General features: G+C 66.1%; 55 protein-coding genes and 1 other RNA gene (2 of these 56 running past the window's edge). 35 read left to right on the forward strand and 21 right to left on the reverse strand.

The genetic code is table 11. The features are described 5' to 3' along the window. The 5 genes in view from AmiPiv_RS17080 to AmiPiv_RS17100 are tightly spaced (at most 53 nt apart) and all read left to right on the forward strand, a layout consistent with a single transcriptional unit that may run on beyond the window. On the forward strand, nt 1–249 hold the end of the coding sequence (locus AmiPiv_RS17080) for an ABC transporter ATP-binding protein (RefSeq protein WP_340038690.1). It extends 573 nt beyond the left edge of the window; the window shows 249 of its 822 coding nt (coding positions 574–822); the start codon falls outside the window, past its left edge; it ends in the stop codon at nt 247–249. Further along, entirely contained in the window at nt 239–799 is a 561-nt protein-coding gene (locus AmiPiv_RS17085) for a hypothetical protein (RefSeq protein ID WP_340038691.1), read from the forward strand. The genes AmiPiv_RS17080 and AmiPiv_RS17085 overlap by 11 nt, the downstream gene beginning before the upstream one ends. A gap of 53 nt (nt 800–852) precedes the next feature. Then, nucleotides 853–1,731, forward strand: coding sequence for an ABC transporter permease (locus tag AmiPiv_RS17090; RefSeq protein WP_340038692.1), 879 nt, complete (start codon nt 853–855; stop codon nt 1,729–1,731). Further along, nucleotides 1,728–2,861 carry an ABC transporter permease gene (locus AmiPiv_RS17095; protein ID WP_340038693.1) on the forward strand — a complete coding sequence of 378 codons (1,134 nt, stop codon included), beginning with the start codon at nt 1,728–1,730 and terminating at the stop codon, nt 2,859–2,861. Before AmiPiv_RS17090 ends, AmiPiv_RS17095 begins: the two co-directional genes overlap by 4 nt. 49 nt (nt 2,862–2,910) lie before the next feature. Continuing rightward, nucleotides 2,911–3,882, forward strand: coding sequence for an ABC transporter substrate-binding protein (locus AmiPiv_RS17100; protein ID WP_340038694.1), 972 nt, complete (start codon nt 2,911–2,913; stop codon nt 3,880–3,882). A 96-nt stretch (nt 3,883–3,978) separates the two neighbouring features. On the opposite strand, the gene AmiPiv_RS17105 is transcribed toward AmiPiv_RS17100, so the two are convergent. The 7 genes from AmiPiv_RS17105 to AmiPiv_RS17135 form a co-directional block, all read right to left on the reverse strand. After that, the gene (locus AmiPiv_RS17105; RefSeq protein WP_340038695.1) at nt 3,979–4,272 is read right to left on the reverse strand and encodes a DUF6966 domain-containing protein; all 294 of its coding nucleotides are present in this window, start codon (nt 4,270–4,272) and stop codon (nt 3,979–3,981) included. 5 nt (nt 4,273–4,277) lie between these two features. Further along, nucleotides 4,278–5,966 carry an ArnT family glycosyltransferase gene (locus AmiPiv_RS17110; protein ID WP_340038696.1) on the reverse strand — a complete coding sequence of 563 codons (1,689 nt, stop codon included), beginning with the start codon at nt 5,964–5,966 and terminating at the stop codon, nt 4,278–4,280. 8 nt (nt 5,967–5,974) lie between these two features. Then, complete coding sequence (locus tag AmiPiv_RS17115; protein ID WP_340038697.1) at nt 5,975–6,304, reverse strand: lipid-A-disaccharide synthase N-terminal domain-containing protein; 330 nt, start codon at nt 6,302–6,304, stop codon at nt 5,975–5,977. Continuing rightward, nucleotides 6,301–7,017: a glycosyltransferase family 2 protein gene (locus AmiPiv_RS17120; protein WP_340038698.1), complete on the reverse strand. Its 717-nt coding sequence runs from the start codon at nt 7,015–7,017 to the stop codon at nt 6,301–6,303. The genes AmiPiv_RS17115 and AmiPiv_RS17120 overlap by 4 nt, the downstream gene beginning before the upstream one ends. 102 nt (nt 7,018–7,119) lie before the next feature. Further along, entirely contained in the window at nt 7,120–8,769 is a 1,650-nt protein-coding gene (locus tag AmiPiv_RS17125) for a thiamine pyrophosphate-binding protein (protein ID WP_340038699.1), read from the reverse strand. Next, complete coding sequence (locus AmiPiv_RS17130; RefSeq protein WP_340038700.1) at nt 8,766–9,941, reverse strand: CaiB/BaiF CoA transferase family protein; 1,176 nt, start codon at nt 9,939–9,941, stop codon at nt 8,766–8,768. Before AmiPiv_RS17130 ends, AmiPiv_RS17125 begins: the two co-directional genes overlap by 4 nt. A gap of 88 nt (nt 9,942–10,029) precedes the next feature. After that, entirely contained in the window at nt 10,030–10,962 is a 933-nt protein-coding gene (locus AmiPiv_RS17135) for an alpha/beta hydrolase (RefSeq protein WP_340038701.1), read from the reverse strand. A 198-nt stretch (nt 10,963–11,160) separates the two neighbouring features. On the opposite strand from AmiPiv_RS17135, the gene AmiPiv_RS17140 reads away from it, so the two are divergent. Together AmiPiv_RS17140 and AmiPiv_RS17145 are read left to right on the forward strand one after the other, a co-directional pair. Continuing rightward, nucleotides 11,161–12,087, forward strand: a complete 927-nt coding sequence (locus tag AmiPiv_RS17140) for an ABC transporter ATP-binding protein (RefSeq protein WP_340038702.1) — start codon at nt 11,161–11,163, stop codon at nt 12,085–12,087. Continuing rightward, nucleotides 12,084–12,845, forward strand: a complete 762-nt coding sequence (locus AmiPiv_RS17145) for an ABC transporter permease (RefSeq protein WP_340038703.1) — start codon at nt 12,084–12,086, stop codon at nt 12,843–12,845. Before AmiPiv_RS17140 ends, AmiPiv_RS17145 begins: the two co-directional genes overlap by 4 nt. A gap of 59 nt (nt 12,846–12,904) precedes the next feature. Here the strand turns inward: AmiPiv_RS17145 and AmiPiv_RS17150 are convergent, their stop codons facing one another. After that, nucleotides 12,905–13,777 (reverse strand): LysR family transcriptional regulator, encoded by an 873-nt coding sequence (locus AmiPiv_RS17150; protein WP_340038704.1) that lies wholly within the window; start codon nt 13,775–13,777, stop codon nt 12,905–12,907. A gap of 125 nt (nt 13,778–13,902) precedes the next feature. Between AmiPiv_RS17150 and ampC the strand changes: the two genes are divergently transcribed. Further along, entirely contained in the window at nt 13,903–15,075 is a 1,173-nt protein-coding gene (gene ampC, locus AmiPiv_RS17155; protein WP_340038705.1) for a class C beta-lactamase, read from the forward strand. 166 nt (nt 15,076–15,241) lie between these two features. Then, the gene (gene ettA / locus AmiPiv_RS17160) at nt 15,242–16,891 is read left to right on the forward strand and encodes an energy-dependent translational throttle protein EttA (RefSeq protein WP_340038706.1); all 1,650 of its coding nucleotides are present in this window, start codon (nt 15,242–15,244) and stop codon (nt 16,889–16,891) included. A gap of 68 nt (nt 16,892–16,959) precedes the next feature. On the opposite strand, the gene AmiPiv_RS17165 is transcribed toward ettA, so the two are convergent. From AmiPiv_RS17165 to AmiPiv_RS17175, 3 genes are read right to left on the reverse strand one after another with little or no spacing between them, the layout of a single operon-like run. Beyond that, nucleotides 16,960–17,778 carry a hypothetical protein gene (locus AmiPiv_RS17165; RefSeq protein ID WP_340038707.1) on the reverse strand — a complete coding sequence of 273 codons (819 nt, stop codon included), beginning with the start codon at nt 17,776–17,778 and terminating at the stop codon, nt 16,960–16,962. Further along, on the reverse strand, nt 17,771–18,031 hold the full coding sequence (locus AmiPiv_RS17170) for an acyl carrier protein (RefSeq protein WP_340038708.1): 261 nt from the start codon (nt 18,029–18,031) through the stop codon (nt 17,771–17,773). Before AmiPiv_RS17170 ends, AmiPiv_RS17165 begins: the two co-directional genes overlap by 8 nt. Further along, nucleotides 18,024–19,058 carry a hypothetical protein gene (locus tag AmiPiv_RS17175; RefSeq protein ID WP_340038709.1) on the reverse strand — a complete coding sequence of 345 codons (1,035 nt, stop codon included), beginning with the start codon at nt 19,056–19,058 and terminating at the stop codon, nt 18,024–18,026. The genes AmiPiv_RS17170 and AmiPiv_RS17175 overlap by 8 nt, the downstream gene beginning before the upstream one ends. A gap of 244 nt (nt 19,059–19,302) precedes the next feature. On the opposite strand from AmiPiv_RS17175, the gene AmiPiv_RS17180 reads away from it, so the two are divergent. Further along, nucleotides 19,303–20,424, forward strand: a complete 1,122-nt coding sequence (locus tag AmiPiv_RS17180; protein ID WP_340038710.1) for a beta-ketoacyl-ACP synthase III — start codon at nt 19,303–19,305, stop codon at nt 20,422–20,424. A 94-nt stretch (nt 20,425–20,518) separates the two neighbouring features. Next, complete coding sequence (locus tag AmiPiv_RS17185) at nt 20,519–21,136, forward strand: MOSC domain-containing protein (protein ID WP_340038711.1); 618 nt, start codon at nt 20,519–20,521, stop codon at nt 21,134–21,136. 361 nt (nt 21,137–21,497) lie between these two features. Here the strand turns inward: AmiPiv_RS17185 and AmiPiv_RS17190 are convergent, their stop codons facing one another. After that, on the reverse strand, nt 21,498–22,520 hold the full coding sequence (locus AmiPiv_RS17190) for a hypothetical protein (RefSeq protein WP_340038712.1): 1,023 nt from the start codon (nt 22,518–22,520) through the stop codon (nt 21,498–21,500). Between the two features lie 91 nt (nt 22,521–22,611). Here AmiPiv_RS17190 and AmiPiv_RS17195 point away from each other — a divergent pair, with 91 nt between their 5' ends. After that, nucleotides 22,612–23,208, forward strand: coding sequence for a TetR/AcrR family transcriptional regulator (locus AmiPiv_RS17195; protein WP_340038713.1), 597 nt, complete (start codon nt 22,612–22,614; stop codon nt 23,206–23,208). Nucleotides 23,209–23,291: 83 nt separating this feature from the next. On the opposite strand, the gene AmiPiv_RS17200 is transcribed toward AmiPiv_RS17195, so the two are convergent. After that, entirely contained in the window at nt 23,292–23,606 is a 315-nt protein-coding gene (locus tag AmiPiv_RS17200; RefSeq protein ID WP_340038714.1) for a DUF2293 domain-containing protein, read from the reverse strand. A 2-nt stretch (nt 23,607–23,608) separates the two neighbouring features. Continuing rightward, nucleotides 23,609–24,112, reverse strand: coding sequence for a tRNA (N6-threonylcarbamoyladenosine(37)-N6)-methyltransferase TrmO (tsaA, locus tag AmiPiv_RS17205; protein WP_340038865.1), 504 nt, complete (start codon nt 24,110–24,112; stop codon nt 23,609–23,611). 118 nt (nt 24,113–24,230) lie between these two features. Between tsaA and AmiPiv_RS17210 the strand changes: the two genes are divergently transcribed. Together AmiPiv_RS17210 and metF are read left to right on the forward strand one after the other, a co-directional pair. Further along, on the forward strand, nt 24,231–25,238 hold the full coding sequence (locus AmiPiv_RS17210; RefSeq protein ID WP_340038715.1) for an ArsR/SmtB family transcription factor: 1,008 nt from the start codon (nt 24,231–24,233) through the stop codon (nt 25,236–25,238). Continuing rightward, nucleotides 25,238–26,152 carry a methylenetetrahydrofolate reductase [NAD(P)H] gene (gene metF, locus AmiPiv_RS17215; RefSeq protein ID WP_340038716.1) on the forward strand — a complete coding sequence of 305 codons (915 nt, stop codon included), beginning with the start codon at nt 25,238–25,240 and terminating at the stop codon, nt 26,150–26,152. Before AmiPiv_RS17210 ends, metF begins: the two co-directional genes overlap by 1 nt. 444 nt (nt 26,153–26,596) lie before the next feature. On the opposite strand, the gene AmiPiv_RS17220 is transcribed toward metF, so the two are convergent. Beyond that, the gene (locus tag AmiPiv_RS17220; RefSeq protein ID WP_340038717.1) at nt 26,597–27,493 is read right to left on the reverse strand and encodes a DMT family transporter; all 897 of its coding nucleotides are present in this window, start codon (nt 27,491–27,493) and stop codon (nt 26,597–26,599) included. Nucleotides 27,494–27,666: 173 nt separating this feature from the next. Between AmiPiv_RS17220 and AmiPiv_RS17225 the strand changes: the two genes are divergently transcribed. Next, nucleotides 27,667–28,890, forward strand: coding sequence for an alanine racemase (locus tag AmiPiv_RS17225; protein ID WP_340038718.1), 1,224 nt, complete (start codon nt 27,667–27,669; stop codon nt 28,888–28,890). A 68-nt stretch (nt 28,891–28,958) separates the two neighbouring features. Here AmiPiv_RS17225 and AmiPiv_RS17230 read toward each other — a convergent pair whose 3' ends face one another. Both AmiPiv_RS17230 and AmiPiv_RS17235 read right to left on the reverse strand, forming a co-directional pair. After that, nucleotides 28,959–30,137, reverse strand: a complete 1,179-nt coding sequence (locus AmiPiv_RS17230) for a lytic murein transglycosylase (protein WP_340038719.1) — start codon at nt 30,135–30,137, stop codon at nt 28,959–28,961. Between the two features lie 190 nt (nt 30,138–30,327). Next, a complete protein-coding gene (locus tag AmiPiv_RS17235; protein WP_340038720.1) occupies nt 30,328–31,131 on the reverse strand; it encodes a glycoside hydrolase family 25 protein in 804 nt (267 codons plus the stop codon). 223 nt (nt 31,132–31,354) lie between these two features. On the opposite strand from AmiPiv_RS17235, the gene AmiPiv_RS17240 reads away from it, so the two are divergent. After that, on the forward strand, nt 31,355–32,740 hold the full coding sequence (locus AmiPiv_RS17240) for a serine hydrolase domain-containing protein (RefSeq protein WP_340038721.1): 1,386 nt from the start codon (nt 31,355–31,357) through the stop codon (nt 32,738–32,740). Here AmiPiv_RS17240 and AmiPiv_RS17245 read toward each other — a convergent pair. Both AmiPiv_RS17245 and AmiPiv_RS17250 read right to left on the reverse strand, forming a co-directional pair. Continuing rightward, the gene (locus AmiPiv_RS17245) at nt 32,733–33,398 is read right to left on the reverse strand and encodes a class I SAM-dependent methyltransferase (protein ID WP_340038722.1); all 666 of its coding nucleotides are present in this window, start codon (nt 33,396–33,398) and stop codon (nt 32,733–32,735) included. The two genes, AmiPiv_RS17240 and AmiPiv_RS17245, sit on opposite strands and share 8 nt — an antisense overlap. After that, a complete protein-coding gene (locus tag AmiPiv_RS17250; protein WP_340038723.1) occupies nt 33,395–34,642 on the reverse strand; it encodes a DUF3419 family protein in 1,248 nt (415 codons plus the stop codon). Before AmiPiv_RS17250 ends, AmiPiv_RS17245 begins: the two co-directional genes overlap by 4 nt. A 210-nt stretch (nt 34,643–34,852) precedes the next feature. Between AmiPiv_RS17250 and AmiPiv_RS17255 the strand changes: the two genes are divergently transcribed. Further along, nucleotides 34,853–35,062 (forward strand): hypothetical protein, encoded by a 210-nt coding sequence (locus tag AmiPiv_RS17255; RefSeq protein ID WP_340038724.1) that lies wholly within the window; start codon nt 34,853–34,855, stop codon nt 35,060–35,062. Between the two features lie 50 nt (nt 35,063–35,112). Here the strand turns inward: AmiPiv_RS17255 and AmiPiv_RS17260 are convergent, their stop codons facing one another. Further along, the gene (locus tag AmiPiv_RS17260; protein ID WP_340038725.1) at nt 35,113–36,015 is read right to left on the reverse strand and encodes a DMT family transporter; all 903 of its coding nucleotides are present in this window, start codon (nt 36,013–36,015) and stop codon (nt 35,113–35,115) included. 156 nt (nt 36,016–36,171) lie between these two features. Between AmiPiv_RS17260 and AmiPiv_RS17265 the strand changes: the two genes are divergently transcribed. From AmiPiv_RS17265 to AmiPiv_RS17290, 6 genes are all read left to right on the forward strand, one after another. After that, the gene (locus AmiPiv_RS17265) at nt 36,172–36,891 is read left to right on the forward strand and encodes a DnaJ family molecular chaperone (protein ID WP_340038726.1); all 720 of its coding nucleotides are present in this window, start codon (nt 36,172–36,174) and stop codon (nt 36,889–36,891) included. Next, the gene (locus AmiPiv_RS17270; RefSeq protein ID WP_340038727.1) at nt 36,888–37,655 is read left to right on the forward strand and encodes a peptidoglycan recognition protein family protein; all 768 of its coding nucleotides are present in this window, start codon (nt 36,888–36,890) and stop codon (nt 37,653–37,655) included. Before AmiPiv_RS17265 ends, AmiPiv_RS17270 begins: the two co-directional genes overlap by 4 nt. Nucleotides 37,656–37,852: 197 nt before the next feature. Next, nucleotides 37,853–38,518 carry a lytic transglycosylase domain-containing protein gene (locus AmiPiv_RS17275; protein ID WP_340038728.1) on the forward strand — a complete coding sequence of 222 codons (666 nt, stop codon included), beginning with the start codon at nt 37,853–37,855 and terminating at the stop codon, nt 38,516–38,518. An 82-nt stretch (nt 38,519–38,600) separates the two neighbouring features. Continuing rightward, an RNA gene (rnpB, locus tag AmiPiv_RS17280) (RNase P RNA component class A) lies at nt 38,601–38,996 on the forward strand. Nucleotides 38,997–39,146: 150 nt separating this feature from the next. Then, nucleotides 39,147–39,428, forward strand: a complete 282-nt coding sequence (locus AmiPiv_RS17285) for a type II toxin-antitoxin system ParD family antitoxin (protein ID WP_340038729.1) — start codon at nt 39,147–39,149, stop codon at nt 39,426–39,428. Then, on the forward strand, nt 39,425–39,718 hold the full coding sequence (locus AmiPiv_RS17290) for a type II toxin-antitoxin system RelE/ParE family toxin (protein WP_340038730.1): 294 nt from the start codon (nt 39,425–39,427) through the stop codon (nt 39,716–39,718). The genes AmiPiv_RS17285 and AmiPiv_RS17290 overlap by 4 nt, the downstream gene beginning before the upstream one ends. 4 nt (nt 39,719–39,722) lie before the next feature. Here AmiPiv_RS17290 and AmiPiv_RS17295 read toward each other — a convergent pair whose 3' ends face one another. Next, a complete protein-coding gene (locus tag AmiPiv_RS17295) occupies nt 39,723–40,838 on the reverse strand; it encodes a cystathionine gamma-lyase (RefSeq protein ID WP_340038731.1) in 1,116 nt (371 codons plus the stop codon). A 408-nt stretch (nt 40,839–41,246) separates the two neighbouring features. Between AmiPiv_RS17295 and mraZ the strand changes: the two genes are divergently transcribed. The 12 genes in view from mraZ to murB are tightly spaced (at most 48 nt apart) and all read left to right on the forward strand, a layout consistent with a single transcriptional unit that may run on beyond the window. After that, nucleotides 41,247–41,705 (forward strand): division/cell wall cluster transcriptional repressor MraZ, encoded by a 459-nt coding sequence (mraZ, locus tag AmiPiv_RS17300; protein WP_340038732.1) that lies wholly within the window; start codon nt 41,247–41,249, stop codon nt 41,703–41,705. Further along, on the forward strand, nt 41,702–42,718 hold the full coding sequence (gene rsmH / locus AmiPiv_RS17305) for a 16S rRNA (cytosine(1402)-N(4))-methyltransferase RsmH (protein ID WP_340038733.1): 1,017 nt from the start codon (nt 41,702–41,704) through the stop codon (nt 42,716–42,718). Before mraZ ends, rsmH begins: the two co-directional genes overlap by 4 nt. 5 nt (nt 42,719–42,723) lie before the next feature. Then, a complete protein-coding gene (gene ftsL, locus AmiPiv_RS17310; RefSeq protein WP_340038734.1) occupies nt 42,724–43,098 on the forward strand; it encodes a cell division protein FtsL in 375 nt (124 codons plus the stop codon). Further along, the gene (locus tag AmiPiv_RS17315; RefSeq protein WP_340038735.1) at nt 43,095–44,804 is read left to right on the forward strand and encodes a peptidoglycan D,D-transpeptidase FtsI family protein; all 1,710 of its coding nucleotides are present in this window, start codon (nt 43,095–43,097) and stop codon (nt 44,802–44,804) included. The genes ftsL and AmiPiv_RS17315 overlap by 4 nt, the downstream gene beginning before the upstream one ends. 48 nt (nt 44,805–44,852) lie before the next feature. Beyond that, nucleotides 44,853–46,307: a UDP-N-acetylmuramoyl-L-alanyl-D-glutamate--2,6-diaminopimelate ligase gene (locus AmiPiv_RS17320; RefSeq protein ID WP_340038736.1), complete on the forward strand. Its 1,455-nt coding sequence runs from the start codon at nt 44,853–44,855 to the stop codon at nt 46,305–46,307. Continuing rightward, nucleotides 46,304–47,737, forward strand: coding sequence for a UDP-N-acetylmuramoylalanyl-D-glutamyl-2,6-diaminopimelate--D-alanyl-D-alanine ligase (locus AmiPiv_RS17325; RefSeq protein WP_340038737.1), 1,434 nt, complete (start codon nt 46,304–46,306; stop codon nt 47,735–47,737). Before AmiPiv_RS17320 ends, AmiPiv_RS17325 begins: the two co-directional genes overlap by 4 nt. A 24-nt stretch (nt 47,738–47,761) precedes the next feature. Then, entirely contained in the window at nt 47,762–48,844 is a 1,083-nt protein-coding gene (mraY, locus tag AmiPiv_RS17330; RefSeq protein WP_340038738.1) for a phospho-N-acetylmuramoyl-pentapeptide-transferase, read from the forward strand. A gap of 7 nt (nt 48,845–48,851) precedes the next feature. Beyond that, a complete protein-coding gene (gene murD / locus AmiPiv_RS17335; protein ID WP_340038739.1) occupies nt 48,852–50,255 on the forward strand; it encodes a UDP-N-acetylmuramoyl-L-alanine--D-glutamate ligase in 1,404 nt (467 codons plus the stop codon). After that, nucleotides 50,252–51,406 carry a putative lipid II flippase FtsW gene (gene ftsW / locus AmiPiv_RS17340; protein WP_340038740.1) on the forward strand — a complete coding sequence of 385 codons (1,155 nt, stop codon included), beginning with the start codon at nt 50,252–50,254 and terminating at the stop codon, nt 51,404–51,406. The genes murD and ftsW overlap by 4 nt, the downstream gene beginning before the upstream one ends. A 1-nt stretch (nt 51,407) precedes the next feature. After that, entirely contained in the window at nt 51,408–52,535 is a 1,128-nt protein-coding gene (murG, locus tag AmiPiv_RS17345) for an undecaprenyldiphospho-muramoylpentapeptide beta-N-acetylglucosaminyltransferase (protein ID WP_340038741.1), read from the forward strand. Further along, on the forward strand, nt 52,532–53,938 hold the full coding sequence (murC, locus tag AmiPiv_RS17350; protein ID WP_340038742.1) for a UDP-N-acetylmuramate--L-alanine ligase: 1,407 nt from the start codon (nt 52,532–52,534) through the stop codon (nt 53,936–53,938). The genes murG and murC overlap by 4 nt, the downstream gene beginning before the upstream one ends. Beyond that, nucleotides 53,893–54,675: the 5' portion of a UDP-N-acetylmuramate dehydrogenase gene (gene murB / locus AmiPiv_RS17355; protein ID WP_340038743.1), read on the forward strand. 228 nt of this gene lie beyond the right edge of the window; the window shows 783 of its 1,011 coding nt (coding positions 1–783); its start codon is at nt 53,893–53,895; its stop codon lies beyond the right edge, outside the window. The genes murC and murB overlap by 46 nt, the downstream gene beginning before the upstream one ends.

Raw genomic sequence — 54,675 nt, forward strand, 5'->3', positions numbered from 1 at the left:
GAGCAGCTTCTGCAGCTGTGGCGGCGGACCAACAAGACGATCTGCTTCGTCACCCACTCGATCCCGGAGGCTGTGTACCTGTCGACGCGCATCGTGGTGATGTCGCCGCGCCCCGGCCGCGTCACCGACGTGATCGAATCGACCCTGCCGCGCGAGCGGCCGCTCGACATCCGCGAAAGTCCGGAGTTTCTGGCGATCGCGGCCCGCGTACGCGACGGCCTAAGGGCAGGGCACAGCTATGACGACTGACATGGGGTTCGAGGATCCTCGCGCGTCGAGGATCACGACGTTGAACGTGAACGGTGAGACCGTCCTGCGCGTGCCGCCGAGCCGCAACGCATTTGCCTTGGCCTTTCTGATGGTGTGGCTGGGCGGCTGGACTGTCGGCGGAGCAATGGCATTTAGTCAGCTATCGTCTGGAGCGGCACAAGGTGGGGCGCAATGGTTCCTGGTGTTCTGGATGTGCGCGTGGGCCGTGGCCTGGGTTACTTCAGCCGGTACTCTCGTCTGGCAGGTTTTTGGCATGGAGGTGATCGCAGCCACGAGCACTGCCCTGATGCATTCGTACCGTGTGTTCCTATGGTCGCGGACCCGTAGGTTCAATCCTGCGTCGATCACCAAGCTTCGCTGGAACGAAGGGTCCGGATCGCAGTGGAGCCGTCATGGAACGCCGTCATCCGTGGCCTTCGACTACGGCGCCAAGACAATCCACATGGTCAAAGGCGTGGATTCCGGGGAGGGCGACTACATCGTCAGTGCCCTGCGGCAGCGCCTGGGGCTCGAGGGGAGGCGTCCATGAACATGATCGTGGAAGCCGTCGTCGACGGCAGCAAATCACTGGGGCTCTGCTAGATGGACCGTCTTCGAGACAAGATCATCCCGGTGCTGTCGATCCTCGCCGCACTCGTGGCCGTCTGGTACGTCGCGGCCGTGTTCATGAACGCGCCGTTCCAGCGCGACCTCGACCGGCGCGCCGGCGAGACGCCCACGACGATGGAGTTCATCGGCAAGACGCTGTCGCAGCCGAAGCCGACGATGCCGGCGCCGCACCAGGTGGCGCAGAACTTCTTCGAGAACACGTTTCTCAGGAAGGTCACCAGCAACCGCAGCCTCGTCTACCATGCGTGGGTGACGCTGTCGTCGACGCTGCTGGGCTTTGCCTTCGGCACCGCGCTCGGCATCCTGATCGCCGTCGGCATCGTGCATGTGCTGGCGCTCGACCGCAGCCTGATGCCGTGGATCATCGCCTCGCAGACCATCCCGATCCTGGCGGTGGCGCCGATGATTATTGTCGTGCTGGCGGCAATCGGCGTTACCGGGCTGATCCCCAAGGCGATGATCTCGACCTACCTGTCGTTCTTCCCCGTTGCCGTCGGCATGGTGAAGGGCCTGCGCTCGCCCGAGATCATGCATCTCGACCTGATGCACACCTACAATGCGAGTGCCTCGCAGACCTTCTGGAAGCTGCGCGTGCCGGCATCGGTGCCGTTCCTGTTTGCCTCGATGAAGGTGGCGGTGGCGGCGAGCCTCGTCGGTGCCATCGTCGGCGAATTGCCGACCGGCGCGGTTGCCGGCATCGGCGCCAAGCTGCTTGCGGGGGCCTACTACAGCCAGACCATCGATATCTGGGCGGCACTGGTCGCCGGCTCGGTGGTGGCGGCGATGCTGGTGGTGCTTGTCGGGCTCGTCGGCAAGCTGGTCGAACGGTCCATGGGCGGGAGGCCGGCATGAGTTTTTCCAGACTGTCCTGGCAGGTCGGGCTGGCGCTGGCGCTGTGCGCCGTGGCCATGACCACGATGCCGATGCTGGCGGCCGAGGCCGCAGCACCGATGTCGAACGGCACGTCGACCTTGATCATCGGGCTCATCGCGTTGAGCGCCGTCGCCTCCTTCGCCATGTTTTCGGGCGCCGCCAGCGCCGCCGTGCTTTTCATTGGAGCGCATGGCGCCGCCTGGCTGCTGATTGCGGGCATTGCCGGCAACGAAGGCATGGCGCGCATGCCCTATTTCCTGCTGCTGGCCGCCGCATGGCTGCTCGCCTGGCGTTGCGTGGCACTGCTGTCGGCGATGAAGCCGGCGCGGCGGCAGGTAAAGACCCTGCTCAGGCTCTTGATCCCGGCGATCTTCGGCGCCTGGATCCTGATCCTGTGGGAGGCGGTGACGCGCGGCGCCGGCATCCCGTTCATCCTGCTGCCGCCGCCGAGCTCGGTCGCGGCCCGCATCGCCGGTTCCCTGCCGATCCTCGCGGCCGACGTGCAGCAGACGATCTTCAAGGCCGTGCTGTTCGGCTATGTCGTCGGCTGCGGGGCGGGGTTCGTGGTGGCGATCCTGGCCGACCGGGTGGCCTTCCTGCGCCGGGGGCTCCTGCCCATCGGCAACATGGTGTCGGCGCTGCCGATCATCGGCGTGGCGCCGATCATGGTGATGTGGTTCGGCTTCGACTGGCAGTCGAAGGCGGCCGTGGTTATCATCATGACCTTCTTTCCGATGCTGGTGAACACTGTGGCGGGGCTGACGGCATCCGGGCACATGGAGCGCGACCTGATGCGCACCTATGCGTCCAACTATTGGCAGACCCTGTTCAAGCTCAGGCTGCCGGCCGCGGCCCCGTTCATCTTCAACGCGCTCAAGATCAACTCGACGCTGGCGCTGATCGGCGCCATCGTGGCCGAATTCTTCGGCACGCCGGTCGTCGGCATGGGCTTCCGCATTTCGACCGAGATCGGGCGCATGAATGTCGACATGGTCTGGGCGGAGATCGCTGTTGCGGCTCTGGCCGGCTCACTCTTCTATGGCGTGGTCGCCCTCGCGGAGAGGGCTACCACATTCTGGCATCCGTCCGTCCGTGGTGGACGGGCGTGACCTAAGCTCCGGGGGCGGGGCCGCGGTCCAACTTCAGAGGGAAAAGAAGATGAAAAGACTTGTGGTTTCACTGATGGCGGGGGCGATGTCGCTGGCCGCGGTGCAGGCGATGGCAGCGGAGAAGGTGACGCTGCAGCTCAAATGGGTGACGCAGGCGCAGTTCGGCGGCTACTACGTCGCCAAGGACAAGGGCTTCTACGAGGAGGAAGGCCTCGACGTCGACATCAAGCCGGGCGGTCCCGACATTGCGCCTGAGCAGGTGATCGCCGGCGGCGGCGCCGACGTCATCGTCGACTGGATGGGCGGCGCGCTGGCTGCCCGCGACAAGGGCGTGATGCTGGTCAACATCGCCCAGCCGTTCAAGAAGGCCGGCATGCAGCTGGTCTGCCCGAAGGACGGCCCGGTCAAGACCGAAGCCGACTTCAAGGGCCGCACCCTCGGGGTCTGGTTCTTCGGCAACGAATATCCGTTCTATGCCTGGATGAACAAGCTCGGCATTCCGACCGAGGGCGGCAAGGATGGCGTGACCGTGCTGAAGCAGAGCTTCGACGTGCAGCCGCTGATCCAGAAGCAGGCCGACTGCATCTCGGTGATGACCTACAACGAGTACTGGCAGCTGATCGACGCCGGCTACAAGCCGGAAGACCTGACCGTCTTCAACTACTCGGCCATGGGCGTCGACCTGCTCGAGGACGGCCTCTACGTGATGGAGGACAAGCTCAAGGATCCGGCCTTCGAGGAGAAGATGGTCAAGTTCGTCCGCGCCTCGATGAAGGGCTGGAAGTATGCCGTCGACAATCCCGACGAGGCGGCCGGCATCGTGGTCGAGAATGGCGGCCAGGACGAGAACCACCAGAAGCGCATGATGGGCGAGGTGGCCAAGCTCATCGACAACGCCGACGGCAAGCTGATCGAGGCGGCCTACGCGCGCACCGCCAAGGCGCTGCTCGACCAGAAGATCATCACCAAGGAACCCTCGGGGGCCTGGACCGCGGCCATCACCGACAAGGCCATCAAGTAAGCGCTTGCCTGGCACCGGCGGATCTTTGCCGGAAATTGCCCCTCACCCTTACCCTCTCCCCGTGAAGAACGGGGAGAGGGGACGTCCCCCGTCAGTTCAGCGAGTTTCATGCCTCAGCTGATCTGCGAGCGCCCATGCGTTTGACCGCAATGTTTCGAGGCGATCGTTCTCAGCCTTGGACGGCTGTCCATCCTGGCGAAGCACCAGATCGGTCAGCGACCCCATGCCGCCAAAGAGGTCGAGAAATTGCGTCAGGCCATATGCATCCGAGCGGGCCACTGTGTCGGCGGCCCGCTCAACTCTGATTGACCAGAAATCCTCGCCATTTTGTTTAAGCAATCGCTGCAACTCACGCATTGCCTCGAGGAGAGCCTGAACATCGGGAGCCATGCGCGCTACTTTGCCAGCGTGTAGAAGGTCAGCGTGCGGGGCTCGCCCTTGGAATAGTTCATGCCCTCGATGCGGCCGAGCTCCCTGAGCGCCGCCGCTCCGCCCGGCACGGCGTCGAGGAAGCGCTTGGTTTCGGCCACCGAGACGACCGCGATGGTGCAGGCCGGGTCCTGGGCGAGCGCTTCGGCCGCGCCCTTGCCGTTGGTGAGCAGCGTATCTGTGCCGGCCAGGAAGACGAGGCTCGGCTCGCCATAGCCGGCCGACACCAGCCGCGAGGTCGGGCAGGTCTTCAGCTGCTCGAATTGCCCGGCGATCTGCGGGCTGAGCCACAGGGGCCGGAGCGGCGGCAGCACCTTCCAGGTGAGGACGCCGAACGCTGCCGCAGCGGCGGCAGCCGCAAAGCCGGTGCGCCGGAGCGGCGACATGTCCTTCGGCATGCCGGCGCCGAGGGCGGCTGCGACCAGAACCAGCAGGCCGGCAAGCTGGCCCCACAAGGAATACTGGCCGAGGAAATAGGGCGTGACCCCGGTGGCGATCGCCGCCAGGCCGGCGCTGACCCCGATCACGCCGAACGCGCAGGCGCGGCGCAGCCAGAGCTGCCAGCGCGGCTGGACGATGCCTGATGCCGCCGGGTCGGTCAACGACCAGGCCATCAGCAGGATCAGCGCCGGATAGGCCGGCAGCGCATAGTGCGGCAGCTTGGTCGGGATGAGCTCGATGGCGATCCAGTAGGGCAGGTACCAGGCGAGGCAGAACAGCAGCCGCGGATCCTCGCGGAAACGGTTGAGCGCCTTGAACCCGCCGTCCAGCGCCGCCAGGGCGAAGGGCCACATGAACACCGAGTAGGTGAGGAAATAGTAGCCGGGCGGGAAACCGTGGGATTCCTGGCCGGAGCCGACTTTGCTGAGCAGATCCTTGCCGACCGATTCCTGCCAGAAGGCAGCACCCGTCTTGAGCGTGATCAGCACCAGCCATGGCGCGGCGACGAGCAAAGTGAGCAGGATGCCGGTCAACGGCCGCAGCCGGCGCAGCCAGGAGCGGTCGCGGTCGAGGATGGCGATCGCCGCGACCGTCAGCAGGCTCATGAAGGGCACGACCGGTCCCTTGATGAGGAGCGCCAGGCCCTGTGCCGCCCAGAACAGCCAGTTGGCGCTGCCCTGCGGCCTGCCGGCACGATGGCCGAGATAGACCGCGGCGAGCGCGCCGTGGGCGAGGAGGGCCGTGGCCAGCAGCGTGGCGTCGGTCTTGGCGATGCGCGCCTCGATGCCGAGCACCAGTGCGCCGGCGAGGCCGAGCCCGGCGATCAGGCCGGCGGTGCGGCCGAACATGCGGTCGCCGATGAAGGCGAGCGCCAGCACCGAGAACGTCCCGGCAAGCACGGAGACGAGCCGGTAGACCCAGATCGGCGCATCGCTGCCCTGGCCGCTGACCAGCACTGCCGCAGACTGCAGCCAGTAGATGCCGGCCGGCTTCTTGTAGCGCGGCACGTCCTGGAAGCGGATGTCGACATAGTCGCCGCTCTCGACCATCTGCTTGGTGGCCTGGACGAAGCGCGACTCGTCGCGGTCGGTCGGCGGCAGCGTGGCGATGCCCGGCGCGAAGGCGAACAGGCAGAAGACGGCGAGCAGCAGATAGTTGAGCGGCGTCAGTGCCTTGCGCTGCTTCTCGGAGAAATTGATTCCGGCGTGTTGCATGCCACCGGTCACTCCGTCTGCGCCATGGCGGCGCGGCGCTCATTGGCGATCAGCCAGAGATTGCGGATGTAGATGAACAGGCCGAGCCCCTGGCCGGCGATGAACACCGGGTCCTGCCGCTGGATGGCGTAGATCAGGAGCAGGGCGCCGCCGCCGAGCGAGAAGAACCAGAAGGCGACCGGCACGACCGAGCGCTTGGCGCGTTCGGAAGCAAGCCACTGCACCACGAAGCGCATGGTGAACATGCCCTGGGCGATGAAGCCGAGCAGGATCCAGCCGTCGAACTGGGCGACGAAGACGTCGTGCAGCCAGGTGCCGAGTTCGGAAATGAAGGTCATTGGCCAAGCTCCGTGACCGTCGGTACGACCCTGCGGCGGCGACGCAGCCACCAGACCCCGGTGAGGTCGAGGATGCCGCGCAGGCCGCGATCGAGGATGCCGTAGTTGGATTTGCCGTGTCGGCGCGAGCGGTCGACGACGTCGACATGGACGACGCTACGGCCCTCGCGGATGACCAGCGCCGGCAGATAGCGATGCCAGCCGTCGAAATAGGGCAGCTGGCGGAACAGGTCCGTGTGCAGCGCCTTGAGCCCGCAGCCGGAATCGCGGGTGCCGTCGCGCAGGATGCGTTCGCGCAGGCCGTTGGCGAAGCGCGAGGAGAACTGCTTGAGCCTGGTGTCGGTGCGCTTGAGCCGCTGGCCGGCGGCGATGCCGACCTTGGGGCCCGCCGCGGCAAGCGCGTCGGCGAGCTTGGGCAGGTAGGCGGGGTCGTTCTGGCCGTCGCCGTCCATGGTCACGACGATGGCGCCCCTTGCGGCGAAGACGCCGGACCGGACCGCCGCACTCTGGCCGGCCGAGCGATCATGCCGAACGTGGCGCAGGCGGCCGGCGGAACCGGCAAGGTCGGCGAGCACCTGGGGCGTGCGGTCGGTCGAGCCGTCGTCGACGACGATGACCTCGTAGTCGCGCCCGTCCATCGCCGCGTGGACCTCGCCGATCAGGAGCGGCAGGTTGTCGGCCTCGTTCTTGCACGGAATGACGATCGATATCATCAGCTTGCCTGGAGAATGTCGGAACTATGCGGGGAAATGCGCGGCCTCAATAGCATCAAAGCCGCGCCTTTGCCACGGTTCCGGGTTTCCGCAGGGGAAGGATCAGCGCTTCTCCCGGATGTCGGTCAGGGTGCGCATCGGCGTGATGGCCTCGGGATCGAGCTTGATCTCGATGATCGACGGCTTGCCGCTCGAGCGCGCGCGTTCGAAGGCGGCGGCGAACTCGTCGGTCTCGCGCACCGTCTCGCCATGGCCGCCATAGGCGCGGGCAAGGGCGGCGAAATCCGGGTTCTTGAGATCGGTCGCCTCGACGCGGCCGGGATATTCGCGCTCCTGGTGCATGCGGATGGTGCCGTAGATGCCGTTGTTGACGACGATCACGATGATCGGCAGGCCGTATTGCACGGCGGTGGCGAATTCCTGGCCGTTCATCATGAAGCAGCCGTCGCCGGCAAAGGCTATGACCTCGCGCTCGGGGAACAGGCCCTTGGCGGCGACCGCGGCAGGGGTACCGTAGCCCATCGAGCCTGAGGTCGGCGCGCCTTGCGTGGCATAACGGCGGAAGCGGTGGAAGCGATGCACCCAAGTGGCGTAGTTGCCGGCGCCGTTGGTGAGGATGGCGTCCTCGGGCAGCACCTTTTCCAGCCAGTTCATGATCGGACCCATCTGCACCGCGCCCGGACCGGTGAGCGGCGGCGTCGACCATTCGAGATAGGCGGAGTGCAGCGCCTTGGTGGCCTCGGCCCATGCCGGCCTGGCGGCGGGCTTGCGCCTGGCGAAGGCCTCGACGAAGGCCGCCGGCGACGCGTTGATGGCAATCGTCGGGCGATAGACGCGGCCGAGCTCGTCGGCGTCGGCATGGACGTGGACCAGCTTCTGGTCCGGGTAGGGGCTCTTGATGAGCGTGTAGTCCGACGACGGCATCTCGCCGAAGCGGCCGCCGACCAAAAGCACGACGTCGGCCTCCTTGATCGCCTTGGCGATCTTCGGGTTGACGCCGATGCCGACGTCGCCGGCGTAGTTGTCGTGCAGGTGGTCGAACAGCATCTGGCGGCGGAAGGAGACGCCGACCGGCAGCGACCAGGCCTCGGAGATATTCTTCATGCGCTCGACCGCCTCGGCGTTCCAGCGCGTGCCGCCCAGGATGACGAACGGGTTCTTCGCGCCGTTGAGCAGGGCTTCGAGCTTTGCCAGCTCCTGCTCGCCCGGATGTGTCTCGACCGGCGTGGCGGGCAGGGCAGCCGGGGCCTCGACCTCGCTGGTCAGCATGTCCTCGGGCAGCGAGATGACGACGGGGCCGGGACGGCCCGACGTGGCGACCGAGAAGGCGCGCGTGACCAGTTCGGGGATGCGCGCGGCGTCGTCGATCTCGACCACCCACTTGGCGATGTCGCCGAAGAAGCGGCGGTAGTTGACCTCCTGGAAGGCCTCGCGCTCCTTGGCGTGGCTCGCCACCTGGCCGATGAACAGGATCATCGGGATCGAATCCTGCATGGCGATGTGGACGCCGGCCGAGGCGTTGGTGGCGCCGGGGCCGCGGGTGACGAAGCAGATGCCCGGATTGCCGGTGAGGCGACCGTGGCAATCGGCCATCATGGCAGCGCCGCCTTCCTGGCGGCAGACGATGCTGCGGATCCTGGAATCATGCAGCGCGTCGAGCACGGCGAGGTAGGACTCGCCCGGCACGCAATACATGCGGTCGACGCCATTGGCTTCGAGGGCCTCGACGATCAGCTTTCCGCCGGTCTTCATTTTTCGGTCTTCTCCAGTTCGGCAAGGATTTCCGCGGTGTGTTCGCCGAGCCGCGGCGAGGGGCGGGAGTAGGAAAGCGGTGTCTCGGACATGACCATGGGCGCGCGCACCGAAGGCAGCTTGTTGCCGTGGCCGTCGTCGAGGTCCATGCGCATGCCGCGGGCAATCGCCTGCGGGTCGGCGAAGGCCTGGCCGATGTTGTTGATCGGGCTCGCCGGCACGCCGGCCTTTTCGAGGGCCGACAGCAGCGCCTCGCGCCCGAAGCCTGCGAGGGCCGCGATCATCTTCTCGCGCAGCGCGACGCGGTTGGCGACGCGGGCCGAGTTGGTGGCAAACAGCGGGTCGGTGGCGACGTTCTCGAGGCCGACGACGGCGCAGAACTTCTGGAACTGGCCGTCATTGCCGACGGCGAGGATGAAGTGCCCGTCCTTGACCGGCAGCACCTCGTAGGGCGCGATGTTGGGATGGGCGTTGCCCATCTGCACCGGCGGGTTGCCCGAAACCAGGTAGTTGAGGTTCTGGTTGGCAAGCACGGACATCTGCGCGTCGAACAGCGCCATGTCGATGTGCTGGCCCTGGCCGGTGGCCTCGGCGTGGCGGAGCGCGGCCTGGATGGCGATGACCGAATAGAGACCGGTGAAGATGTCGGTGACGGCGACGCCGACCTTCTGCGGCTCGCCGCCGGCGGGGCCGGTGATCGACATCAGGCCCGACATGCCCTGGACGATGAAGTCGTAGCCCGCGCGCGGCGCGTAGGGGCCGGACTGGCCGAAGCCGGTGATCGAGCAATAGACCAGCTTCGGGTTGATCTTTTTCAGGCTCTCATAGTCGAGGCCGTATTTCTTCAGGCCGCCGAGCTTGAAGTTCTCGATCAGCACGTCGGCGCCGGCGACCAGCTTGCGCACCACCTCGGCACCCTCGGGCGTCGAGAAGTCGAGCGCGATCGAGCGCTTGCCGCGGTTGCAGGAATGGTAGTAGGCGGCCGACAGGTTCTCGCCGTCATGGCCGGTGACGAAGGGCGGGCCCCATTTGCGGGTGTCGTCGCCACCGTCGGGATTTTCCACCTTGATGACGTCGGCGCCGAGGTCGGCGAGCAGCTGGCCGGCCCAGGGGCCGGCGAGGATGCGGGCGAGTTCGATGACACGGACGCCGCTAAGGGGCGGATTGCTCATGAGGCACCACAGTTCATTTCGGTCGGGCCACGCTCTATCAGGAGTCCTTATGTCCCGCCACCACGTTGCAATGGGCCAGTTGTGCCGTTCATGTGGGCAAGGCGCCATCCAGCCAGGCGGCAAAGTCCTGCATGACCACGTCGCGGTTCACCTCGTTGAGGCTTTCGTGGCGGGTCTCGGCGTAAATCCTTGAAACGAGATTCGAAAAGCCCATCCGGCGCATGCGCCGGGCAAGCGCCTCGACGGCCTTGCCGCCGTCGGTCGCCGGGTCGCGGGCGCCGCCGACGAGGTTGAAGGGCAGGTCCTTGCGCACGGAGGCGAAATTGCGGTCGTCGGCGCCGGTGAAGACCAGTTCGAAGATATCGCTCCACATCGAGACCGAAGCATCCCAGCCGCAGAGCGGGTCGGCGACATAGGCGTCGACCTCGGCGGGATCGCGCGACAGCCAGTCGAAATCGGTGCGGCGGCTCGCGATCTTCCTTGCCCAGTCGCCGAAGGTGAGTTTCGGCAGGATGCGGGAGGGGACGTCGGAGCCGAGCCGGAAGCGCTCGAAGGCGAGGATCGCCTGGGCCAGCCGGCCGAGCAGGCCAGCGGAGAAGTTGGCGTTCCAGACGGCCGCGGCGGCGACGCGGCCGGAATGGCGGAGCACGAAATTGAGCGTAATCAGGCCGCCCATCGAATGGCCGAAGATCACCACCGGCAGGCCGGGATGGTCGGCGGCGATGCGGTCGTGGACGGCGAGCACATCCGCCAGCACGAGGTCGACGCCGCCCTTGGCGGCGAAGCGCCCGGTGGGGGCATCCGGCGCCCGGGTCGCGCCATGGCCGCGGTGGTCGTGGGCGTAGACGTGAAAGCCGCGCGCAGCGAGGAAATCGGCGAAGCGGGCATAGCGCGCGGCATGCTCCGCAAGCCCGTGGTTGACCTGTACCACGGCCCTGGCCGGCGCCTCGGCGCGGCGCATGTGAAGGTTGAGCTGCGCTCCGGTGGGCGCGGCGAGCGTGATGAAGTTGTCGAACGGCATTTTTGGTCCCCTGGCAGGACTGTTGAGGGACAAGACCGCAATCGTCAAGCTTGCCGGGCGCGCCGCACAGCGACGATGTCAGGAGCCGTCAAGGGTGGCCTTGCAGGCCCAAAGTCAGCCCATATATTTCGCTTACCTTCCAGGCCGGTCCGTCCCCGCCGTCCGCGTCTTGCATCCTCCGAACCGCAAGTGACCGCCATGCAGCCGATTATCTCCGTTTCCAATCTTTCCAAGACCTATGCGTCCGGATTCACGGCGCTGAAGAACATCAACCTGGACATCCGCCGCGGCGAGATCTTCGCGCTGCTCGGCCCCAACGGGGCGGGCAAGACGACGCTGATCAGCATCATCTGCGGCATCGTCAACCCGTCCGAGGGCAAGGTGCTGGCCGACGGCCACGACATCATCACCGCCTATCGCGCCGCGCGCTCGCGCATCGGGCTGGTGCCGCAGGAACTGACCACCGACGCCTTCGAGACGGTGTGGGCGACGGTCAGCTTCAGCCGCGGCCTGTTCGGCAAGCCGGCCAACCCGGCGCTTGTCGAGAAGATCCTCAAGGATCTGTCTCTGTGGGAGAAGAAGGACAGCAAGATCATGACGCTGTCGGGCGGCATGAAGCGGCGCGTCATGATCGCCAAGGCGCTGTCGCACGAGCCGCAGATCCTGTTCCTCGACGAGCCGACCGCGGGCGTCGACGTCGAGCTCCGGCGCGACATGTGGGAGGTGGTGCGCTCGCTGCGCGAGACCGGCGTCACCATCATCCTCACCACCCACTACATCGAGGAGGCCGAGCAGATGGCCGACCGGGTGGGGGTGATCTCCAAGGGCGAGATCATCCTGGTCGAGGAAAAGGCCGAGCTGATGCGCAAGCTGGGCCGCAAGCAGCTGACGCTGCAGCTGCAGAACCAGCTCGACAGCCTGCCGGCGGCGCTCGCCAGCCACGGGCTGGAACTGGCCGAGGGCGGCCACGAGATCGTCTACACCTACGACACGCAGGGCGAGCGCACCGGGATCACGGCGCTGCTCAAGGATCTCAACGACAACGGCATCCGCTTCAAGGACCTGCAAACCAAGCAGAGCTCGCTCGAAGAGATCTTCGTCAATCTGGTGAGGGAACGGCGATGAACATCTATGCGATCCGCGCGATCTACCTGTTCGAGATGGCACGCACATGGCGCACGCTGCTGCAGAGCATCGTTTCGCCGGTGATCTCGACCTCGCTCTATTTCGTCGTGTTCGGCGCGGCCATCGGCTCGCGCATCAGCGAGATCAACGGCATCAGCTACGGCGCCTTCATCGTGCCGGGGCTGATCATGCTGTCGCTGCTCACCCAGAGCATCTCCAACGCCTCCTTCGGCATCTATTTCCCGAAATTCGTCGGCACGATCTACGAACTGCTCTCGGCGCCGGTGTCCTACATCGAGATCGTCATCGCCTATGTCGGGGCGGCGGCGTCGAAGTCGATCATTCTCGGGCTCATCATACTGGCGACCGCCTCGCTGTTCGTGCCGCTCAGCATCGCGCATCCCTTCTGGATGCTGGTCTTCCTGGTGCTGACGGCGGTGACCTTCAGCCTGTTCGGCTTCATCATCGGCATCTGGGCCGGCAGCTTCGAGCAACTGCAGTTCGTGCCGCTCCTGATCGTGACCCCGCTCACATTCCTGGGCGGCAGCTTCTATTCGATCGACATGCTGCCGCCGTTCTGGCGCGCGGTGTCGCTGTTCAATCCGGTGGTCTACCTCGTCAGCGGCTTCCGCTGGAGCTTCTTCGGCGTCTCCGACGTCAATGTCGGCATCAGCCTCGGCATGACGCTGGTGTTCCTTGCCGCGTGCCTGACCGCGGTGTGGTGGATTTTCCGGACGGGCTGGCGGATCAAGGTCTAGGCAGGCCGGTCCAGCTGGTCCGCGACGCGGCGCGGAGGCATATTTCGGACGGCGTGCGATCAAGTCCCGCCGACTTCGATCTTCAGCCATTTCTGGAACGCCTTCATGGACGGCGTTTCCGGCCGCGATTTCAGATGCGTCAGCCAATAGCTGCCGGTCGCGACTGCCGTGCTGAACGGCTGGGCGACGCGGCCTTGCTGGATTTCCCGGGTGAACATGGCGACAGGCACGAGCGCAATGCCTGCGCCCTGGGCGGCAGCCTCGACCAGCGAGAGCGACGAATCGAACATCCAGCCGCGCAGGGCGGGCGGCTCCAGGCCGGCAATACCGAACCACAGCGCCCACTCATCCCTGCGGTAGGAGCGCAGCAGTTCCTCGCCGGCGAGGTCTGACGGGCTCGCCAGCCGTGCTGCGATCGACGGCGAGCAGACGGGGGAGAGCGGGGCATCCATCAGGTGGGATGCGTCGGTGCCGTGCCATGCGCCGTCGCCGAAGCGGATGAAGAAATCCAGGCCGTCGAGGAGCATGTCGGCGCGGTTGTTGTTGGTCTTCAGCCGCAGGTCGACGTGCGGGTGCTGCTGCTTGAAGGACGTCAGGCGGGGCAGGAGCCAGCCGATGGCGAAGGTCCCGACGACGCCCACCGTCAGGATCTCGCGAAAATTGCCTTCCTCGAACTGGCTGAGGGTGGCGCTCATGCGGCGGAACGCGTCGGTAAGCACCGGCAGCAAGGCATGGCCCTCGTCGGTCAGGGTCAGTCCGCGCGGCAAGCGCTTGAACAGCGTCGCGCCCAGCGTCTCCTCGAGCGCCTTGACCTGATGGCTTATCGCCGTCTGCGTTACCCGCAATTCGAGGCCTGCGCGGGTAAAGCTGCCGAGCCGGGCAGAGGCCTCGAAAGCGCGCAGGGCGTTGAGGGGCAGTTGCGAAACTTCCATGCGAAGCAATTCTCCAAGACCAAGTTTTTCTCATGCCTGAGCAGAGAATTGATCGTTTGGCGAGGGGCAAGTTCCCGCGTATCGGCTTTGGGAGGCGGCGGACAATTGCAACAGCGAGTATAGTTATGAGAAATATTGGCCTTCCCACCGTCGGAATCCTGATGGCCGGCAGCCTGCTATTCGGCGCATCGGCACAGGCCGCGGAGGATGCCGACGCGGCAACGCTTCGACGTGTCGTTGACGAGGCGATCCGGCCGGTGCTGGAGGAAAACGGCGTGCCGGGAATGGCCGTGGCGGTGACCGTCCGGGGGAAGAAGCATGTCTTCAACTACGGCGTCGCCTCGAAAAAGGGCGGACAGAAGGTCTCCGAGAACACGATCTTCGAGATCGGCTCGGTCAGCAAGACCTTTACCGCGACGCTTGGTGCCTATGCGCAGGCGCAAGGGAAGCTGTCGCTTGGCGACCGGGCGAGCAGATACCTGCCAGGGCTTGCCGGCAGCAGTTTTGACCAGGTCAGCCTGCTCGATCTCGCCACCTATACGGCGGGCGGGCTGCCGCTGCAGTTTCCGGACGGCGTCTCCAGCGAGACGATGGTCGACTACTACAAGGGCTGGCGCCCCGACTATGCCGCAGGCAGCACCCGGGTCTATTCGAACCCGAGCATCGGGCTGTTCGGCCATCTTGCCGCAAAGAGCATGGGCGCGCCCTTCGACGAGCTGATGGAGCAAAGGCTGTTCCCGATGCTAGGCTTGGCAAGCACCTACATCTCGGTGCCCAAGGCGCGGATGGGCGACTACGCCTTCGGCTATTCGAAGGCCGGCAAACCTATCCGGGTGTCGCCGGGCGTGCTGGATTCGGAAGCCTATGGCGTGAAGACCACCGCCGCCGACATGATCCGCTTCGTCGAGGCGAACATGGATGGCTCGGGGCTGGACGAAGCGCTGCAGCGCGCGATGGCCGCGACCCAAACCGGCTACTACAAGGTGGGCGACACGACGCAGGGGCTGGGGTGGGAGATGTACGCCTATCCCGCCAGCCTGGAGCGGCTGCTTGCCGGCAATTCGACGCAAATGGCGCTCGAGCCCAACACGGTGACCAAGCTTGCGCCGCCGCAGCCGATGCAGGGCGACGTGCTGGTCAACAAGACCGGCTCGACCAGCGGCTTCGGCGCCTATGTTGCCTTCGTTCCCTCCAAAGACATCGGCATCGTCATGCTGGCGAACAGGAACTTCCCGATCCCTGCAAGGGTGAAGGCCGCGCACCGGATCCTGCAGGCGCTGGACGGGCAGTCCGACTGAGGGTTTGGTGGGGAAAACAAGCGCCTCGCCCTGCGCCGCGCCGGTGCGCGGCGGGGTGCGAACCTGGCATGTGGTGGCGGCGATGCCCGAAAGCATTTGCCGTTTCGGGCTGGATCGCCTACATAGCGGCCAACTCTCCACCAACTGAGCAGCAGGATACGCGCGCGTGGCACGCCAGTTCATCTATCACATGGCGGGACTGACCAAGTCCTACGGCACCAAGAAGGTGCTGGATAACCTCAACCTGTCGTTCTACCCGGACGCCAAGATTGGCATCCTCGGCCCGAACGGCGCCGGCAAGTCGACCGTGCTGAAGATCATGGCCGGCCTCGACAAGGAATGGTCGGGAGAGGCCTGGCTGGCCGAGGGCGCCACCGTCGGCTACCTGGCGCAGGAGCCCAAGCTCGATCCGAACAAGACCGTGTTCGAGAACGTCATGGAAGGCGTCGCCAAGAAGACGGCCATCATCGAGCGCTACAACGAGCTGATGATGAACTACTCGGACGAGACCGCCGACGAGGGCGCGCGTCTGCAGGACGAGATGGACCGCCTCAACCTGTGGGACCTGGAACAGCAGGTCGAGATGGCGATGGACGCGCTGGGCTGCCCGCCCGGCGATTCCGAGGTCACCCAGCTGTCTGGTGGTGAGCGCCGCCGTATCGCGCTGTGCCGCCTGCTGCTCGAACAGCCCGACCTTCTGCTGCTCGACGAACCGACCAACCACCTCGACGCCGAGACCACCGGCTGGCTGGAAAAGCACCTGCGCGACTATCCGGGCTCGGTGCTGATCATCACCCACGACCGCTACTTCCTCGACAACGTCACCGGCTGGATCCTCGAGCTCGACCGCGGCCGCGGCATCCCCTACGAGGGCAACTACACCAAGTACCTGGACGCCAAGGCCAAGCGCCTGATCCAGGAAGGCCGCGAGGACGACGCCCGCCAGAAGGCGATCTGGCGCGAGCGCGAGTGGATTTCGTCCTCGCCCAAGGCACGCCAGACCAAGTCGAAGGCGCGTATCAAGGCCTATGAGGAACTGGTCGAGCAGTCGCAGAACCGCAAGCCGACCGACACGCAGATCGTCATTCCGTCGATCGAGCGCCTCGGCAACCGCGTCATCGAGGTCGAAGGCCTGAACAAGGGCTACGGCGACGAGCTGCTGATCGAGGACCTGGCCTTCAGGCTGCCGCCCGGCGGCATCGTCGGCGTCATCGGCCCGAACGGCGCCGGCAAGACCACTCTGTTCCGGATGATCACCGGCCAGGAGACGCCCGACAGCGGCTCGATCCATGTCGGCGAGACCGTCAAGCTCGGCTATGTCGACCAGAGCCGCGACGCGCTCGACCCGAACAAGACCGTCTGGGAAGAGATCTCCGGCGGCGCCGAGGTCATCAAGCTCGGCAAGCACGAAGTGAACAGCCGCGCCTATTGCTCGTCGTTCAATTTCCGCGGCGGCGACCAGCAGCAGAAGGTCGGCAACCTGTCGGGCGGCCAGCGCAACCGCGTCCACCTCGCCAAGATGCTGAAGAACGGCGGCAACGTGCTTTTGCTCGACGAACCGACCAACGACCTCGACACCGAGACGCTGGGCGCGCTCGAGGACGCGCTCGAAGCCTATGCCGGCTGCGCCGTCATCATCAGCCACGATCGTATGTTCCTCGATCGCATGGCGACCCACATGCTCGCCTATGAGGGCGACGCCCATGTCGAGTGGTTCGAAGGCAACTTCGAGGAATACGAGAAGGACAAGGTCCGCCGTCTCGGCGCGGAGGCAACCACCCCGCACCGCATGACCCACAAGCGCCTGACGCGCTAAGCTCCCGAACTTCCAGCGCCCCGCCAAAAGCGGGGCGCTTTCATTTTGGAGGTGGGGCTACCCGCCGCTCAACCCATCAATGCGGCAATGCGGGCCGGATCGGGCTCGCGGGCGAGATCGAACATCTCGGCGTGGAAGCCGCCGAGGCTTGCCTTGTCCTTGAGGGCGATCGGGAAGTTGTGCTTGCGGCAGGGCACGCCGATCCTGCGGCTTGCGGGGGCGATCGCGGCGAGCATGGCCGCGTGGTCGACGTCTTCCCGGCAGCCCGTGCTGTAGAGGAGATAGCTGGGCGTCTCCAGCGGCAAGCGACAGTTGCACAGCGCATCAAACGCGCCGACCCGCAGGCCCTTCGCCATCGATCCCGGATGCCAGGTAAACCTGCCGCCGACGCTGATCGCCCGGTCCGCGGCCATGAGGTTGCCGGCTCGTATGGCGGGAAAGCCGCCCATGCTGGTGCCGTAGGTGACGATCGACCGGTAGCCGCGCCGGTGGGCGAGGTCGCCGACGCGCAAGGCCAGGTCGTGCAGCGACGCGGCATACCCCTCGATGCCGCCATCGAAGAACTCGCGCCGGGGATCGGCAAGCTGCAGGAAGTCGTGCCCGGCGTCGTCCAGATCCTGGAGGAACAGCGACGCGCCCATCATGATGAAGCCATGCTTGGTGGTGAAGCCGACGACGAGATTGGGGGCGCCGCGCCCGGCCGAGTAGAGATTGACGTGGGGTGCGATTTCGGTGCGCGAGAAGCGCGTCAACGGCGGTTCGGCGGAACTCATCAGGCCGAAACGGACGAGATTCTTCGATATGCCGCGCGGCAGCTTCAACCCAAGGCCGGGGGAGGCCGCCTCGGCCGCGACCTCGGTGGCGGATCGCCTGCGGAACCTAAACACGCGCGGCCGAGATGAGCGCCGCGAGTTCGCCGACGTTGGCGCAGCCGTTGACGGCTTCCTCGTCGAGCAGGACGCCGAAGCGCTCCTCCAGCCCCATGACGTATTCCATGACGGTGAGGCTGTCGACGTCGAAGGAATCTATCGGATCGGACAGTATCTGCGCATCCGAAATACCAGCGCCGTGGCTCGAGCTGTTCAGGCCGGCAATGTCGCGGAACATCTCGACGCAGGCACGGCCAATATCTTCAGTCATGGATGCTCACTCGCGCATATTCGGGGAAGCTGAAGGCGTAGTCCCCGGTCCTCATCCTGATTGCACCGATGGTGAAACGCCGTGCGTTGGCCGCCAATGCCTTGATCAGGCTGCGCCAGATGGCGAGGGTCGCCGGCTTTCCCAGGCAGAGGTGGCGTCCCCTGCCGAACAGCAGATCGGCCTCGTCTTCGGAGACGTGATAGGCGGTCGCGTCGATCATCAGCCGGACGCGCTGCCCCTTGCCCACGACCAGGCCGCCGATTTCCAGGTCCTCGGTGGCTACCCTCTCGATGAAGGGGACGCCGGTCGAGGGCAGGTCGTCGGGATAGACGATCTCATCCAGGCGCTTGCCGGGGTTGCGCGACAGGGTGTGCCACAACGACAGGGCAATCGAGCCGATGAGGGCGTCGTTGCCAAGGATGTTCATGGCGACGGCGATCTCCGGCGTCGTCGGCAGCCGGGCCTGCTGCCCGGCAAAAGCGCAGGTCATGGCCGCCACCTGCTCATTCACGCCCTTGCGGCGGTTGAGGCTCATGGTCATGTCGAAGACCTGCGAGACATTCATGTGCTCGACGAGTTCGGATTGCGCCAGGCCGAACCAGAGCGAGAACAATCTGTCGAAGACCGGCATGGCCACGTCGTGCACCAGATCGACTTCGCGTCCGGCGGTGAAGGTCTCGCTTGCCAGCGCCGCGATGAAGTCTTCGATGGCACGCAGCTTGCCGCGCGAATCCGCGCCAATGACCGACGCGACCTGTCCGCGGAGATGGCGGTGATGGTCGCCCTCGTTGGCCAGCGGCACATGGTGTAGTGCGGCAATGCTCGCATCGAAATTTATCGTGGTGCGGTCTGCTATCTGGCGGTAATGGTCAGCAAAAGCGATGACCTTGAACCGATCCGACCGAAATATCTCTGCGATGAGGTCTTTGTCGAAAACACAGATGCACCTTAGCTGTTCGTCGAAACGAAACGGCTGCATGGCTTTATATGCATCAGCTCTATCAGGGTCGTGATGAATTTTAAGCATTGGCTACTGCCGGGTATGTAATTCACCCCTCGTAGCGGATTCAATTTGGTGGCTCAAGCGTGTTCGCGTATTTCGTGCATGAGCTTTCACGAATTCAGCGGAAAGTTGGTATTCAAATGCATGAAGGCCGATGATGATGGCCATGCGAAACCGATTCCGAAATTGCAGGCCATGCGCTAGACGTCAGTAGGATTGTGCAGGCGGTATTGCATTGACCGCACGAGAATTGGACGGACAGTATTTCATGCATCGCGTCATCATCAGCGGCATCGGCGTCGAAATCCCCGAGGCCTCTATCAGCAACGACGAACTGGTCGACAGCTTCAACGCCTGGGTCGAAACAGAAAATGTGAAGCGCGAGGCGACCGGGCAGGAGCCGCTGGCGAAGTCCGACAGCGACTTCATCGTCTATGCCTCGGGCGTGAAGCGCCGGCACGTGCACACGCTGGACGGCATCCTCGACCCCGAGCGCATGGCGCCGCGCATTCCCGCGCGTGCCGACGACGCGCTGTCGGTGGAAGCGGAGTTCGGGGTCGCTTCGGCGCGCAAGGCTCTCGACCATGCGGGGCTCACCGGCGCCGACATCGACATGGTGATCTGCGCGGCCTCGCACCAGCAGCGGCCCTATCCGGCGATCTCGATCGAGATCCAGAAGGAACTCGGCATCGAGGGCGCGGCCTTCGACATGAATCTCGGCTGCTCCTCGGCGGCAGCGGCGCTGCATGTCGCCTACAATCTGGTGCGCGCGGGCGGACAGAAGCGCGTGCTGATCGTCACGCCCGAGATCATCACCGGACACCTCAACTTCCGCGACCGGCAGACGCATTTCATCTTCGGCGACGCGTCGGTGGCACTGGTGGTCGAGGCGCTCGGGCCGAAGGAGACGCGGCCCGGCCGCTTCGAGATCCTCGACACGCGCAACTGGACGCAGTTCTCCAACAACATCCGCACCAATTTCGGCTTCCTGCTGAGGGCAGGGCAGGAAGGCACCTCCGTCGTCGAGATGGAGGGCAACATGATCAAGCAGGTCGGCAACAAGGTGTTCAAGGAGGTGACGCATGCGGCGCACCGCTTCATCACCGCCTTCCTGGCCGACCACGGCATGACGCCGTCGGACGTGCGCCGCTACTGGCTGCACCAGGCCAACGCGCGCATGAACGCGATGATCCTGAAGCTGGCGCTCGGTCACGAGGCCGGCCAGGACACCGCGCCCATGGTGCTCGAACGGCTGGGCAACACGGCCGCCGCTGGCGCCATCGTCGCGCTCAAGGAAAACCACGAGGACATGAAGGCGGGCGACCACGGGCTGATCTGTGCCTTCGGCGCCGGCTATTCGATCGGTGGCGCGCTGGTCAGGATGATGTAGCGATCAAAGCCAGTGATGTGAAAGATCAGGCTTTTTGTCTGGATTTCCAGAAGGATGCGGGCCAAAGCTGCGGCCCGATACCGAGAGGCGAAAGATGCTCGATCCGACGATGCACCGCGAAGGCGAACCCGAAATCCTGCCCGGCAGGAAGCTCACCGCCCGCGTCGCCGGCGTCTATACGGCGCCTTTCGACCATTTCGTCACCCGGGTGGTGGAGACGCTGCCCCTGGGTTTCGAGGGCATCGAAGGCGACTACCATGCCGGCCACACCCGCCGCTCGGGCGGGCGCGAGCCGTGGTATCCGCGCGGCACCGAGATGCGCAACGAGCGGCAATTGTCGATCGTTGCGCCCGACGAACTTGCCATCATCGCCGAGCGCATGGGGCTCGCCGAGGTCCGGCCGGAGTGGATCGGGGCCAATCTCCTGCTCGAAGGCGTGCCGATGCTGTCGATGCTGCCGGCAGGCACGATGCTGTTCTTCAAGGGCGGCGTGACCGTGAAGATCGACGGCCAGAACGCGCCCTGCCGGCTCTCCGGACGCTCGGTTGCCGAGCATGCGCGCATGGCCGACCAGGATGCCGGCTCGCTGCTGTTCCCCAAGATGGCTCGCCGCCTGCGCGGATTGGTTGCCTGGGTCGAGAAGCCGGGCGTGATCAGCGCCGGCGAGGAGGTCAGCGTGCGCGTGCCGGAGCAGTGGATCTATCGGGCTTAGCGAGGCAATGTGGCGGACCCGGTGATCGAAGCCGTATTCGGCTTCTTGATCGTGGTGACCTTGTAGATTTTTCCCGTCTTGTCACAGGTCGTCCAGTCGCCGACCTGGACGCCCTTGTCGAAGTGGCCGGAACGCAGCTTCGTGCCGTCCTTGCGGAACCATTCCCAGTAGCCTTGGCCTTGCCGTCGCGCAGCTGGCCGACGACCCAGAGGCTGCCGTCCTTGTGATGGTGGCGGTAGGGTTCTTCTGCCATGCGTCGCCTCCTTGTGCTGAACTGGCCGGGGAGGAAATCAGGGATGGCGCCTGCGGGCAATGGGCCAGATCGAAGGCGACATGCAGGCCGCACACTGGTCTGCGCGGTCTAGGATTTGTCCCTTGCGTCGACGCGGTCCGCGGCGGATTCCGCCCGGCACAGCCGCATGAAGGCCCATGCGAGCAGCGACAGGACCCCGAGCATGATCGCGGTGTTGGAGATGTATTTCATCGCGTAGGACGGATTGCCGAGGGGGGCGACGGCAAAGGCCAGGGCGGCGTTGACCACGAGGGCGGCGCCTGCCGCCGCCAGCACGTGCCTTTGCGTCCAGGCCGCGCGGCCGGAAAAATGGAGCAGGAGCATTCCGGCCAGGAGAAGTGCCGCGGCGGACAAGGCGAGCCCTGGCCAGCTCGGCGACGACAACGTGTGCACGATCAGCGCTGCCAACGCGAGCAAGCCGATGAACGAGGGCCGCGGCACCCAGCCGTCTGCGAGGCCGGAGCGCCGGGGGATTGCGAAGGCGGCGACGGCAAGCAGCAATGCGATCGCCCCCGCGGTCGCCAGTTGCGTTGGCGTCGCCATGAACTGCTCGGTCTCAAGATGGTCGTTGAAGACGAGGGCGGCCGCGATCAGGTAGAGGGCCACCATCACGGCTATGCCAGGCTTGCCGAGCCAGGGGCGGCGGGCAAGCCTGGGCACGCAGGATTCGACCACGGCGATCGGCGCGGCGAAGCTCCAGATGATGTGCCCGCCGACGAAGTCCAGCACATGGTTGGCGCTTACCCCGAGGCCTTGGACAAGCGTAGGCTGCCGCTCGGCGTCCCAGTAGGGAATATCGACCTCGCCGCCATATTCGGGATTGAACAGGCTCTGGTCGATCAGCCCCGCCTGGACCAGCCCGAAGGCGCCGCCGAGCAGCAGGATCGACGGCCAGCCCCGCCCGGCCCGCCGCGCGAACTCCCGGATGAGCAACGCGACGGCTCCGTATAGTGGCCCGAGGATAAGCAGCCCCGCGAGCATCTCCAGCGGATTGCCGATGCTCTCGGCGTAGCCGATCAAATATTCGGCGCAGATCGGAGACAGGAAAAAAAGGCCGACAACCGCCGGCAAGCGTTGCATCCGCGGCGGCATCGGGAACTCCATGGTCATCTGTTATTAATGGAGCGCATGCTCTATTTATGACTATGGCGCCTCGGGCTGTCAATGGATACATCTGGACCCAATGCGAACCGTCGATCCCGAGAAACATGCCCTGAAGCGGGCAAACATCGTCGCTGCCGCTGCCGCGGAGTTTGCCGCCAACGGCGTGGACGGCACGTCGACCGCGGCGATCTGCAGGCGTGCCTGCATCGGTTCGGGCACGCTGTTCCATTACTTCCCGACCAAGCGCGACATCTTCCACGCCGTGTTCAGCGACGATTTCGAGCGCAGTGCCGCAATCTACGAGGAAGCGGTGACCGCAGTTCGGGCGGAGGCAGGCCTTGAACTGCTGGTGGATCACCTCGTGGTCAGCCTGGCGGACCCGCTGGCGCCCGGCCTGATGGCGGCTGCGGTGCTGCAGGCCTATCGCGACGAGGAGTTTGGCCGCCTGCTCGCCGGCGACGAAGCCAGGTTGAGGGCCGCCTTGACAAGCCTGCTGGAGCGGATGGCCGCCGACGGGCGCCGACTGGCATTCGGTCCGGACCGGACGGCCCGCTGGATCCAGCGGTTGTTCGACGCGAGTTTCCTGGCGACCGGCGATCGTGATTACGATCCGAGCGCTCAGGCCACCGAACTGAGAAAGACCGTCGACTGGCTGACGGGCCGCCAAGGGTCCTGATGGGCAGGGATGGCGCCGGTCGAGCGATCGGCCTCCGACCGCCAGCAGGCTGGCCGAAGATACGCGGCGCTTCAGGTGGCCTGCTACACATCCTCGTCGTCGGCATCGAGCAGTCGCGTGGCGCGCCAGCGGGTGAGGGTGGCGTTGATCTGGTCGACGACGAAGAAGCGGGCGGAATCGCGATCGTAGCCCTCGGACAACAGCTTCTCGTAGTCGGTATGAGCGTGGCGGACATGGGCGACGGTGGCGAGCCAGACGGCGATCGACGGCGGCAGCGTCTTCATGTGCACGGCGAGCGCATCGGCGCGGATGACCTCGGTGTCGGCGTAAGGCGCGAGCGGCAGCAGCGCGGTCAGCGACTTGGCCACGGCGCGCTGGCGACCGGTGGGGGCTGCCATGGTCAGGCTTCCTTGTTCGGACGCATGGCGTCCGGGAAGGCGTCGACCGAGGCGAAATAGGGCTTCAGGTCGATGACGGGCGTGCCGTCTAGCGCATCGATGGCGTCGATCTCGACGATTCCCCGGTCGACGTCGAGCGACACGACGCGGGCGACATGCAGGCCGACCGGGTTCGGTCGGGCCGGCGAGCGAAGGGCAAAAACGCCTTTGGCGTCAGTGGCATGGCGCGGTTTCTGGACAATCAGATTCCGCGGCGCCTGCTCGAACCAGCTGAGCACCACGACATGGCTGAAGCCGCCGAGACCAGCGAGGCCGGCACGATAGGGCACGTCGACCGTGACGGTCGCACCGCCGCCCTTTTCGCGCGCGGCATCCATGTTCTTGGGGCAGTCCTCGCGCCGCTTCCACGGCGAGCGGATGCGGCCGATGAAGGCCAGGCGGGCATCGTTCGCCTCGGAGGCCGGATCGCCCGAAAGTGCGACTTCGCCCTCGCGCTGCTCGAACATCTGCATGATGACCTCCCACGGCCGCGCCATTTTCTTGCCCGCATGCGACATTGGGCGTTGCAATCGCTCTCTGTGTCACATAAAGATATGTTTATGTCTTTTGGCAAGAGATAAACCGATGCACGTGACGCTCGATACGATGGTAGATACCTTGAAGGCGGCAGCCGAATCCAGCCGCCTACGCATCCTGACGCTGCTTTCCCGCGGCGACCTGACGGTGTCCGATCTTACCGAGATCCTCGGGCAGTCGCAGCCGCGCGTATCGCGCCACCTCAAGCTCCTGCTCGAGGTCGGGCTGATCGACCGCTACCAGGAGGGGTCCTGGGCGTTCTTCCGGCTTTCCGATGCGGATCAGGAACGAGGTTTCGTGCAGGGGCTGGTCGCCGGCATCGACAGGGGCGACGGCCAGGTCACGCGCGACCTGGAGCGGCTCGGCGACGTCAAGCGCCGGCGCCAGGAGCGGGCGGCGCACTATTTCAGCGCCAATGCGGCGAGCTGGGATGAAATCCGATCGCTGCATGCGCCGGACCGTGCGGTCGAGGCGGCCCTGCTCAAGCTCGTCGGCAAGCGGCCATTCCAGTCGATGCTCGACCTCGGCACCGGCACCGGCCGCCTGCTCGAGATCTTCGCGCCGCTCTACCGCCGGGGCGTCGGCATCGACATGTCGCGCGAGATGCTGACGGTCGCCCGCGCCAATCTCGACAAGGCCGGCATCGCCAACGCGCAGGTGCGCCAGGGCGACATCTTCTCGCCGCCGGTCGAGCGCGACGCCTTCGACCTCGTCACCATCCACCAGGTGCTGCACTATCTCGACGATCCGGCCCGCGCCATCCAGGAGGCCGCGCGCCTGCTGCGCCCCGCAGGGCGGCTGGTGATCGTCGACTTCGCCCCGCATGGGCTCGATTTCCTGCGCTCCGAGCATGCGCACCAGCGGCTCGGCTTCTCCGACCGGCAAATCGCCGACTGGCTGGCGGAAGCCGGCCTGGAGCTCGAGGACACGCAGGAATTCGAGCCGCGCAACTCGGCCAAGGCGAGCCTGACGGTGAAGCTCTGGCTGGCACGCGACAAGCGCCTGTTGATCGCCGACCCCAATCCTGAAATCCAAGCCGCGAGGGAAACCGCCTGATGAACCAGTACAATCTTTCCAGGCGCTCCGACATCGGCAACAAGATCCGCGTTTCCTTCGAGTTCTTCCCGCCCAAGAACGACGACATGGAGGCACGCCTCTGGGACACGGTGACCCGGCTGGAGCCGCTCAGGCCGCAGTTCGTGTCGGTGACCTACGGTGCCGGCGGAACGACGCGCGAGCGCACCGCCCGCACCGTCAAGCGCATCCTCGACGAAACGACGCTGACGCCGGCGGCGCACATGACCTGCGTGGACGCCACCCGCGAGCAGGTGGACCAGGTGATCGCCGAGTTCGCGGCAATGGGCGTGAGCCGCTTCGTGGCGCTGCGCGGCGACCCGGCCGAGGGCGTGGGCGCGGCCTACCAGCCGCATCCGGGCGGCTATGCCAACGGCGCCGAACTCGTCGGCGCGCTGAAGGCCCAGGGCGACTTCGACATCTCTGTGTCGGCCTATCCGGAAAAGCATCCGGAGAGCCCCGACTTCGCCACCGATTTCGACATGCTCAAGCGCAAGGTCGACAACGGCGCGACGCGCGCTATCACCCAGTTCTTCTTCGACAACGACCTCTACGAGCGCTACGTCGAGCGCGCCCGCAAGGCCGGCATCTACATTCCGATCGTGCCGGGCGTGCTGCCGGTCCACAGCTTCGCCCAGGTGGCCAACTTCTCGGCCCGCTGCGGCGCGCATGTGCCGAAATGGATCGCCGAGCGCTTCGAAGGGCTGGACAAGGACCCCCAGACGCATGCGCTGGTGGCGTCCGCGGTGGCTGTCGAGCAGGTGCTGGACCTCGTCGAGCGCGGCGTCAACGACTTCCATTTCTACACCATGAACCGGGCCGACCTGGTGGTCGCGGTGTGCCACATGATCGGCATCCGCCCGCAGCCGGCGGTGCAGGGCTCGGCCGCGGCCTGAGGGCGCGGCCCCGAATCAAAAAGGCCGGGAGGGTGATCCCGGCCTTTTCGAAGCTTCCACCTTGGAGGTGTCATCGTCTTCCGCCGTCAAGCGGCCTTATGGAAGAACTCCAACAATCAGCGCGGCTATGAAGGCAAAGGCCGCGCAAATCATGAGTGCATTGATTGACCTAGTCAGTCCCATGCATAGCCTCCTCTTTGCAAGCCACAGAGCGGAATCTAGGGGCATTTCGGCCACACACAAGAAAAAAATGTGCTGCATTGCGACAGGATTATGAGAAAAACGACAAATTCATTCCGCTTAGCCTTTGGATTTGTTCGGTAAATGCGGCGCTTACGGTTGTGGAGAAATTGTGGCTAATCGATTAGCAACACCAGTGAAGTGCGTCCCGTCGGGCGCGCAAAAAGGGACGCCGCAGCAATCTTGAATTGTGCTTGATCGGGGTTATGCCCCCGCCGCCTGGCGGCGCCTGAACAGGCGTCCGTCGATGGTGACCAGTCCAAGGGCGATCAGCGCCATGCCGCCCATCTCGAACAGCTCCAGCCGCTCGCCGAGGAACGTCACCGACAGCAGCATGGCGCTCGCAGGCACGATGAGCGTTACCAGCGAGGTGTTGGTGGCGCCGGCCGAGGCGACCAGCTTGAAGAACAGGATATAGGCGAAGGCGGTGGCCACCAGGGCCAGCGCCAGCGTGGCGAGCCAGGCATTGGCGCTGGCCGCGAACAGGTTCGTGGTGCCGTAGGTCGCGAGCACGACGGGGATCATGATGATGGTGGATGCCGTCATCTGGCCGGTGGCGATGATCGCCGGAGGAACGCCGCGCATCCGGCGGGCGACCATCAGCGCAAACGCATAGGAAAGCGAGGCGCCGACGAGCGCGAACTTGGCCCAGACCGGCCCGCCGAGGCCGGCGACGATGCCCGGGCCGACCATGACGGCGGTGCCGGCGATGCCGAGCGCGGTGCCGGCGAGCTTGTTCCAGTTGAGCTTCTCGTCGCTGGTGAAGGCGTTGGCCACGATCAGCGTCCAGAACGGGGTGGTGGCGTTGAGGACGGAGGCGAGGCCGGCGCCGATCTCGGTCTGGCCGATGCTGATCAGCGAAAACGGGACGACGTTGTTGAGCAGCGCCAGGAAGAACAGGATGCCGGCGTGGGGCAGGGCCAGTCGGAAGGACGGACCGCGCAGGAGCAGGAAGAGGTGGAGGGCCGCCCCGGCGATCAGCACCCGGAACATCACCAGCTTGAGCGGCGGAATCTCGGGGACCGCGATGGCGACGCAGAAGAACGATCCGCCCCAGATCATGCCGAGCAGCAGCAGCCTTGCCCAGTCGCGCGCAGTCATGCCGAATCCCTTCTTCGCTTCGTCACATTCGACCGCTAAGCGCGTTTCACCGGTAGGGCCACCCGATTCCAACAGCCTGACGCAACACTCCTGCCAAACGCATCGGTCAAATCTGCTCAGGTTGCATCGCGGTTCGCTTGGGTTAGATTCCAGCCGGCAGACGAGGAGCTTCCATGCAGCGATTCGAGAATGCACGCGAGGCAGCCCTCGCTCTCCGCCCCGATGCCCCGATCTATTGCTTCCGGCCGGAAGTGCTGAAGACGGATGCCCGCGCCTTCATGGAGATGTTTCCGGGCAAGACCGCCTATGCGGTGAAGACCAATGGCGAACTGATCGTGCTCAAGGCGCTGGTCGAGGCCGGGGTGACCGCCTTCGACGTCGCCTCTCCGGGCGAGTTCGCCGCGGTGCGGGAGGTCTCGAAGGACGCCGAGATGCTCTACATGCATCCGGTCAAGGCGCAGTCGGACATCCGGCTGGCGCTCGAGACCTACGGCATCCGCGTCATCTCGGTCGACCACGAGGACGAGATCAACAAGCTGAACCGCGTGGTGCGCGCGCTCGACATCGACCCGGGCGCGATCTCGGTGTTCGTGCGGGTGCAGACCAAGGGCTCGGCGGCCTACGAGCTGTCGAAGAAATTCGGGGCGGGGCCGGCGAATGCGGTCGAACTGGCCGAGCGGCTGAACCGCAACGGCTACAAGGTCGGCCTGTGCTTCCATGTCGGCAGCCAGATCGAGGACCCCGACACCTACGAGCGGGCGCTGGCGTCGGTCGACTGGGTGCGCAATCGCGTCAGCTTCGACCTTGCCGGCCTCGACGTCGGCGGCGGATTTCCGGCCGAATACGGCCACGACCCGAACAGCCGCAAGCCGGCCATGCCGTCGATCGGGCAGATCATGTCGCGCTTCCGCGCCGACCTGAAGGAGTACGGCTTCGACGAGATGCCACTGGTGGCGGAGCCAGGCCGCGTGATCGTGGCGCGCTGCCTGTCGCTGATCGTGCGCGTGCTGTTGCGCAAGGGCCGGCGGCTCTACATCAACGACGGCATCTGGGCATCGCTGTCGGATTCATGGACCGGCAAGATCACGCTGCCCGCGCGCTTCATCCCGGATCCGGCGATCCGCACGCGCAATGGCGATGCCGGCAACATCGTGCCGTTCAAGGTGTGCGGGGCGACCTGCGATTCCGTCGACATCCTGTCGCGGCCGTTCTGGCTGCCCGAGACCATCGACACAGGCGACTGGATCGAGATCGGCCATATCGGCGCCTATTCGCTGTCGCTGAGGACGCGCTTCAACGGCTTCTATCCCGACACCTTCGTGGAGGTGACGACGCCGTTCGACGAGGGCGAGGCGCCGCAGGGCTTTGCCAGCCTCGAGACGATGGCGGCGGAGTGAGAGAAGAAGCGAGTAGGGAATAGTGACGGCGCGTGCGTGCCATCAGTCCTTCACTACCCACTACTCACTCACAGATTCGCCAGCAGCTCCTGCGTCGGCCAGCCGTCGACCGGCAGCTTGAGGCGCATCTGCTCCTGGCGGATGGCCTCGCGGGTGTTGGTGCCGAGGATGCCGTCGATGCCGCCGACGTCGTAGCCCTTGTCGGCGAGCTTCTGCTGCAGGGCCTTCATCGCCTCGCCGGTGAGGCCCGCATCCGGGTTGCCGAGGCCGAAGGCGGGCTGGCCGGCGAGCCGGGCGGCGAGGTGCGCGGCGGTCAAGGTGTAGGTGGCCGACTGGTTCCACTGAAGGTAGACGTCGTAATTATCGTAGGCCAGGAACGCCGGTCCCTTGCGGCCCATCGGCAGCACGACGCCGGCCTTCAGGCCGTTGTCCTGGAGCGGGCTGCCGTCACGGTTGGTGACGCCCATCTTCGTCCATTCGGCGAGGGGCAGCTTGTTGGTGCGGCCGGTCATTTCCCAGGCCATCTCGGCGGGAACGCGAACCTCCTCGATCCAGGGCTGGCCGCGCTTCCAGCCGCGCGACTCGATCTTGCGCGCGGTGGTCAGGATGACGTCGGAGGGCGTGTTGCGCAGGTCGACGACGCCGTCGCCGTCGGCGTCGACGCCGCGGGCGAGATAGTCGGACGGCAGGATCTGGGTCTGGCCGATCTCGCCGGCCCAGGCGCCCTTGACGTCGGCCGGAAGCACCCCGCGGTCGATCAGCGTGAGCAGCGGCACGACCTGCGGCCTAAACAGGTCAGGGCGGCGGCAGTCATGCGCCAGCGTGATGAGTGCGTTCAGCGAGTTGAAATTGCCCTGGACAGCGCCGAAGTCGGTCTCCAGGGCCCAGAAGGCGGCGACCACCGGGCCGGGCACGCCGTAGTCCTGCTCGCCCTTGGCGAAGTACTGGGCATATTTCTGCAGGTTGGCGGCGCCGTTCTTGAGCCGATAGCTGCTGATCATGCGGTCGGAGAATTGCGCGAAGGTCTGCGAGAAGACGCCCTGGGCACGGTCGCGCTCCAGCACCTTCGGGTCGAGCGTTGCTGAGCCAAGCGCGGCAAGGCCCTTCTCGCCGACGCCTGCGGCGCGCGCCTCGTTGGCGAGGTTCTGCTTCCAGGTGGCGAAGTCGGCGCCGCATTCCTGGGCAATTGCCGGCAGCGCCGTGGCGGTGACGAGGAGAGCGGCGAGTGCTTTGCTGAGCAGTTTCATGGGCAGAGGTCTCTTGCTTTGCCTGGCAGATTCCATTCATGCCCGCGCCAGATGGCGAAAAGCGGGCAAGACGGCAGGCTGGATGGCTTGGCCGGACTTCTACAGGAGCGGGGTTGGATCCGCACTCCCTCTTGTTGTCGCATCTGCCATGCGAAATCTGGAGATCAAGGCAGGCGGGAGTCCGCGCGCCCTAACGCGTGTTCACGGCGAGCCACTTCTTCCAGGCCTGCTCACTGCCGTTGAACACGTTGATGTCGGCGTTGCCGCTTATGCCGGGCACCACGCCGGTGCCGGTGTACTGCCAGAAGGTGAAGGGGTGGTCGCCGTATTTCTGGGTCGGATGGCCGGCGACGGAGCGCAGCCAGTAGGGATAGCCGCGGAAGGTCGAGAGGTCGTTGTCGTCGAAGAAATCGACCGAGGTGTAGATGATCGGCTTCTTGCCGTAATACTTCTCGACGATGTCGAGGAATGTCTTCATCTCGCTGCGCACGGTTGTTGCCGGCGGCCGGAGCTTGCAGCTCGGCGAATCCGGGTTCCACTCCATGTCGAGGATGGGCGGCAGCGCCGAGGCCTCGTTGGGCACGTTCTGGATGAACCAGCGCGCCTGCTCGGCCGCCGGGCGGCAGAAATAGTAGAAGTGGTAGGCGCCGCGCGGCACGCCGGCGGCCCTGGTGGCGCGCCAGTGCTCGGCGAAATAGTCGTCGATGCGGTCGCCGCCCTCCGTCGCCTTGATGAAGGCGAACGAGATGCCGCTGCCCCTGGCGGTCTGCCAGTCGATCGAGGTCTGGTACTTCGAGACGTCGGTGCCGTGGATGGCGTAGGTCCAGGGCGCGCCGCTGTCCCACTGGTGCGGATCGCTGTCGCTGAAGCGCGGGTTCTTGACCGAGACGCCGGCGAGCGTGGACGATTTGCCGGAAGGCGCCAGGGACAGGGTGTCAGCGGTCGAACAGGCGCCGAGGAAGGCGAGCAGCAAAAGGGCCGAAGGGCTGCGCATCACGTCTCCTTGGGACCGGCGCAACCGGTCGAACCAACTGGCTTTGGGGCTGGTCCTGACGACCAATCAGATTTTTGCTGGATGGCGGTTCCCCACGAGACCGCATATCCCCTCCCTGTCTCGCCGATCATGGTTGATAAACCGTTGATCGTGCTCGACAGCCTTCGAGATTTGCGGAAGGAATGACGGCATTTCGATGGCGCGGGGGGCGCAAGGGGGAGCGATGCGCATGGCAGGCAGGATAGCGCGGCGGCTCGCGGCTTTGCTGGCCCTGGCCACTGCGGGGCTCTTCGGCTGGCTCTACTTCACCCCGCCGGAGCTGATCCGGGTCGGGTCCGGCTACGCCGCCAAGATCGTCTGCTCCAACGTCTTCATCGCCGGCCGCGACGCGGAACAAGTGCTGGCCGACGACGTGCAGGCGCCGGGGCATCCGCTGCTCAGGCTGATGTCGGTCGATGTCGACGAAAGCGCCGGCACGGTGCGGGCCGGGCTCTTCGGGCTCTTCGGCAGGGGCCTCGCGGTCGCTCAGGACGGGGCCGGATGCACGAACGTCCCGGATGGCGACATTGCCGCGGCAAAGCTCGGGCCGGTGCCGGTCGCGGCCGCACCCGACACGGACGCGCTGTGGCCCGAGGGCGAGCGGGTCGAGCCGTCGCAGGCGCCCGAGATCGGTGCGGTCCTCGACGATGCCGGCCTGGTGGGCCCCGGGATGCGGGCGATCGTCGTGGTGAAGGACGGCCGGATCGTCGGCGAGCGCTATGGAGAGGGCTTCAGCCAGGCTACGCCGCTGCTCGGCTGGTCGATGACCAAGACGGTTACGGCTGCGATCATCGGCACCCTGGTGGGCGAGGGCAGGATGTCGGTCGACAAGACCGGGCTGTTCGAAGGCTGGAATGCTGACTGGCGCGCCAAGATCAGCCTTGCCGACCTGATGGCGATGTCGAGCGGGCTCGCCTTCAACGAGGATTACGGCGACGTCACCGACGTCACGCGCATGCTCTACCTCGAAACCGACATGGCGAGCTTCGCGGCGGCCAAGCCGCTCGCGGGCGAGGTCGGCAAGGTGTTTTCCTATTCCAGCGGCACGACGCTGCTGCTGTCGCGTCTGTGGCAGGATGCGGTGGGCGATCCGGCGCGGGCGCTCGCCTGGCCGCGCGAAAGGCTGTTCGGGCCGGCGGGCATGAAGAGCGCGGTGCTGGAGGCGGATGCGCGCGGTACCTTCGCCGGCTCGTCCTACATGTATGCCAGCGCGCATGACTGGGCACGCTTCGGCCAGTTGCTCCTGCAGGACGGGACATGGGACGGGAACCGCATCCTGCCGGAAGGGTTCGTCGGCTGGATGCGCGAGGCGGCACCCGCCTCGAACGGCGAATACGGCCGCGGCCAGCTGTGGCTGCGGGGACCGGAAGGCGGCTCTCCGCCCGGCGAAGATCCCGACAAGGGCTTCGACCTGCCCGCGGACACCTTCTGGATGCAGGGCCATGACGGACAGAGCGTGGCGATCGTGCCGTCGCAAAGGCTGGTGGTGGTGCGAATGGGGTTGACGCCGTCGACGCTGCACTACAAGCCGCAGGCGATGCTGGCGGCGCTGGTGGCGGCGCTCAACTAGATCCCGGCCCGTCGACGACGACGAGCCAGGCATAGCCGCGGTAAAGCACGGAGAAGTGCGGATTGCGTCCCAGGGCGAGGGCCTGGCGGCCGACCTCGGCGAGCAGCGTCTCGCGCGGGGAGACGTGGAATTTCGCAAGCCAGCCGCGCAGGAGCGTTCGAAACCAACCCGGAAGCCGCTCCTGCTGGCCGAAGTCGACGATGTGGAGGGAGCCGTCGGCGGCGTTCAGCGCGGCCGCCACCGCACGTTCCCAGCCGGGGATCATCGACAGCGAATAGGAAACGAAGACGCGGTCGAAGCCGCTGCGGCCGAACAGCGCCTTGGCGTCGAAGGCGGTCGCGTCGGCCTGGGCGAGCGTGATGCGGTCGGACAGGCCGGCCCGGGCAATCGAGGCCCGCGCCGTCGCCAGCATCTCGGCGGAGATGTCGAGGCCGTAGAAATGTGCGTCGGGGAAGCGGCGGGCGGCAAGGATGAGGTTGCGGCCGGTGCCGCAGCCAAGCTCGAGCACGGTGCCGCCGGCCGGAGGATCGAGTTCGGCGATCATGCGGTCGCGGCCGAGCAGGTAATATTTGCGCGTCAGGTCGTAGATGTGGCGCTGGTGCCGGTAGACGCGGTCCATAAGGCCGGAATGGGCGGACGAGAAATCGGAGGCGCTCATGCGGGCTTCTTCACGTAGAGGTGGAAGCCGCCATAGATGGCCGAGCGGTCGCGGGCGGTAAAGTCGCGCGACTGCGCCTCCTCGTAGCTCCACTGGTCGAGGAGCGCGGGTGACAGTCGGCCGGGCAGCAGGCTCGGTTCGGCGGCGGTGCGGAAGATCACCCGGGCGCCCGGCGCCGCGGTACGGCTGATCTCGGTCCAGATGGCATTGAGCTGGGCGTCGCTCATCCAGTCCTGGGCGTCGAGAAGCACGAAACGGTCGACGGATGCGGCCTCCCTGGCAGCGAGGTGCTCGGTGAAGTTGGCATGGTGGATGGCGACGCGGTCGACGTTGCCGCGGATCGTGGCGTAGTTCGCCTGTTCGAGATAGGCGGGCAGCGCGGCTTCGCCCGGTTTCGGATAGCGCCGGGCGAAGGCCTGCCAGGCGAAATAGTTGTCCTCGAGCGGGAAGTCGCAGGCGAGCTTTTCGAGGCGGGCCTTGAGCACCCCGGCCATGGAGCCGTCGCCCGAGGTCAGCAGCGAGTCGTACTGGGCGGGCGGAATGCCGAGGCCGAAGAGCGAGGCCTTGCGCGACGTGACCCAGCGCAGCATGCGCCGATCGAACACCGGGGCGAGCTGCTCGTCGAAGAAGCGGCGCTGCGCCTCGCGGCCGCCGGCGAGCATGATGCCGGACGGATCGACTCCGTAGAGCTTGGCGACGCCGTGGCCGGCGGCGATGAACAGGCCAAGCAGGCCGGTGCGGTAGAAATTGCCGTCGAAGGTGGCGATGCGGCGCCGGCCGCGCCAGTCGCGGCGCTCCCAGTAGCTGCGGCTCGTGGCGTCGAGCTGGGGCGCGATGAAGCGGTCGTAGGCATGCGAATTGTGCGCGACGCCGGCCTCGCCAAAAAAGCGGAACAGGTCGGAATGGGAAGGCAGGTGGCGGACCGCCGTCAGCTTCATGCGGTTCAGAGCGATGTGGGCGGCGTTGAGGTCGACTGCGTCGATCCGTGCGGGCGAGCGCGTCAGGTAGGCAAGGATGTTGCAGCCGCCCGAGGCGATGGTGACGATGCTGTGGCCCTCGGAAAGCTGCATCGCCTCCATGTCGACCTCGGGATCCTCCCAGATCTGCGGGTAGACGAGGCCCGAGAACAGCAAAGCGAAGAGCCGTTCCGAAATGCCGGCCTTGGAAAGCGGGCGGTTCCGGTAGACCGCCTTTCCGACTTTCCTGCCGCGACGAAAGACGAGTTCTCCGGAAACGTCGGTCATGGAAATGCGATTCCCCACTTCGTTGCTGGGCGCAGCGGGTAGCGCACGGGCATGACAGCGCGGTGACGGAGCAATGACGGCCACGCGACAGCCGGCCGGCGAGCGTATCAATGTGACAGACGGTCACCGAACGTTATGAAACCGCTCGCCTGGCGCCGCATTGTGTCTCCGACTGCCCGCTCGACGGGCGTGTCGGTGAAAGGAGAGGTCATGAAGAAAATCATTCTGGCGTCGGTCGCGGCGATCGCCCTGCTGGGCGTTGCCGCCTGCAGCGACACGGACAGCACCACCACGCAGAGCGTGGACCAGCCGCCGGCAACGACCGAGCAGCCGGCGCCGCAGACCGGCACCGGCGGCGCCATGCAGGGCAGCGAACCGACGCAGCCCAAGCCGGTGCAGCCGGATGCCTCCGGGCAATAGTCAGCGGTGGGTGGCAGAAAGGCCGGAGCTCAGTCTCCGGCCTTTTTCGTTCAGCGCGACACGCGTGCCCGCCGCCCCAGTGCTACGACGGCGATGACGCCGAGGGCGAACAACACGGTCTGCGCGCCCACTTGTTCGCCAAGCAGGTAGGCGGAGATGGCGAGGGTGACGAAGGACTGCAGCAGCTGCACCTGGCTGACACGGGCGATGCCGCCCATGCCGAGACCGACATTCCAGGCGAAGAAGCCCAGGAACATCGATCCGAAGCCGAGATAGAAGAACGCGAAGGTCTCGGCCGGGGACGCCAGGGTGAAGGCCTGATCCCAGCTCCAGATCGCTGCGGGGATGGAGATCGGCGCAGTCAGGATCAGCGACCAGCAGATCACTTCCCAGCCGGGCATGTGGCGCGACAGCTTGCCCGAGACGACGTAGCCGAGGCTTGCCGAAAGGGCCGCGAGCAGGAGGAAGAGGTCGCCGATGGTCAGCGTCATGCCGTTGTCGCGCATGGCGAAGGCCATCACCAGCACCGCACCCGCGACCCCGCAAAGCCAGAAGAACGCCGACGGCCGCTCGCCGCCGATCAGCGCGGCAAAGATGCTCGTGGTCAGGGGAAGCACGCCGAGGACGACGCCGCCGTGGGACGCCGGCACGGTCTGCATGGCGATGGACGAGAAGACCGGGAAGCCGAAGACCAGCAGCAGGCCGGCAACGAAGAGGGCGCGCGCATCTCGCCTCGGGAAGCGCTTGCGCAACACGACGAGCAGCGCCGCCGCCGCGATCGAGGCCATGGCGGCGCGGCCGTAGGTGATGAACCAGGGCGAAAAGGTGCCCAGCGCCACGCGCGTCGCGGGCAGGGTTCCGCCGAAGATGAACACACCCAAAGCCCCCAATGCGAGACCGATCGTCTCGCGCGAAACGGCGGATGCCGGCGGGTTGGGATTGCGTGCGTCCATGGGCGCAACCGATAGCCGGGCCGAAGCGGCGCGTCGTGCGATTTCGGTTGGTCCAGAACTATGGTCCAGAGGCGGGCCGCTCCCCTTGCCGACAAAGTTGCCGGCATGCAAGTTGGCATCTCGCCTTCGCGAGTGTTTCATCCTAAGAAGCTGGCCATGTCGATTTGGGACCGTCTCGGCGACTTTGTCGCGCGTATCTCGGCAACAGCAGCGAGCGGCGTCGCAGACGTCGTGGAGGCCGTCCGGACTATCTTTTCGGGCGATGCCGAATTGCGCCGGCGCGTCGCCTTCTCGGTGGCGATGATCGCGCTTTCGGCCAAGATGGCCAAGGCCGACGGCATCGTCTCCCAGGACGAGATCCGCGCCTTCTACGAGATCTTCACGGTGCCGCCGCAGCATGCCCGCGACGTGGAGCGCCTCTACAACATCGCCCAGCAGGACGTCGCCGGCTACGAGATCTATGCCCAGCGGATGGCGCGCCTGTGCGGCTCCGGCCACCCCAACTGCGGCATGCTGGAGGACATACTCGACGGGCTGTTCCACATCGCCAAGGCGGACGGGATGATGCACCAGCGCGAGGGGACGTTCCTGCACCACGTCTCGCAGATCTTCCGCATCGAGGAGGGCCACTACCAGACCATCCTGGCGCGCCATCTCGACCTCGGCGAAACCGATCCCTATCGGGTCCTCGGCATCGAGCCGGGACAGCCGTTCGAGGACGTGCGCAAGCACTATCGCAAGCTCGTCGCCAACAATCATCCGGACCGCCTGATCGCACGCGGGCTGCCCGAGGAATTCATCCGCATCGCCACCACGCGCATCGCCGCCATCAACGCGGCCTATGAGATGATCGAGAAGGGGCTCCGGCACGTATGAGCGGTTTCTTGCCCGATCATCGGCATGCCGACGTGCGCGTTTCGCCCAATTTCGGGCCGCGCCGCGAGGGCGCCAAGCCCGACATGATCGTGCTGCACTATACCGGCATGGAGACCGGGGCGAGCGCCGAAGCCTGGTTGTGCGACCCGGTAAGCGAGGTCTCCTCGCACTATCTCGTCCACGAGGACGGGCGCATCGTCCAGATGGTCCGGGAAGGCGACCGCGCCTGGCATGCCGGCAAGAGTTCCTGGAGCGGCCAGTCCGACATCAATTCATGCTCGATCGGCATCGAGATCGTCAATCCGGGCCATGCCTTCGGCTACCCGGCCTTCCCGAAGCGCCAGATCGGCGCTGTCATCGAACTCTGCCGCGGCATCATCGTACGCCACGAGGTCGCGCCGCAGCGCGTGCTGGCCCATTCGGACGTGGCGCTCGGCCGCAAGATCGACCCTGGCGAGAAGTTCCCCTGGCGCGCGATGTTCGAAGCCGGCGTAGGGCATTGGGTCGCACCTTCGCCGCGCGACGGGCGCGCCGGCCTGAAACCGGGCGATGCCGGAGAGACGGTGGAGGAGCTGCAGTCGATGCTCGCGCTCTACGGCTACGGGGTCGAGATCACCGGCCGGTTCGACGATCTGACCGAGACCACGGTGCAGGCATTTCAACGACATTTCCGGACGCGCTGCGTCGACGGCGTCGCCGACGCCTCGACGCTGTCGACGCTCAGGCGGCTGATCGCCGAGCTTCCCGAAGGCCTTGACCAATAAAGAGATGTGATTCGCATAGTTACATATTGTAACCTAATGTGACTTGCCGCGCCTTTTTTCCCGCCAGTTCGCCCGGCAAATGCATCGCCGTGCAAGGCGCCGGGCAAATCCTGCCAACGCTCCGAAGAGAGCCCCCGGCGTTTAGGAAGGGATGCTGCGCGATATTGTTCGCGCGGCCTGTCGAGAACAAGGATAACATGAAGAATTTGACCGTTGTTGCGGTGGCATTAGCCGCCGGCCTGACTTCTTTTGCCGCTCACGCCCAGGAAGGCGCTGTCAGGGCCTCCAAGACGATCATCGAACAGACCGCCAAGAACAAGAACGCCAAGGCCGAAGCCAAGAAGGCCGACGATTGCCCATATCTGTTCGGCTGCTCGAAGAAGGCTGAGATCGATACCTTCACCACGGCGTCGATCGGCGGCAAGGGCGCCAAGACCGTCAAGGAGCAGGCCGCCAAGTCCGCCAAGGCCACCAAGACCACCGCCTCCAGCAAGCCTTTTGGCGAGATCGTCGCCCGCTACGCCTCGGCCTACGGTGTGCCGGTATCGCTCGCCCATGCCGTCATCAGCGTGGAGAGCAACTACCGCCCGAACACGCGCGGCAGGGCCGGCGAGATCGGGCTGATGCAGATCAAGCCGGCGACGGCGCGCATGATGGGCTACAGCGGCTCCGCCAAGGGGCTCTTCAACCCCGAGACCAACATCAAGTTCGGCATGCTGTATCTGGCCAAGGCGCACGAACTGAGCGGCGGTGCCACCTGCGGCACGATCCTCAAGTATAATGCCGGCCACGGCGCCAAGCGCATGAACCCGGTCTCGGCCGCCTACTGCAAGAAGGTGCAGTCACGCCTGGCCGGTGCCTGATGGAAAGCAACCAGGGCTGAGGCGCGCGAAGCGCCGACGTTTTTGGTTGCGTTTTCCGGCACAAATCCCTTTATACGCCTTGCCAGCTGGCCGGGCGGCCGCACCTGCGAAGCCGAAAGGCTGCAGGTGAGGAAAGTCCGGGCTCCATGGAGACACGGTGCCGGTTAATGGCCGGCGGGGGCGACCCCAGGGAAAGTGCCACAGAAAGCAAACCGCCGCGGTTTCCGCGGCAAGGGTGAAAGGGTGGGGTAAGAGCCCACCGCGCGACTGGCAACAGGAGCGGCACGGTAAACCCCACCGGGAGCAAAACCGAATAGGGGCGGTGCGAGGGGCAACCCTCAGGGCTGTTTCCGGCCTGCCGCCCGGGTTGGTTGCGTGAGGCGTGCAGCAATGCCCGTCCAAGAAGAATGGCCGCCACGTTCCCGCGCCGCAAGGCGTGGGGGCCATACAGAACCCGGCTTACAGGCCAGCTGGCGCTGCCTGTCTTCCAGCCGCACAAAAGCGATTGTCCTGCGGGCACCAAGGTGTTGCTGCACCTGGGCGGATGCCCGCCGCCCGCCGTGCATGTCCCACGCTTGTATGTGGTGCGATTTGTTCGTACCATCCTGCCCTCACCAGGAGGCGCGCCATGGGCCACATCGACAAGCGCAGCATCACGCTTTCGCCCGAGCTGGCGGCTGCCGTCGACGGCGCCGTCGAGGCCGGCGAATACGCTTCCGCCAGCGAGGTGATCCGCGACGCGCTCAGGCTCTGGAAGGAGCGGCGCGAACTCTATGGCTATACGCTCGAGGAGCTTCGCGCGCTGGTGCAGGAAGGCATCGACAGCGGGCCGGGTAGCGACGGTCCCGAATTCATGGCCAAACTGGCGGCAAGATACGAAGCGATCGGCAAAGGCCAGGCTGATCGATGAGCTACCGGCTGACGCCTCGGGCCATGGCCGATATCGAGGCGATCGGCGACCACCTCGGCCAATTCAATCCCAATGCCGCAGCTCGGCTGATCAAGCGTATGGCTGATCGCTGGGAGTTGCTTGCCACGCAGCCGTATTCCGGTGCCGAGCGGGCGGATCTACTCCCGGATCTGCGGCACGTCGTGGTGAGCGAATACGTGACATTCTATCGTGTAGAAGGGCCCGACGTGCTCATCGTCCGAGTTCTGCACGGCCGCCGCGACATCTTGGGCGACGACCTATTGCCCTGATCGCTCACCCGCCGATCCTGTCCAGCGACGCCTTCATCGCCGCCCAAAGCTCCTCCACCGGCTCGCAGCCAACGGAAAGCCTGACGAAGCCCGGCGTCACCGCATCGCCGCGGCGCAGGCGGCGCTCGGCGACGGTATGCACGCCGCCGAAGGAAGTAGCGGCATGCATCAGCTCGCAACCATTGATGAAGTCCTCGGCCTTCTGCTCCGAGCCGAGGTCGAAGCTGATGAGGAAGCCGAAGCGCTCCATCTGGGCGCGGGCCAGGTTGTGGGACGGGTCGCCCTCGAGGCCGGGGAAGCGCAGCCCGCTCACGGCGGGGTGGGCCTTGAGCCGCGGGGCGAGAGCTTCGGCCGAGGAGCACATGCGGTCGAAGCGCAGTTCCAGCGTCTCGAGCCCGCGATGCACCAGCCAGGCCTCGAACGGGCCGGGGATGCCGCCGGCATTCTGCCGCCATTCGGTCACAGCTTCGATGACATCGGGATTGCGGCTCGCAACATGGCCGAACAGCACGTCGGAATGGCCGTTCGGCGCCTTGGTGTCGGCGGCAACGACGATGTCGGCGCCGAGGTCGAGCGGACGCTGGCCGAAGGGCGTCATCGTGGTGTTGTCGACGACGAGCAGGCCGCCCGCCCGGTGCACTGCCTCGGCCACGGCCCTGATGTCGCAGATGTCGAGCGTGGGGTTCGACGGGCTTTCGATGAAGACCAGGCGATAGCCTTCGAAGCCGCCGTCGAGGAATGACGCCGTCGGCCTGACGTCGGTGGAGACGCCGAAGGCGCCGAGGAAGCGCTCCGCCATCAGGCGGGTCGTGTGGTAGCCGTCGGACGGCAGCAGGATCCGGTCGCCTGCCTTCAGCAGGGCGAAGAACGTCGCCGAGATCGCGCCCATGCCCGAGGGAAAGGCCACGCAGGGTGCGGCTTCGAGGTGGCCGAGCATCTCCTCCACCGCCGCCCAATTGGGATTGCTGAAGCGGCCATACTGGTTGAAGCCCGTCGCATCGCCCGGCGCGTGGTAGATGGCGGCCATGGTGAGCGGGAGAGGGATGGGGTCGCCCTTCGACAGCCTGGAGCGGCGGAGATGGGCAAGAGACGCTGCGCGTTCCTTCATCGTCTCGGCCATGGTCTGCGCATCTCCCTGAAGAATTTCCTGCGCTGCCGAGGCTAGGGCGCAGGTCGGCGCCAAGCAAGGCCCGGTTCTGCTGCTGCATTGGGCCACGCTAAGACTTCGTTAGCCTTAATGGAGCATAAAAATCCGAGTGCCGTGAAAGGGTCAATCAGTCCCGGTTGCGACATGATCGTGTGCCGTGTTCCCGTTGACGCCCATATAGCCCCATGTTATCCCAATTCGGTAACCATGATTTCGTTCCAGTAAAGGGTGAGGCGTATGCCGACCTGGCGGCCGCGGCGGCTGCGGGTCGCAGTACGGATTCGGCCGGGAGCGGGACTGGCTTGCGGATTTGGCCGGGCCGTCAGGGCGCGGCCGGCATGGTGACGAGGGGCGCGGCAGCGGAAGCGGCCGTATCATGTGATGGACCGGTTTCTGTCGAATGCGGTGAACAGGATCGATGCGAAGGGGCGGGTCTCCGTTCCGGCGCATTTCCGTGCCGTACTGCAGAAGCGCGGCTATACCGAGCTTTATGCGCTGCGGGCGCTCGACGTGCCGGCACTCGATGTCGGCGGGCTGGATCTGCTCGACCGCTACGAGCAGCGCATCGCGCAGGAGGATCCGTTCCTGCAGACGGCGGACGACATGTCATTCTTCGTCCATGGCGACAGCACTTTCCTAAAGCTCGACCAGGATGGGCGGATATCGGTCTCGGACTTTCTGCGCGAGCACACCGGGATCACGACGGAAGTAGCCTTTGTCGGCCGCGGCCAATTTTTTCAAATGTGGGAGCCGGAGCGGCTTCGCGCTCATGGCGCGGAAGTGCGCGCGCGGCTTCTGAAGCTTCGGCAGGGGACGAAGCCTGGGGAGCGACCGGAATGATGGCAGGTCTCGGCGACGACCATCACGCTGAAGGCGGACCGGCCCGCCACGTTCCGGTTCTCCTTGCCGAAGTCCTGGCCGCTCTTCGTCCGGTCGAGGGCGAAGTGCATGTCGACGGCACCTTCGGCGCCGGCGGATACACCAAGGCCATCCTGAGCACGGGCGCCTCCGTCGTCGCCATCGATCGCGATCCCGACGCCATTGCGGCGGGTAGGGCGCTGGAAAGCCAGTCCGGCGGCAAGCTGCGGCTGGTGCAGGCGCCGTTCTCCAGCCTGGACGAACATGTCGACCAGGTCGACGGCGTGGTGCTCGACATCGGCGTTTCGTCGATGCAGCTCGACCAGGCCGAGCGCGGCTTCTCGTTCCGCGCCGACGGCCCGCTCGACATGCGCATGGCCCAGGCGGGGCCGAGCGCGGCCGATGTCGTCAACCGCTTCAAGGCGGGTGATCTCGCGCGCATCTTCGGCTTCCTCGGCGAGGAGCGCCATGCCGGACGTATCGCGCGGATGATCGAAAGCCGCCGCGAGAAGCGCCCCTTCGAGCGTACGCTCGACCTCGCCGATGCGATCGAGACCCATATCGGCCGCAGCCCGAAGGACAAGATCCACCCGGCGACGCGCGTGTTCCAGGCGCTGCGCATCTATGTCAACGACGAGCTTGGCGAACTGGCCCGTGCGCTCTTCGCCGCCGAGCGGGCGCTGAAGCCCGGCGGGCGGCTCGTCGTCGTGACCTTCCATTCGCTCGAAGACCGGATCGTCAAGCGCTTCATCGCCGACCGGTCCAGCGCGCCGTCGCGCTCGCGCTACATGCCGGAACTCGAAACGATCGCCACGACCTTCGAAAAGTCGGGCGGCGCGGTCGGACCGGGCGACGCCGAGATCGCCGCGAACCCGCGTGCCCGCTCTGCCAAGCTGCGTGCTGCAGTGCGCACTGTTGCGCCGGCGCGCGCTGAGGATTTTTCCATCTTCGGGCTTCCGAAGCTTCCCGACGTCGGCCAGACGGGAGAAAGGTAAGACTCGTGTTCCGTACCAGCGACATGGTCCTGATCGCCGTGATGGTTACCGCCGCGGCGTTCACCTACAAGACCAAGGACGAGGCCGAAAACCAGCTCAAGGCCGTCAACAAGATCGAGGCGCAGATCCGCTTCGAGGAAGACACCATCGACCTTCTGAAGGCCGACTGGAGCCTGCTTACGCAGCCCGCGCGCCTGCAGACCCTTGCCGATGCCTACCAGACCGAGCTGAAGCTCCAGCCCGTCGACGCGCGCCAGATCGTCGGCCTGGATGCGCTGCCTGCCCGTCCGCTGACCATCGAAGACCTGACGCGCGAAGCATCCGGCGGCACGGCTGACACCACGCTCGACCAGATTTTGACCGGGGGAATATCGCAATGATCGGCTGGCTGGGCAAAAAGCGGCGCAAGGCGGAAGGCGACGCCGCGATCGTGTTCGACAGCGCGCGCAAGAAGACCGGCGGGCGCACGCGCAACCGCGTCATCATGACGATGGTCGTGTTTTTCTCGATCTACGCCACGATCGCCGGCCGGCTCGTCTATCTCGGCATGCTCGATCCGGAGACCTCGGCCGGGCCGGAGTCGCGCGTGACCGCCTCGCGTCCCGACATCGTCGACCGCTATGGCGAGGTGCTGGCGACCGACATCAAGACGGCCTCGCTGTTTGCCGAGCCGCGCCGCATCGTCGATGCCGACGAGGCGATCGAGAAGCTGACGACCGTGCTGCCGGATCTCGACGTCGAGCAGACCTATAACAAGCTGAAGAGCGGCACCGGCTTCGTCTGGCTCAAGCGGCAGCTGACGCCCAAGCAGCAGGCCGAGATCATGGCGCTCGGCATTCCCGGCATCGCCTTCCGCACCGAGAAGCGCCGCTTCTACCCGGCCGGCGAGACCACCTCCCACATCATCGGGCTGACCAACGTCGACAACAAGGGCATTTCGGGCCTGGAAAAATACATCGACGACCAGGGCCTGGCCGATCTCCAGGCTTCGGGCCTGGCCGTCGCCAAGGACCTCAAGCCGGTCAGGCTGTCGATCGACCTGCGCGTGCAGCACATCGTGCGCAGCGAAATCGTCGCAGCGCTCGAGAAGTACCGGGCCATCGCCGCGGGCGCCGTCGTGCTCGACGTCAGGACCGGCGAAGTGCTGGCCATGGGCTCGGTCCCGGATTTCGACCCCAACAACCCGTTCAACGCGCTGCAGCAGGATCGCCTGAACCGGATGTCGGCAGGCCTCTACGAGATGGGCTCGACCATCAAGAGCTTCACCACCTCGATGGCGCTGGATTCCGGCAAGGTGACGCTGCAGAGCACCTTCGACGCGAGCAAGCCGATCAAGATCGGCGGCCAGACGATCCGCGACTTCCGCGGCAAGGGCAGGGTGCTCAGCGTGCCGGAGGTGTTCATCTACTCCTCCAACATCGGCTCGGCGCGCGAGGCCGAGGCCGTCGGCGTCGAGGCGCATCGCGAATTCCTCAGGCGCATGGGGCTGCTCGACCGGATGCAGACGGAGCTGCCGGAGGTCGCCAAGCCGACCGAACCGAAGGTCTGGAAGAGGGTGCACTCGATCACGGCCGCGTTCGGGCATGGGTTCTCGACCACGCCGCTGCAGACGGCCGTAGGCGCCGCCGCGCTGATGAACGGCGGCAAGCTCCTTCCGCCGACTTTCCTGATCCGCACCCAGGAGGAGGCGAATGCGATCGGCAAGCAAGTGGTCAAGTCGCAGACCGTCGAGGACATGAAGTATCTCTACCGCCTCAACGCCGAAGAGGGCGGCGCCAAGCGCGGCACGGTTCCCGGCTATCGCGTCGGCGGCAAGACGGGTACGGCTGAAAAGGTTGTCAACGGGCGCTATTCGAAGGAAAAGAACTTCAACGCCTTCGTTGCCGCCTTCCCGATGGAAGATCCGAAGTATCTGGTGCTGACCATCATCGACGAGCCGAAGATGGAAGGTTCCACCCGTTCGGCAACCGCCGCTCTCACGGCCGCGCCGATCACGTCCAACATTATCCGGCGCGCAGCCCCGCTGCTTGGCGTGAAGCCAGAATTCGGCCAAGAAGGTGAGGCAACGCTGGCTTCCTACCCTTGATTCTCAGGCGCGCCAAAGAACGCGCCGCTTTATGACGAACGGAACTCGATGAAAATAAAAGACCTTGCCGGTATCCTGCCCGTCGATGGGGTTCTGTCCCACGATGTCGAGGCGAGCGGGGTTTCCTCGGATTCGCGGCAGGTGACGCCGGGAACGCTGTTTTTTGCCGTACCCGGCAGCAAGGCCGACGGTGCTGCCTATGCCGCTGATGCGGCCAAACGTGGCGCACTCGCCGTGATTGCCTCGAAGGAAACCCGGATTTCGGCGGTGGGCGTGCCCGTCATCCTGGTCGACGACCCTCGCCAGGCCCTGGCGTTGAGCGCTGCCAGGTTCTACGGCCGCCAGCCCAAGACCATGGTTGCCGTCACCGGCACCAGCGGCAAGACCTCGGTCGCCGCCTTCACGCGCCAGATCTGGGAGCAGGCGGGCCTGGCCGCGGCCAGCATCGGCACGACGGGCGTCGTGGCGCCGGGCCGCAACGAATACGGCCAGCTCACCACGCCGGACCCGGTGGCGCTGCACAAGCTGCTGGCCGAACTCGCCGATGACGGCGTGACGCACGCCTCGATGGAAGCGTCCAGCCACGGCCTCGACCAGCGCCGCCTCGATGGCGTGCGGCTCGCGGCCGGCGGCTTCACCAATCTCGGTCGCGACCACATGGACTACCATCCCACGGTCGAAGACTATCTGCGCGCCAAGCTGCGCCTGTTCGACACGCTGCTGCCCAAGGGCGCGCCAGCGGTGATCTTCGCCGACGATGCATGGTCGCAGCCGACGATCGAAGCCGCCCGCGCCGCCGGCCTCAAGGTGCTGACGGTCGGCCGGCACGGCGAATTCCTCAACCTGAAGCGGGTGGAGCACGAACGCCACCGGCAGCGCGCCGAGATCGAATGCGGCGGTGTCATCCACGAAGTCGACCTGCCGCTGGCGGGCGACTTCCAGGTCGCCAACTCGCTGGTTGCGGCGGGGCTGGCGATCGCGACCGGAACGGACGCGGCCAGGGCGCTGGCGGCGCTCGAAAATCTCAAGGGAGCTCCGGGACGGCTCGACCTCGTCGGCACCACCGCGGCCGGCGCGCCCGTCTATGTCGACTACGCCCATAAGCCTGACGCGCTCGAGAACGTGCTCGCCTCGGTGCGGCCGTTCACGACGGGCCGGGTCATCGTGGTCTTCGGCTGCGGCGGCGACCGCGATCGCGGCAAGCGCCCGATCATGGGCGAGATCGCGACGCGGCTGGCGGACGTCACCATCGTGACGGACGACAACCCGCGCTCCGAGGTGCCCGAGACCATCCGCGCCGCGATCATGGCCGCCGCCCCCGGCGCGATCGAGATCGGCGACCGGCGCCAGGCGATCCACGAAGCGGTCGCCATGCTGCACGAGGGCGACACGCTGATCGTCGCCGGCAAGGGGCACGAGGAAGGCCAGACGATCGGCAGCCAGACGCTGCATTTTTCGGATCATGAGGAAGTGCGCAAGGCGCTCGCCGGGAGCCCGGCATGAGCCTGCTGTGGACCTCCGAGGCACTTGTCGACGCAACGGGCGGCCGTCCGTTCGGGCAGATGCCGGAAGGTATCACCGGCATTTCCATCGACAGCCGCAGCCTCGAGCCGGGCGATGCCTTCTTCGCCATCAAGGGCGACACGATGGATGGCCACGATTTTGCCACCGCCGCCATCAAGGCGGGGGCGGGGCTTCTGGTCGTGGCGGAGAGCAAGCTGCCGGCGCTGGGCCGGCTGACGGCGCCGATGATCGTGGTGCCCGACGTGCTCGCGGCGCTCGAGAAGGCAGGCGTCGCGGCGCGTGCCCGGTCGCGCGCGCGCATCATCGCCGTCACCGGTTCGGTCGGCAAGACCAGCACCAAGGAGGCGCTGCGGCATGCGCTGTCCTCGGTCGGCAAGGTGCATGCCTCGGTCGCCTCGTTCAACAACCACTGGGGCGTGCCGCTGACGCTGGCGCGCATGCCCGAGGACAGCGACTACGCCGTCTTCGAGATCGGCATGAACCATCCCGGCGAGATCAGCCCGCTGGTGCGCATGGTCCGGCCGCACATTGCGATCATCACGCTGATCGCGGCCGCCCATCTCGGGTTCTTCCGCAGCCTCGACGAGATCGCCAAGGCCAAGGCCGAGATCTTCGAAGGGGTCGAGCCCGGCGGGGCGGTGCTGCTCAACCGCGACGACGGCCGCTTCAAGCTGCTGGAGAAATTCGCCCGCGCGGCAGGCGTCGACAATGTGATGAGCTACGGCGAGAACGCACGAGCGACCTTCCGGCTGCTCAAGTGCACGCTCGAAGCCGATCACTCGATGATCGTCGCGCGCGTCGCCGGCCGCGACGTGCCGGCCCGCGTCGGCGTGCCGGGACGCCATGTTGTCCAGAACGCGCTTGCGGTGCTGGGAGCGGCGCATCTCTGTGGCGCCGACGTGCCGACGGTCGCGACCGCGCTCGCCTCGATGTCGGCCGCCAGCGGGCGCGGCCAGCGCCACATCCTGCACCTGCCGAACGGGCCGATCACGCTGATCGACGAAAGCTACAACGCCAATCCGGCTTCGATGAAGGCGGCGATCGAGCTTCTCGACGCCACGCCCGTCGCCGCGGGCGGCAGGCGCATCGCCGTGCTCGGCGACATGCTGGAACTGGGCGCACATTCGGCCAGGCTGCATTCGGCGCTGGCGGAACTGATCGGCTCGACCAGGACCGACATGGTGCTGCTCGCCGGCCCGGAGATGAAGGCTCTCGCCGATACGCTGCCCGAGGGGTTCAAGGCCGAGTATCGCGCCGGCGTCGAGGAGCTCAAGCCGGTGCTTCTGAGCACGGTGCGCCCCGGCGACGCCATCATGATCAAATCGTCGAAGGGCATCGGCTTTTCCCGGCTGGTCGACGCGATGATCAAGACATTCCCGGCCCATGCCGGCAACACCACACCGACCTGACAGGGTCTCGGGGGACGGATACGCATGCTAACTCTGCTTGTCGATTTCGCGGACAAGGTCTCGTTCTTCAACGTCTTCCGCTACATCACCTTCCGCACCGGCGGGGCGCTGATCACGTCCGCGCTGATCGTCTTCATCTTCGGGCCCGCCATCATCAATTCGCTGCGCCTTAGGCAGGGCAAGGGCCAGCCGATCCGCGCCGACGGGCCGCAGACCCATTTCAAGAAGGCGGGCACGCCGACCATGGGCGGCCTGATGATCCTCTCCGGCATCATCGGGTCGACGCTGCTCTGGGCCAACATCGCCAGCGTCTATGTCTGGGTGGTGCTGTTCGTGACGCTCGGCTTCGGCGCCATCGGCTTCTACGACGACTATCTGAAGGTCACCAAGCAATCGCATCTGGGCTTTTCGGGCAAGGCGCGCCTGGGCATCGAGTTCGTGATCGCCGCCATCGCCGCCTGGATCATCATGCAGAACGGCCAGGCGCCGTTCTCGTCGTCGCTGACCTTCCCGTTCATCAAGGATTTCCTGCTCAATCTCGGCTGGTTCTTCATTCCCTTCGCTTGTTTCGTGGTGGTCGGCGCCGGCAATGCGGTGAACCTGACGGACGGCCTCGATGGGCTCGCCATCGTGCCGATCATGATCGCCGCGGCGTCCTTCGGCGTCATCGCCTACCTGTCAGGTAACGCCGTCTTCGCCGAATACCTGCAGATCCACTTCGTGCCCGGCACCGGCGAACTGGCGGTCATCCTGGGGGCGGTCATCGGCGCCGGCCTCGGCTTCCTGTGGTTCAATGCGCCGCCCGCCGCCATCTTCATGGGCGACACCGGCTCGCTGGCCCTCGGCGGACTGATCGGCACGGTCGCGGTCGCCACCAAGCACGAGATCGTCATGGCCATCGTCGGCGGCCTGTTCGTCATGGAGGCGCTGTCGGTCATCATCCAGGTAGGCTTCTTCAAGCTGACCGGCCGCCGGGTGTTCCTGATGGCGCCTATCCACCATCATTTCGAGAAACTTGGCTGGACCGAGAGCCAGGTGGTCATCCGCTTCTGGATCATTGCCGTCATCCTGGCGCTGATCGGCCTGTCCACTCTCAAGCTGCGCTGAGGCTGCGATGATCCGAGCCACCTCATTCGCCGGCAAGCAGGTCGCGCTCTTCGGGCTCGGCGGTTCCGGCATCGCCACGGCACGGTCGCTGGCCGAGGGCGGGGCGCAGGTAGTCGCCTGGGACGACAACCCCGAGAGCGTGGCCAGGGCCGCGGCCGATGGCATAGCAACGGCCGACCTGCGCGGCATCGACTGGTCGGCCGTCGCGTCCTTCGTGCTGTCGCCTGGGGTGCCGCTGACCCATCCCAAGCCGCATTGGACGGTGGAGCTGGCCCGCGGCGCCGGCGTCGAGGTGATCGGCGACATCGAACTGTTCGCGCGCGAGCGCCTGGCCACTGCGCCGACCGCGCCCTTCGTGGCGATCACCGGCACCAACGGCAAGTCGACCACCACGGCGCTGACCGCCCATATCCTGCAGTCGGCCGGGCGCGACACCCAGATGGGCGGCAACATCGGCCGGGCGGTGATGACGCTCGACCCGCCCGAGGCCGGCCGGCACTACGTCGTGGAGTGCTCCTCCTACCAGATCGACCTGGCCCCTTCGGTCAATCCGACGGCCGGCATCCTGCTCAACCTGACGCCGGACCATCTCGACCGCCACGGCACGATGCAGCACTACGCTTCGATCAAGGAAAGGCTGGTTGCAGGCAGCGACACGGCGATCGTCGGGGTCGACGACGTCTATTGCGCCCAGATCGCTGACCGGCTGGAACGCGCCGGCAAGGACGTGGTCCGCATTTCCAAGCGCCTGCCGCTGACGGACGGCTATTTCGCCGACGGCACCAACCTGATGGAGGCGATCGACGGGCGCTATAGCCGCATCGCCTTCCTGGAAGGCATCGGCTCCCTGCGTGGCCAGCACAATGCCCAGAATGCGCTCGCGGCCGTCGTCGCCTGCCTCAAGGTCGGTCTCGACCTCGGGGAGATCCAGGCAGGGCTCGAGAGTTTTCCCGGCCTTGCCCACCGCATGGAGCAGGTGGGACGCAAGGGGCACGTGCTGTTCGTCAACGATTCCAAGGCGACCAATGCGGACGCCGCGGCACCCGCCCTATCGAGCTTCCAGCGCGTCTACTGGATTGCCGGCGGCCTGCCGAAGGAAGGTGGCATCGAGCCGCTGCGCAGCTTCTTTCCGCGCATCGCGCGTGCCTATTTGATCGGCGAGGCCGCGCCGGCCTTCGCCGCGACACTGGGCGAGGCGGTTCCGTATGAAATCTCCGGAACGCTGGCTGCCGCAGTCGAGCACGCCGCCGAAGACGCGGCCAAGGACGACAGCGGCGAGGCGGTGGTGCTGCTGTCGCCGGCCTGCGCCAGCTTCGACCAGTTCAAGAACTTCGAGGTCCGCGGCGAAGCCTTCAGGCAAGCTGTGAGTGCTATTGATGGCGTCAGCGCCATCGGAGGGGCAAGGCCATGATCAGTCGTCTCGACAGAAGTCCCGTCGCCATGTGGTGGTGGACGGTGGACAGATGGTTCCTCGCGGCGTTCCTCATGCTCATGGGACTGGGCATCGTGCTGTCGTTCGCGGCAAGCCCGGCGGTGGCACAGCGCATCGGCCTCGACATGTTCCATTTCGCCACGCGCCAGATCATCTTCACCATCCCGGCCCTGATGGTAATGATCGCGGTGTCGTTCCTCGATGTGCGGCAGATCAGGCGCCTGTCGATCATCATGCTGGGCATCATGCTGGTCCTGATGGTGGCGGTGCTGTTCGTGGGCGTCGAGGTCAAGGGCGCGCGGCGCTGGGTCTCGTTCGCCGGCCTCTCCATCCAGCCGTCGGAATTCCTCAAGCCAGCCTTCGTCGTGATCTCCGCCTGGCTGATGTCGGAGCATGAGCGTCATCACGAAATTCCGGGCAATCTCTTTGCCATGATCCTGCTCGGCGTCGTGCTTGCGCTGCTCATGGCACAGCCCGACTTTGGACAGACGATGCTGGTGCTCGGCACCTGGGGCGTCATGTTCTTCATGGCAGGCATGTCCTGGTTCTGGATCATCACTCTCGGCGCGCTCGGCGCCGGCGGCGGCTTTGCGGCCTACCTGTTCTTCCCGCACGTCGCCGGCCGTATCGACCGCTTCATCACCGGCGAGGGCGATACCTTCCAGGTCGACATGGGGCGCGAAGCGATCGTCAGCGGCGGCTGGTTCGGCGTCGGCCCCGGAGAGGGCGTGGTCAAGCGCGTCATTCCCGACAGCCATGCCGACTTCGTCTTCTCGGTCGCCGGCGAGGAATTCGGCATCGTGCTGTTGTTCGGCATCATGTCGATCTTCGCCTTTATCGTGCTGCGCGGGCTGAGGGCGGCGCTCAAGGAGCAGGACGACTTCACCCGCTATGCGGTGGCGGGGCTGGTGGTGGTGTTCGGCTTCCAGGCGATCATCAACATGAGCGTGAACCTGCAACTGATGCCCGCCAAGGGCATGACGCTGCCGTTCATCTCCTATGGCGGCTCCTCGCTGATCGCGATCGCCATGTCCATGGGCATGGTGTTGGCGCTGACCCGCAAGAAGCCGGAAAAGCTCAGGCAGACGGGCTTCGGCGCGGCCAGCCGACGCATGCTGCCGGCCGAATGAGATGGCCAAGGGTACCGTCATGCTTGCCGCCGGGGGGACCGGCGGCCACCTCTTTCCCGCCGAGGCGCTGGCGCACGAACTGACGGCGCGCGGCTGGCAGGTGCACCTCGCCACCGACGACCGGGCGGAGCGCTTCGCCGGAAAATTCCCGGCGGCCGCCATCCATCCCATTCCCTCGGCGACGATCGGCTCCAAGAACCCGATAGCGCTGCTGCGCGCGTTCTGGAGCATCTGGCGCGGCGTGCGCGAGGCGTCGCGGGTCATCGCCAGGATCAAGCCGGCGGTGGTGATCGGCTTCGGCGGCTACCCGACGCTGCCGCCGCTCTACGCTGCGACGCGGCGCGGCGTGCCGGCCATGGTGCATGAGCAGAATGCGGTGATGGGCCGCGCAAACAGGGCGCTGGCAGGCAGGGTCGATGCCATTGCCGGCGGTTTCCTGCCGGAGAACACGGGCGCCAACAGCGCCAAGACCGTGGTGACGGGCAATCCGGTGCGTCCCGCGGTGATCGAGGCGGCCAAGGCGCCCTATGCGGCTTCCGGCGCTTCGGACCGCTTCAACCTGCTGGTCTTCGGCGGCAGCCAGGGCGCGCAGTTCTTTTCCGACGCCGTTCCGGCCGCGATCGCGATGCTGCCGGAGGCGCAGCGCAAGCGGCTCCGGGTCACCCAGCAGGCCCGCGCCGAGGACGCCGACAAGGTCAAGGCGGCCTATGCCAGGCTCGGCATCGAGGCCGACGTCTCGCCGTTCTTCACCGACATGGCGCAGCGCATGGCGGCTGCCCATCTGGTGATCTCGCGCTCGGGAGCGTCGACGGTCTCCGAGATTTCGGTGATCGGCCGGCCGGCGCTGCTGGTGCCCTATCCGCACGCGCTCGACCACGACCAGGCGGCGAATGCGGCACGCCTTGCCGCCGCGGGCGGCGCGGAGGTACACCCGCAGTCGACGCTGTCTGCCGAGCGCATCGCTGCCCTTCTCGGCGCCGCGATGGTCGAGCCGGAGCGGATGGCGGCGATGGCGGCTGCCGCGAGGTCAGTGGGCAGGGCGGATGCCACGAGGTTGCTCGCCGACCTCGCAGAGGCTATTGCCTCCAGCATACCCGTTGCTGAATTCAAGAAGGGAGTGCGGCCATGAAGATGCCGCAGACCATCGGTCTCGTTCATTTCATCGGCATTGGCGGCATCGGCATGAGCGGTATCGCCGAAGTGCTGCACAATCTCGGCTACAAGGTGCAGGGATCGGACCAGGCCGACAGCGCCAACGTGCAGCGCCTGCGGGCCAAAGGCATCGAGTGCTTCGTCGGCCACAAGGCCGAGAACCTGGGCGACGCCGAGGTGATCGTGGTGTCGACCGCGATCAAGAAGTCCAACCCGGAGCTCAAGGCGGCGCGCGAAAAGCTGCTGCCGATCGTCCGTCGCGCCGAGATGCTGGCCGAACTGATGCGCTTCCGCAACGCGGTGGCGATCGGCGGCACGCACGGCAAGACGACCACCACCTCGATGGTGGCGACGCTGCTCGACGCCGGCGGGCTCGATCCGACCGTCATCAATGGCGGCATCATCAACGCCTACGGCACCAATGCGCGCATGGGCGAGGGCGAGTGGATGGTGGTCGAGGCGGACGAGAGCGACGGCACCTTCCTCAAGCTACCGGCCGACGTCGCCGTCGTCACCAACATCGACCCGGAGCACCTCGACCATTACGGCACGTTCGACAAGGTGCGCGAGGCGTTCCGCCAGTTCGTCGAGAACGTCCCCTTCTACGGCTTCGGCGTGATGTGCACCGACCATCCCGAGGTGCAGGCGCTGGTCAGCCACATCGAGGATCGCCGCGTCATCACCTATGGCGAGAACGCCCAGGCCGACGTGCGCTTCACCAACCACCGCATGGACGGCGCGGTTTCGGTCTTCGACGTGGTCATCCGCAACCGCAAGTCGGCGTCGTCGACGACTATCGAAGGTCTTCGCCTGCCGATGCCCGGCCGCCACAACGTCTCCAACGCCACGGCTGCGATCGCCGTTGCGACCGAGCTCGGCATTTCCGCCGAGGCGGTGAAGCGCGGGCTCTCGTCCTTCGGCGGCGTCAAGCGCCGCTTCACGCACACCGGCAGCTGGAACGGCGTCGAGGTGTTCGACGACTACGGCCACCATCCGGTCGAGATCAAGGCGGTGCTCAGGGCGGCACGCGAGGCCACCGGCGGCCGCGTCATCGCCATCGCCCAGCCGCACCGCTTCACCCGCCTGCGCGATCTGTTCGACGACTTCGCGGCGTGCTTCAACGACGCCGACACGGTGATGGTCGCGCCGGTCTATGCCGCGGGCGAGGATGCGATCGACGGCGTCAATTCCGAGGCGTTGACCGCGCGCATCCGCGCCGGCGGCCATCGCGACGCCCGCTACATCGACGGGGCCGCCGCAGTCGCGCCGATCGTGCGTGAGCTTGCCAAGCCGGGCGATTTCGTCGTCTTCCTCGGCGCCGGCAACATCACGCAATGGGCCTATGCCCTGCCGGGCGAACTCGCCGGGGGTGGGTCGTGACGGGCGGCGGAGAAGCGCTTCTCGCCAAACTCGGCGATCGGCTGTCGGGCCTGCGCGGGCGCATGACCGTCAATGCCGAGATGGAGAAGATCACCTGGTTCCGCGCCGGCGGCATCGCCGATGCGCTGTTCCAGCCCGCCGACGAGGAGGACCTCGCGGCGTTCCTGAAGGCCGTGCCGGAAGAAATCCCGGTCATGGTGGTGGGCATCGGCTCCAACCTTCTGGTGCGCGAGGGCGGCATTCCCGGCTTCGTGGTGAGGCTGTCGGCAAAGGGGTTCGGCGAGGCCGAGACGGTGTCGGGCACGCAGATCCGGGCAGGGGCGGCGACGCCCGACAAGCGCGTGGCCGCGCTCGCCCACGACAGCGGCATAGGCGGCTTCCATTTCTACCACGGCATCCCCGGTGCCGTCGGCGGGGCGTTGCGCATGAATGCGGGCGCCAACGGCGTCGAGACGCGCGAGCGCGTCGTCGAGGTGCGGGCGCTCGACCGCGCCGGCAACCTGCACGTGCTCTCCAACGCCGACATGGGCTACAGCTACCGCCATTCGTCGGCCGCGCCCGACCTGATCTTCACCTCGGCGCTGTTCGAGGGCTATCGCGAGGACAAGGACGCGATCAAGGCGGCGATGGATGCGGTCCAGCATCATCGCGAGACGGTGCAGCCGATCCGCGAGAAGACCGGTGGCTCGACCTTCAAGAACCCCGAGGGCACCTCCGCCTGGAAGGAAATCGACAAG

The organism is Aminobacter sp. Piv2-1, assembly GCF_037625995.1.
Classification (GTDB): Bacteria; Pseudomonadota; Alphaproteobacteria; order Rhizobiales; family Rhizobiaceae; genus Aminobacter.

Excerpts from the sequence above, each read along its gene's own strand:
- mraZ (WP_340038732.1), top strand. The coding sequence starts at position 41,247 with ATGGACCGGTTTCTGTCGAATGCGGTGAACAGGATCGATGCGAAGGGG.
- AmiPiv_RS17315 (WP_340038735.1), top strand. The coding sequence starts at position 43,095 with ATGATCGGCTGGCTGGGCAAAAAGCGGCGCAAGGCGGAAGGCGACGCC.
- metF (WP_340038716.1), top strand. The coding sequence starts at position 25,238 with ATGAACCAGTACAATCTTTCCAGGCGCTCCGACATCGGCAACAAGATC.
- rsmH (WP_340038733.1), top strand. The coding sequence starts at position 41,702 with ATGATGGCAGGTCTCGGCGACGACCATCACGCTGAAGGCGGACCGGCC.
- AmiPiv_RS17185 (WP_340038711.1), top strand. The coding sequence starts at position 20,519 with ATGCTCGATCCGACGATGCACCGCGAAGGCGAACCCGAAATCCTGCCC.
- ftsW (WP_340038740.1), top strand. The coding sequence starts at position 50,252 with ATGATCAGTCGTCTCGACAGAAGTCCCGTCGCCATGTGGTGGTGGACG.
- AmiPiv_RS17255 (WP_340038724.1), top strand. The coding sequence starts at position 34,853 with ATGAAGAAAATCATTCTGGCGTCGGTCGCGGCGATCGCCCTGCTGGGC.
- AmiPiv_RS17230 (WP_340038719.1), bottom strand. The coding sequence starts at position 30,137 with ATGAAACTGCTCAGCAAAGCACTCGCCGCTCTCCTCGTCACCGCCACG.
- AmiPiv_RS17320 (WP_340038736.1), top strand. The coding sequence starts at position 44,853 with ATGAAAATAAAAGACCTTGCCGGTATCCTGCCCGTCGATGGGGTTCTG.
- murG (WP_340038741.1), top strand. The coding sequence starts at position 51,408 with ATGGCCAAGGGTACCGTCATGCTTGCCGCCGGGGGGACCGGCGGCCAC.
- AmiPiv_RS17220 (WP_340038717.1), bottom strand. The coding sequence starts at position 27,493 with ATGACTGCGCGCGACTGGGCAAGGCTGCTGCTGCTCGGCATGATCTGG.
- AmiPiv_RS17180 (WP_340038710.1), top strand. The coding sequence starts at position 19,303 with ATGCATCGCGTCATCATCAGCGGCATCGGCGTCGAAATCCCCGAGGCC.
- murC (WP_340038742.1), top strand. The coding sequence starts at position 52,532 with ATGAAGATGCCGCAGACCATCGGTCTCGTTCATTTCATCGGCATTGGC.
- murD (WP_340038739.1), top strand. The coding sequence starts at position 48,852 with ATGATCCGAGCCACCTCATTCGCCGGCAAGCAGGTCGCGCTCTTCGGG.
- AmiPiv_RS17120 (WP_340038698.1), bottom strand. The coding sequence starts at position 7,017 with ATGATATCGATCGTCATTCCGTGCAAGAACGAGGCCGACAACCTGCCG.
- AmiPiv_RS17150 (WP_340038704.1), bottom strand. The coding sequence starts at position 13,777 with ATGGAAGTTTCGCAACTGCCCCTCAACGCCCTGCGCGCTTTCGAGGCC.
- AmiPiv_RS17085 (WP_340038691.1), top strand. The coding sequence starts at position 239 with ATGACGACTGACATGGGGTTCGAGGATCCTCGCGCGTCGAGGATCACG.
- AmiPiv_RS17275 (WP_340038728.1), top strand. The coding sequence starts at position 37,853 with ATGAAGAATTTGACCGTTGTTGCGGTGGCATTAGCCGCCGGCCTGACT.
- AmiPiv_RS17110 (WP_340038696.1), bottom strand. The coding sequence starts at position 5,966 with ATGCAACACGCCGGAATCAATTTCTCCGAGAAGCAGCGCAAGGCACTG.
- AmiPiv_RS17225 (WP_340038718.1), top strand. The coding sequence starts at position 27,667 with ATGCAGCGATTCGAGAATGCACGCGAGGCAGCCCTCGCTCTCCGCCCC.
- AmiPiv_RS17325 (WP_340038737.1), top strand. The coding sequence starts at position 46,304 with ATGAGCCTGCTGTGGACCTCCGAGGCACTTGTCGACGCAACGGGCGGC.
- AmiPiv_RS17295 (WP_340038731.1), bottom strand. The coding sequence starts at position 40,838 with ATGGCCGAGACGATGAAGGAACGCGCAGCGTCTCTTGCCCATCTCCGC.
- AmiPiv_RS17195 (WP_340038713.1), top strand. The coding sequence starts at position 22,612 with ATGCGAACCGTCGATCCCGAGAAACATGCCCTGAAGCGGGCAAACATC.
- AmiPiv_RS17250 (WP_340038723.1), bottom strand. The coding sequence starts at position 34,642 with ATGACCGACGTTTCCGGAGAACTCGTCTTTCGTCGCGGCAGGAAAGTC.
- AmiPiv_RS17235 (WP_340038720.1), bottom strand. The coding sequence starts at position 31,131 with ATGCGCAGCCCTTCGGCCCTTTTGCTGCTCGCCTTCCTCGGCGCCTGT.
- ampC (WP_340038705.1), top strand. The coding sequence starts at position 13,903 with ATGAGAAATATTGGCCTTCCCACCGTCGGAATCCTGATGGCCGGCAGC.
- AmiPiv_RS17145 (WP_340038703.1), top strand. The coding sequence starts at position 12,084 with ATGAACATCTATGCGATCCGCGCGATCTACCTGTTCGAGATGGCACGC.
- AmiPiv_RS17100 (WP_340038694.1), top strand. The coding sequence starts at position 2,911 with ATGAAAAGACTTGTGGTTTCACTGATGGCGGGGGCGATGTCGCTGGCC.
- AmiPiv_RS17090 (WP_340038692.1), top strand. The coding sequence starts at position 853 with ATGGACCGTCTTCGAGACAAGATCATCCCGGTGCTGTCGATCCTCGCC.
- AmiPiv_RS17190 (WP_340038712.1), bottom strand. The coding sequence starts at position 22,520 with ATGCCGCCGCGGATGCAACGCTTGCCGGCGGTTGTCGGCCTTTTTTTC.
- AmiPiv_RS17095 (WP_340038693.1), top strand. The coding sequence starts at position 1,728 with ATGAGTTTTTCCAGACTGTCCTGGCAGGTCGGGCTGGCGCTGGCGCTG.
- AmiPiv_RS17170 (WP_340038708.1), bottom strand. The coding sequence starts at position 18,031 with ATGACTGAAGATATTGGCCGTGCCTGCGTCGAGATGTTCCGCGACATT.
- mraY (WP_340038738.1), top strand. The coding sequence starts at position 47,762 with ATGCTAACTCTGCTTGTCGATTTCGCGGACAAGGTCTCGTTCTTCAAC.
- AmiPiv_RS17140 (WP_340038702.1), top strand. The coding sequence starts at position 11,161 with ATGCAGCCGATTATCTCCGTTTCCAATCTTTCCAAGACCTATGCGTCC.
- AmiPiv_RS17265 (WP_340038726.1), top strand. The coding sequence starts at position 36,172 with ATGTCGATTTGGGACCGTCTCGGCGACTTTGTCGCGCGTATCTCGGCA.
- AmiPiv_RS17130 (WP_340038700.1), bottom strand. The coding sequence starts at position 9,941 with ATGAGCAATCCGCCCCTTAGCGGCGTCCGTGTCATCGAACTCGCCCGC.
- AmiPiv_RS17175 (WP_340038709.1), bottom strand. The coding sequence starts at position 19,058 with ATGCTTAAAATTCATCACGACCCTGATAGAGCTGATGCATATAAAGCC.
- AmiPiv_RS17200 (WP_340038714.1), bottom strand. The coding sequence starts at position 23,606 with ATGGCAGCCCCCACCGGTCGCCAGCGCGCCGTGGCCAAGTCGCTGACC.
- AmiPiv_RS17240 (WP_340038721.1), top strand. The coding sequence starts at position 31,355 with ATGCGCATGGCAGGCAGGATAGCGCGGCGGCTCGCGGCTTTGCTGGCC.
- AmiPiv_RS17125 (WP_340038699.1), bottom strand. The coding sequence starts at position 8,769 with ATGAAGACCGGCGGAAAGCTGATCGTCGAGGCCCTCGAAGCCAATGGC.
- AmiPiv_RS17260 (WP_340038725.1), bottom strand. The coding sequence starts at position 36,015 with ATGGACGCACGCAATCCCAACCCGCCGGCATCCGCCGTTTCGCGCGAG.
- tsaA (WP_340038865.1), bottom strand. The coding sequence starts at position 24,112 with ATGTTCGAGCAGCGCGAGGGCGAAGTCGCACTTTCGGGCGATCCGGCC.
- AmiPiv_RS17290 (WP_340038730.1), top strand. The coding sequence starts at position 39,425 with ATGAGCTACCGGCTGACGCCTCGGGCCATGGCCGATATCGAGGCGATC.
- AmiPiv_RS17270 (WP_340038727.1), top strand. The coding sequence starts at position 36,888 with ATGAGCGGTTTCTTGCCCGATCATCGGCATGCCGACGTGCGCGTTTCG.
- AmiPiv_RS17105 (WP_340038695.1), bottom strand. The coding sequence starts at position 4,272 with ATGGCTCCCGATGTTCAGGCTCTCCTCGAGGCAATGCGTGAGTTGCAG.
- AmiPiv_RS17135 (WP_340038701.1), bottom strand. The coding sequence starts at position 10,962 with ATGCCGTTCGACAACTTCATCACGCTCGCCGCGCCCACCGGAGCGCAG.
- AmiPiv_RS17285 (WP_340038729.1), top strand. The coding sequence starts at position 39,147 with ATGGGCCACATCGACAAGCGCAGCATCACGCTTTCGCCCGAGCTGGCG.
- AmiPiv_RS17210 (WP_340038715.1), top strand. The coding sequence starts at position 24,231 with ATGCACGTGACGCTCGATACGATGGTAGATACCTTGAAGGCGGCAGCC.
- AmiPiv_RS17115 (WP_340038697.1), bottom strand. The coding sequence starts at position 6,304 with ATGACCTTCATTTCCGAACTCGGCACCTGGCTGCACGACGTCTTCGTC.
- AmiPiv_RS17245 (WP_340038722.1), bottom strand. The coding sequence starts at position 33,398 with ATGAGCGCCTCCGATTTCTCGTCCGCCCATTCCGGCCTTATGGACCGC.